Below are 57142 nucleotides of genomic sequence, written 5' to 3'. Positions count from 1 at the left end.
CCCGCCGGGGACGATGCCGCGGGCGTTCGAGCGCTCGAAGTACAACTGCTACCGCGTTTCCCCGAGGCCAGCGACCTGCGGTTGCTGCCGCTGTCAGAGCTGAGCGCCAGCAACTACGCATTGCAAACGCTGGCTCTGCGCAACCACATTGAAATCGACCTGCTGCGCAAGGCAGGTACCCGCAAAGCACCGGCAATGGAGTCCTACCAGCACGAGAATCAGTGGTTGACCAGCGTCGCCCAACAGGTTGTGTTGCCGGGCCAACCCGAAACCCCGGCGATCGCCCTGCTGACCTTCCCCAACCAGGTCCTGCAACAGTACATTCCGGCGACAGACTCACTCGGCCTCTACGAGCTGCAGCAGCAATTCACCGACAACCGCGGGCGGGATCACCTGCGCAACATCGCCGCCAGCGGCACGGCGGTCGGCGACACCGCCCCCCTGGCGGGCACGGCCCCGGTAAGCGGAACACCCTGGCAGATCCGCTTTACCCCCGGCCCTGGCTTGCTCGCCGGGATCACCCCCGAGCGCTGGCCCTACCTCCTGGTGGCGGCATTGGCACTGGCCGGCGGCCTGCTGGGTGCGCTGGCTCCCTCCCGGCTACCGCGCCGCGCCCCGAGCCTGCGGCCGCGCGGGCGCGCGTCCTTCACTGGCAAGGCCGCGGCAGCAGAACCGGACGATGTGCCGACACCAGCAGCGCCACCGGCAGAGCTGGAGCGCAGCCTGCTATACCAGAATCACGACATCGTCGAGGAACATGCCGAACAGGCGCTGGACCTCGACCTGGATCTGGGCCTCGACCTCGACCTGGAGGAAGGCGACGGCGGCTTTCCCGCTCATATCTTCCGGGCCTACGACATCCGCGGCCGGGCCGATACCGAGCTCACCGACGAGCTGGTACGACGCATCGCCATCGCCCTGGCTGCCGAGCTCCACGAGCGCGGCGAATCGCAACTTGTCCTGGCCAGCGACGGTCGCCTGTCCAGCCCGCGCATTCGCAGCCAGCTGATCTCCGCCCTGCTCGAAAGCGGCCTGTCGATCGCCGATATCGGTATCGTCCCGACACCACTGGTGTACTTCGCCACCCATGAACTGGACATACCCTCTGCGATCATGGTGACCGGTAGCCACAACCCCGCCACTGACAACGGAATGAAAATCGTCCTGGGCGGCAAGACCATTGGCGCGGGCGGCATTGCCAGATTGCGGGAGCAGGTCCAGGCGAATCACGGCCCGCAACCCGGCTTCCGCCATGGCAAACTGACCAACCACGACCTCAGTGAGCAGTACGTGGAACGCATCCTCAGCGATGTGGCCATTCCGGCCCCGCTCAAGCTGGTGATCGATGCCAGCAACGGTGCCACCGGCGAGTTGGGCCCGCTGCTGTTCCGCGAACTGCACTGTGAGGTCACCCCCCTCAACTGCACGATCGACGGCAATTTCCCGGGCCACCCCCCCGACACCAGCAACGAAGACAACCTTCGCCAGCTCGCCGAGAAGGTGGTCGAAGTCGGGGCTGACCTGGGCGTCGCCTTTGATGGCGATGGTGACCGGGTGGTGGTCGTCACCGGCAGCGGCCGGATCGTGCGGGCCGACGAGACCCTGATGCTGCTCGCCGGCGATGTAGTCGCACGCAATCCCGGCGCGGACGTGGTATTCGATGTAAAATGCAGCCGGCACCTGGCGCGGGTGGTCACCGAACTCGGCGGCCGCCCGGTCATGTGGAAGACCGGTCATGCCTTCATGAAGGAAAAGATGCTGGAAACCGGCGCCCTGCTGGGTGGCGAGTTCAGCGGCCATATCTTCTTTGGTGAACGCTGGTACGGTCACGACGACGGTCTCTACGCTGCGGCCCGAATCGCAGAGCTGTGCGCCACCCAGGACACCAGCCTGGATGAGTTGCTGGCGTCGGTACCTGTCTCCGTCAGCACACCGGACATTCGCATCCCGGTTGCCGAGAGCGACAAGTTCGCGCTCGTGGAACGGCTGGTCGAGGAGGCGGACTTCGGGCCCGGCAAGCTGACCACCCTGGATGGCCTGCGCGTGGACTTCAACGCCGGCTGGGGCCTGCTGCGCGCCTCCAATACCGAGGCGGCCCTGACCGCGCGCTTCGAGGGAGATACGCCCGAGCAGCTGGACAACGTCAAGGCCGTCTTCCGCGAGCAGCTCGCCAGGATAGCGCCGGAACTGGGCAACGCCTTTTAACAATCGGGCCTTAATCCGGCCCCGTACAGGAATCACTATGTCTCTTAACCGCGAGTCCGCTCTCCAGATCGCCCGGGTACTGACCGAGGCGCTGCCTTACATTCAGAACTTCAACGGCCGCACCGTGGTGGTGAAGTTCGGCGGCAATGCGATGATCGACCCACAGCTCCACGAAAGTTTCGCGCGCGACGTGGTGCTGATGAAACTGGTGGGCATGAACCCTGTGGTGGTCCACGGTGGCGGCCCCCAGATCGGCAAACTGCTGGAAAAACTCAACATCCACACGGAATTTGTCAACGGCATGCGGGTCACCGATGCCCAGACCATGGATGTGGTGGAGATGGTGCTCGGCGGCAGCGTGAACAAGGAGATCGTGGCGTCGATCAGCCGCAGCGGCGGCAAGGCCATTGGTGTAACCGGCAAGGACGGTGGCCTGATTCGCGCGCGCAAGCTGAAAGTGAATCGCTACAGCCCCGAGTTGGGTGCATCGGAGATTATCGATATCGGTCATGTCGGTGAAGTCGACAAGATCGACGTGGGCGTACTCGACGTCATTCTCGGCAGCGACTTCATCCCCGTGATCGCCCCCATCGGCGTGGATGCCGAGGGCAATACCTACAACATCAATGCCGACCTGGTCGCCGGCAAGATCGCCCAGGTGATGCAGGCGGAAAAACTGATGCTGCTGACCAACGTTGCGGGTGTCCTCGACAAGGACAACAACATCCTTACCGGCCTCAGCACCAGCCGGGTGGATGAGCTGATCGCCGACGGCACCATCAGCGGCGGGATGCTGCCCAAGATTGGCTGCGCCCTCGACGCGGTCAAGTCGGGCGTGTCCAGCGCACACATCATCGACGGTCGTGTACCCCACGCGGTGCTGCTGGAAATCTTTACCGACGAAGGTATCGGCACCCTGATTTCAAACCGCAACCGCTGAACAAGATCACACAATCAGTAAAAAAAGAGGGGGGAGGCACGGCTTTTATTGCAGGGCCGTTAGCTTGCGGATAGCATGGTTCGTCGTGGCGACCCGACTGTGAGCGCAATGTCCCCCAGAAAATCACAACGCCGGCAACAGATTCTCGAAGCCCTGGCCCAGATGCTTGAGGCCAACCCGGGCAACCGGATCACCACCGCCGGGCTGGCGCGCCAGGTCGGCGTATCCGAAGCGGCGCTCTACCGCCACTTTCCCAGCAAGTCGAAAATGTTCGAAGGCCTGATCGAGTTTATCGAGGACACCCTGTTTTCGCGCATCAGTCTCATCCTGAGCGAAGAACCGGGAGCGGCGCGGCGCTGCGAAAAAATGCTCAGCCTGTTGCTCGCATTCACCGAGCGCAATCCCGGTATCACCCGGATACTCACCGGAGACGCCCTGGCCGGCGAAACCGAACGCCTGCACACCCGGGTGGCGCAACTGTTCGACCGCTATGAAACCCAACTGCGCCAGGTGATTCGCGAAGCGGAACTGCGCGAGGGGCTGCGCCCGACCATTCCCCTGAGCCAGGCCACCAACCTGCTGATGGCCGCGGCCGAGGGGCGGATATCCCAGTTTGTACGCAGTGGTTTTACCCGCTCTCCCACCGAGGGGTGGAACGAACAGTGGACGCTGTTGATGGCGGGCTTCTTCCGGGAAACCGTTACCCGGGCAGTGACCGAGCAGACGGGTACGTTTGCCGGGCGGGGCTGACTATCGCTTGTTGACTGGCGAGTCGATCAGAGCTCGCCGCGCTCCTTCTGCTGGCGCAACTTCACCAGATCCAGAATTTCCTCGAACCGGGCAATGTCCCTGGCGTAGCTCGCAGACACCTCGTCCAGTTCCGCCCGCCGGCTGACGATACGCTGCTCGTTACTCGCCAGTTCCTGCTGCAGATTGCCGATTTCCTCCAGCAGACTATCGCCAGCGGATTCCCCCCGACGTTCGGCGTCCGCCGCTTCCGACTGGTAGCTGGCCAGACTCTGGCTGAGGGTGTTGCGGTTGCTCTCCAGGATGCGGATGCGGATTTCCAGCTCTTGCAGGGCACGGTCGCGCGCGGCTTCGATATCTTCCACCGTGCTGTAGCGCAACAGCAGGTTGCGATCGCGTTCGCGGGCCTCACGCTCGGCTTCCTGGGCGCGGGCAACTTCGAGCGCCTCCTCGGCGGTGCGCCGCGGAGGTACCACCTCGACAACCTTGCCCCGCTGGTTGAGGATTTCGTAACCCTGGTTCACGAACTCGCTGGGGATGCGGTCGTCGATGACCACGTTCCCCTCCGCATTGGTGTAGCGGTAAAGCTGTCCGCCTGCCACAACAGGCAAGGTCAGCAGGGCAGTGAGTAGCAGCGAGGGAGTGCGCATTTTCATTCCTGCACTATAAAAGCGAGCACAGCGGTGCTCAAGCAGGAAATTGTCAGTTCGGGCAGTACGCGATCTCGGCTGGAAACGGTCAGGCGACCCCGTACTGCTCACGGTAGGCCCGCATGCCCGCGAGAGCGGCGCTGCTGTCTCCGCCCTGGCCTTCGAGGTATTCGATAATGTGTGCCATGTCGATAATGCTGAGCACGGGCACGCCGTAGGTCTGCTCGATTTCCTGGATGGCGGACAAGTCACCTGCACCGCGCTCCTGGCGGTTAAGGCCGATGGCCACTCCGGCCAGGCTGGCGCCGGCGCTGTCGATCATCTCGATCACTTCACGCACCGCTGTGCCTGCGGTAATGACGTCGTCGATGACCAATACCCTGCCCTCCAGCGGAGCACCCACCAGTACCCCGCCCTCGCCATGAGTCTTGGCTTCCTTGCGATTGTAGGCGAAGGGCACGTCCCGGCCATGGCCGTCGGCCAGGGCGACGGCCGTCGCGGCAGCCAGGGGGATACCTTTGTAGGCCGGCCCCAGCAGCACATCGAACTCGAGGCCTGAATCGACAATTCGCTGGGCGTAGCAACGCCCCAGCGCGGCCAGCGCCCGGCCGCTATCGAAAGCTCCGGCATTGAAGAAATAGGGGCTCTTGCGGCCGGACTTGAGGGTGAATTCACCAAATTTCAGGACCTGGTACTGACGGGCCAACTCGATGAACTCGGACTGGTATGCTTGCATGGAAAATGAAGTCCTCAGTGCGCCGGGCAGTTTCCAGCGGGGCGCAATTTGTGTATAAGAGGGACAGACAACATATATAAAAGTAGCCCGATAGAAAGCGGGCCGGACCTGTCAACCGCACACCCCCGGCTGTCGCCAGCCCCGAGGTGGGCATGTGAATGCGCCCGCACAGTATTCTGAAGTGACAGGCTCAGGTATCATACACGCTCTCTAGACAAGGGGCCATGAATGAGGATTATCAGTTTCAGCGCCGACGGCATTAAAAATGCTGCCGCTCGGGGGCTTTACGACTGGCTGAACGAACAGGATGCAGACTTCATCTGCATTCAGGACCTGCAGTGCAGCGAATACGACCTGCAGGACAACCTGTACTTCCCCCCTGAGTACAACGCCTACTTTTTTGACGATGTAAATGGCAAGGCCAACGGGGTCGCCATCTACACCCGGCAGCTGCCCAAAGCCATCATGACCGGCCTCGGCTTCGCCGAGTTCGACATGGAGGGGCGCTACATCCAGGCCGATTTCGAAAACCTGAGTGTGGGCTGCCTGCTGGCACCCTACGCGGAGCCCGGCAGCGGTGAGCAACTGGCGCGGAAATCCGAATTCTTTGGCCTGCTGCAAAATCACCTGCTGAAGATTCGCAACAAGCGGCGCGAATTTGTTATCTGCGGTAACTGGCACATCGCCCACACCGCGGCTGACGTCCAGGACACCGAACGCCACAGCAACGCCCCCGGCTTCCTCGCCGAAGAGCGACAGTGGATGGATGAACTGATCGAGGCGGGTTACGTCGACGCGTTCCGCGAAGTGAACTCCGACCATGACGAGTTCAGCTGGTGGCCGGAGGGCGACCGCAGCAGCAATGGCTTGCGCACGGATTTCCAGATTGTGTCGAAGGGACTCAAGTACAGCATCGACTACGGCGTACTCTACACGGCGCGGGAGTTCTCCAACCACGCGCCGGTGATCATGGACTACGACATCGAATTGAGCTGAACCGGCCGGGAGCGGCCCGGCCCAGCCGGGGTCACCCCTCCGCCAGGGCCTGCTTCTGGGCGGCGATCAACTGCTCCACTCCCCGGGACGCCAGGTCCAGCATGGCATTGAGTTCTGTGCGCGCGAAGGGCGCTCCCTCGGCAGTGCCCTGCACCTCGATGAAACCGCCGTCTTCACCAATGATGACATTCATATCGGTGTCGGCAGCGGAATCCTCCGGATAATCCAGGTCCAGCACCGGCACCCCCTGATACACCCCGACGGACACCGATGCGATCATCTGTTGCAGTGGATCCCCGAGAATGAGCTTCTTGCGCTGCAGGAAGTTGAGGGCATCCACCAGGGCGACGCAGGCTCCGGTGATGGAGGCGGTGCGGGTACCGCCATCCGCCTGGATGACGTCGCAGTCGATGGTAATGGTATTTTCCCCCAGCTTTTTCAGGTCTACCGCCGCTCGCAGGGAGCGGCCGATGAGACGCTGGATTTCCACCGTGCGACCACCCTGCTTGCCGCGGGCGGCCTCCCGGCCCATGCGGGTACCGGTGGAGCGGGGCAACATGCCGTACTCCGCCGTCACCCAGCCACTGCCGCTGCCGCGCAGGAAACGGGGTACCCCTTCCTCTACCGAGGCGGTGCAGATCACCCGGGTATTACCAAAACTGACCAGCACCGATCCCTCGGCATGGCAGGTAAAATTGCGCTGAATGCTGATGTCGCGAAGTTGGTCCGGCGCGCGGCCACTGGGTCGTTGCATATCGGTTGTCCCCGGTCGGTTGAAATCGGGCGACAGTATACGGCAGCCATCCTGCCCTTGCAGTTCAGCAGCGGCGGAAAGCGAGCGACAGGCCGCGGGCAATTCGGTGAGCCCGGCGGGCAAAGCTGCTACACTCGGGGGCCGCGTTGTACAGTGATTGCCGCCCCATGATTCACAGCATGACCGCCTTTGCCAGAGAGAGCCTGGCCACCGAGCAGGGAACCCTGACTCTCGAGTTACGCACGGTCAACCACCGCTACCTGGACTGCCATTTCAAATTACCGGATTCACTGCGGGTACTGGAAGCCAATTTCCGGGAGCAGGCCGCCAAGGGGCTGGCGCGCGGCAAACTGGACTGCCTGCTGCGCCTGCAACAACAGGGTACCGCTGCGGTCGGCCCGCTGGTGGTGGACGAGGAACGCCTGGAGGAAGTACTCACCGCCGCGGCGCTGGTGGGCGACAGGATGGCGGCCGGCAAACTGCCCGGCGCCCAACTGCTGGACCCGCTGCAGGTGCTGCAGTTTCCGGGGGTGTGCGCTGCGGCAGAAAGCGGAGAGGAGGCCCTGCAGGCAGCAGCAGCCAAACTCTTCAGCGAGGCCCTGACTACCCTGCGGGACAATCGCGCCAGGGAGGGGGAAAAGCTCGCCAACCTGATCCTCGAGCGCCTGGACCTGGTGGAAGCCGAGGTAGCCCGTACCCGCGAACACCTGCCTGCCCTGCTGCAACAGCAGCGCGAGCGGGTTATTGCCCGGATCGAGGACCTGGACCTGGACACCGACCAGTCACGGCTGGAGCAGGAACTGGTCTACATGGCCCAGAAAGCGGATGTGGACGAGGAACTGGACCGCCTCGACACCCATATCGGCGAGGTGCGACGCACCCTGAAAAAGGGCGGCCCCTGTGGCCGACGCCTCGACTTCCTGATGCAGGAGTTCAACCGCGAGGCCAACACTCTGTCCTCCAAAGCCACCGCCAGCAGCACGACCGCCAGCGCGGTGGAACTGAAAGTACTCATTGAACAAATGCGCGAACAGATCCAGAACATCGAATAGCGCGGCCATCCCGGGGAGAGGCCCGGGGAAGGACCCGGGGGAAGGCCCGGGGTGCCACCGGCGGGGGCATTGAGGTTACAATGCAGCCTCACTCCAGACGCGCAGGACACCCGGGCAACATGACCGCAAAAGGCACTCTTTACACCGTTTCCGCCCCCAGCGGCGCAGGCAAAACCAGCCTGGTCAACGCCCTGCTGGAACGCTGTGAAGGTTTGCAGGTCTCTGTCTCCCACACCACTCGCCCGATCCGGCCGGGGGAAACCGACGGGGTCAATTACCACTTTGTCACCGAGGCCGAGTTCACGGCAATGCTGGACCAGGCGGCGTTCCTGGAACACGCCCAGGTGTTCGGCAATTTCTACGGCACCTCGCAACGCTGGGTGGAACAACAACTGGACGCCGGCACCGACGTCATCCTCGAAATCGACTGGCAGGGCGCCGCCCAGGTCAAGCGTCTGCTACCGGAGACCCGGGCGATCTTCATCCTGCCCCCCTCCAGGGAAACCCTCGAGCAGCGTCTGACCAGCCGCGGCCAGGACGAGCGCGCCATCATCGAGTCGCGCATGGCCGAAGCCGTGCAGGAAATGTCCCATTACATCGAGTCCGACTTCCTGGTGATCAACGAGGATTTCGACGCCGCCCTGGCAGACCTGGTCGCCATCATTACCAGCCAGCGCCTGCAGACCAACCGCCAGGCCTCGCGCCTGGGGCCCCTGCTGGAGAACCTGCTCAGCTAAGCCCCCTCAAGCTCCCCGGGACGGGGCTTGCGCGGCATTATTCACGGCACTCCGGGGCTGGACTCGCCCCCGGGGGCACGCGTTATAATTCGCGGTCCTCCGGCGTGGCGACAGCTGCCCGGCCTGCGAGCCCGACTGCACACCGCCCGGTAGCCCGGCGAGAGAGCACCGCGCTCCACATAATGAACCCGGTTTACAACCCGTCGACCCGCGGCATCGGCTGCGGACGGCCAAGAACTGCATGGAAACTAGAAAGCATGGCACGTGTCACTGTTGAAGATTGTCTGGAAAATGTCGCCAACCGCTTCGAACTGGTCATGGTAGCCAGCAAGCGCGCTCGGCAGATCGCGACCGGCGGTAAAGACCCGCTGGTGGAAGAAGAGTCTGACAAGCCCACCGTTATTGCCCTGCGCGAGATCGCCGAAGGGCTGGTAAGCCCCGACATTCTCAGCCGCGAAGACGAGCTGGACGCGGAAGAGGAACTGGCCGAGGTCATGGAGGCCAGCGAGTCGCTGTAATCATGACGGGCATCTCTGGCAGCTGACAGTTATCCGCTATGCAGACCATTGATGCCCTGGACTCCACCCTCCGCAGCTACCTGAACACCGAGCAGTCGCTGCAGGTACGCCGCGCCTACTATTTCGCCGAGCAGGCCCATCACGGGCAGCTGCGCCGCAGCGGCGAACCCTACGTCACCCACCCCCTCGCTGTCGCCGGCATCCTCGCCGACATGCACATGGACCACCAGAGCCTGATGGCCGCCATGCTGCACGACGTGATCGAGGATACCGGTATCGACAAGTCCGCCATCGGCAGCCAGTTCGGCTCCACCGTGGCGGAACTGGTGGACGGGGTCAGCAAACTGACCCAGATGGAGTTCGACTCCCTGGCCGAGAAGCAGGCGGAGAACTTCCAGAAAATGGCCCTGGCCATGGCCCGGGACATCCGCGTCATCCTGGTCAAACTGGCCGACCGCCTGCACAACATGCGCACCCTCGGCGTACTGCGCCGGGACAAGGCCCGCCGTATCGCCCGGGAGACCCTGGAAATCTACGCGCCCATCGCCATGCGCCTGGGTATGAATACGGTGCGCATGGAGTTCGAGGACCTGGGCTTTCGCGCCCTGCACCCGATGCGCGCCAGCCGCATCGAGGCCGCCCGCCGCGCCTCCCGCGGTCATCGCAAGGAGCTGGTGGACAAGATCCGCCACCAGATCGAGACCGCGCTGGAGCAGGAAGGCCACGAGTGCGAGGTGATCGGTCGCGAGAAACACCTCTACTCGATTTACAAGAAAATGAAATCCAAGAAGAAATCCTTCTCGGAAATCATGGATATCTACGCCTTCCGCATCATCGTCGACTCGGTGGATACCTGCTACCGGGTACTGGGTTGCGTGCACAGCCTGTACAAACCGGTGCCGGGGGAATTCAAGGACTACATCGCCATACCCAAGGCCAACGGCTACCAGAGCCTGCACACCGTGTTGATGGGGATGCACGGGGTACCGATCGAGATCCAGATCCGCACCCTGGAAATGGAGGAGATGGCCAATAACGGCATCGCCGCTCACTGGCTGTACAAGAGCGAAGGCCAGAGCGCCAACGCCAGCCACGCCCGCGCCCGGGAGTGGGTGCAGGGGCTGCTGGAAATGCAGCAACGGGCCGGTAACTCACTGGAATTCATTGAAAGCGTCAAGATCGACCTGTTCCCGGACGAAATCTACGTATTCACCCCCAAGGGTGGGATTCTGGAGTTGCCGCGCGGCGCCACTGCGGTGGACTTTGCTTACGCGGTCCACACCGATGTGGGCAACAGCTGCGTGGCCTGCCGGATCAACCGGCGCCTGGCGCCCCTGTCGGAACCCCTGCAGAGTGGCCAGACAGTGGAAATCCTCACCGCCCCCGGTGCCCGGCCCAACCCGAGCTGGTTCAATTACGCGGTGACCGCCAAGGCCCGCACCAACATCCGCCACTACCTCAAACACCAGACCCGGGACGACTCCGTCGCCCTCGGCCGGCGCCTGCTCGACAAGGCCCTGGTCAACTTCGGTACCAGCCTGGATGGGCTGGGAGAAGACCGCATCAACGACTACCTCGGCCGCCACGAGTACAGCGAGCTGAACGACCTGCTGGACGACATCGCCCGCGGCAATCGGCTCCCCCCCATCACCGCCCAACAGCTGCTGGGGGAGGGCAGCGAAGCCCATCCCTCGCTGGACGAGAAACTGTCCCAGCCAGTCGCCATTCGGGGTACCGAGGGCTTCATGGTGAGTTACGCCAAGTGCTGCCACCCGATCCCCGGCGACCCGATCGAGGGCTACCTGAGTTCGGAAAAAGGGGTGGTGGTACACCGGGAGAGCTGCAAAAACCTGGCGGAAATGCGCGAGAATCGCGAGCGCCTGGTGGCCCTGCGCTGGGCCGACGAAGTAGAGGGGGAATACCTGACCCACCTCCGCGTCGAAGTGGAAAACCGCCGCGGCATGATCGCCGTCCTTGCCACCCGCATCAATTCCATGGGGGTGAACATCGAGCGCATCGCCACAGAGGACAAGGACTACCAGTTTACCTTCGTCGACCTGGAACTCATGGTCGAAAACCGGGTGCACCTGGCCAGCATCATGAAACGGCTGCGCAACCACGGCTCAGTGCGCCGCGTCACCCGTATCAAGAACTAGCAAGACCGCAGGAGATAACACCGTGAGCAACCGTGCCATTATTTCGACCCCCGACGCCCCCGCCGCCATCGGACCCTATTCCCAGGCCGTCAAGGTTGGCAACACTGTGTGGCTGTCGGGCCAGATCGCCCTGGCGCCGGACACCATGGAAGTGGTTGAAGGGGGAGTGGAAGCCCAGGCCCACCAGGTTTTCAAAAACCTCACCGCGGTTGCCGAGGCGGCCGGTGGCAGCCTGAATCACGCCGTGAAGCTGAACATTTCCCTGGTCGACATGGACGACTTTGCCGCGGTGAACGCGGTGATGGCGGAGTACCTCGAGCAACCCTATCCCGCGCGCGCCTGCGTGCAGGTGGCCGGCCTGCCCAAGGGCGTGGCCATCGAGGTCGAGGCTATTCTCGCTCTCTAGGGCCTCACTCAAAGGCCTCGCTCTCCAGGCCTTCGCCCTCCAGACCCTCTCAGCAAGCCTGCTCGCGAGCGGCCAGCACCGCGGCGTACCCGCTGCGGTAATCGGGGTAGCGAAGTAAGTACCCACTGGCGCTCAATACCTGATTATGACAGCGCTTGTGGCCCGTCGCCGGCGCCCGGGTGGCCGTCGCAGGTACCCCCAGTTGCTGCGCCAGCCAGGCCTCCACGACGTGCTGGGGTGCGGGGCAGTTATCCACACCGAGGTACACCGGCGCCAGTTCACCACCTTCCTCAACCTGACGGAGGAGAAAGGCGAGCAACCCGGCCACGTCATCGCGGTGAATCCGGTTGGAGTAGCGCAATGGTTCCGCAGCCGTGACGTCGCCTCCGGCCACCCGACTCAGCAGGCGACCTTGCGGTTCCCCGTAGATACCACCGCAGCGGATGACCGAGGCATTGTGGCCAGATGCCAGCAGCTCCGCCTCTGCATCGATAATGGCCCTGGCGGCGGGGTCACCGGTGGCGAGGGGCGAATTCTCGTCCACCCAGCCCCCGTCGTGTTCGGCGTAGACCCGGGTACTGCTGACCATCAACACAGCCCGGGGCCGGTGCCCCCCCAACCCGGCCAGCAGGTTTTCGGTGGCCCGGGTAAAACCTGTCTCATAGCCTGCGGCATCCCGCCCGGTGGGCTTGAGAGTGGTGACCACGTAATCCGGAGCCAGATCAGCGAGGGACTGCAGGCTGCCCGACTGCGTATAATCCGCGGCCAGTGCCTGAATGCCCGGCGGCAGCGCCGTGGGGTCACGCCGCACGCCGGTCAGCCGCCAGGTGGCGGGTAGCTGTGCCGCCAGGCGAATGCCGAGGTCACCGCAACCCAGCACCAGCACTGATCGGGCTGATGACGAACGTTCACTGGCGGGCATCACTGCAGGTACACTCCCTGTCAGATACGATGAATGATTAACAGTTTACGGGGCATCATGACCGCGACAGACACAGCCGGCAAGCCGATCTCGAGTTGCCGGCCTCGCCGGGGCCTGACGAGCCGGGGCTGGGCGAGGGGGGAAACGGTTTGATCAGCGAGAGGCTGGCGGACCAGCCCCTGCAAAGCCTGCGTGGTGTCGGCCCCAAACTCGCGCAGAAGCTCGCCGACTACGGCGTTCACGGGGTGGAGGACTTGCTGTTCCACCTGCCATTGCGCTACCAGGACCGCACCCGGGTCACCCCCATCGCCGCATTGCAGGCCGGAGTCGACGCTGTTGTTGAGGCGGAAGTGCGGGCCGCGGATATCGTCTTCGGCCGGCGCCGCAGCCTGGTCGCCCGGGTCCAGGATGGCAGCGGTACCCTCACCCTGCGTTTCTTTCACTTCAGCGCTGCCCAGAAGAACAACCTGCGCACCGGCACCCGGCTGCGGTGCTACGGCAACGTGCGCCGCGGCAGCAGCGGCCTGGAAATGTACCACCCCGAATACCGGCAGCTGGAAGAGGGTGAAACGGTCAACGAGGAACGGCTGACCCCCATCTACCCGACCACCACCGGCATCAGCCAGGGCCAGTGGCGCAATCTCTGCAGCCAGGCCCTGGCCCTGCTGGCGCGCGCCGCACCACAGGACCTGCTGCCCCCACAGCACAGCCACGGCTACAGCCTGGTCCAGGCGCTGCACTACCTGCACAACCCGCCGCCGGATGTCCCCCTGGGCCAGCTGCAGGAGGGGCGCCACCCCGCCCAGTTGCGCCTGGCGCTGGAGGAGCTCGTGGCGCACAACCTCGCCCTGCTGCGCCTGCGACAGCAGCAACTGAGCGTGGAGGCACCGGCACTACCCGCTCGCGAGCGGGAGTATCGGCAACTGCTCGGGGCACTGCCCTTCACACCCACCGGTGCCCAGCAGCGGGTTATCAGTGAGATCAGTCACGACCTGGCTCGCCAGCAACCCATGCTGCGGCTGTTACAGGGGGATGTCGGTTCCGGCAAGACCCTGGTTGCCGCTTGCGCCGCCCTGCAAGCCATCAGCAACGGTTTCCAGGTGGCGGTGATGGCTCCCACCGAGATTCTGGCCGAACAGCACCGCCAGAACTTCGGCTCCTGGCTGGCTGCGCTGGGCATAGAGCCGGTACTGCTCACCGGCAAGACCCGCGCCGCTGCCCGGCGCGACATCCTCGCCGCGCTGGCCTGTGGCGAGACCGGCCTGCTGGTGGGCACCCACGCCCTGTTCCAGGCGGATGTGGAATTCCATCGCCTGGGGCTGGTGATCGTGGACGAACAGCACCGCTTCGGGGTTCACCAGCGCCTGTCACTGACCGAAAAAGCCCGGGGCCGCAGCGGCAGGCCGCACCAGCTCGTGATGACCGCCACCCCGATTCCCCGCACCCTGTCGATGGTCGCTTACGCCGACCTCGATTGCTCGGTGATCGACGAACTACCCCCGGGGCGCCAGCCGGTCACTACTGCGCTGATCGATTCGGCTCGTCGAAACCAGGTGATCGAAAGGGTAGCCAGCGCCTGTGCTGACGGCCGACAGGCCTACTGGGTCTGTACCCTGGTGGAGGAAAGCGACGTGCTGCAGGCACAGGCTGCCGAGTCCACCGCCGCTGAACTGGCCGAAGCGCTGCCAGATCTGCGCATCGGCCTGATCCACGGCCGCCTCAAGGCGGCGGAGAAAGAGGCGGTGATGCGCGACTTCAAGGCGGGCGAGATTTCACTGCTGGTCGCCACCACCGTCATCGAAGTGGGCGTGGACGTCCCCAATGCCAGCCTGATGGTGATCGAGAATCCCGAGCGACTGGGGCTGGCACAGTTGCACCAGCTGCGCGGCCGGGTCGGTCGCGGCCAGGCGGCGAGCCACTGTGTACTGCTGTACCAGACCCCGCTGTCGCAGCACGGCAAGGAGCGCCTCGCCGCCATGCGGGAGAGCAACGACGGGTTCTACATTGCCGAGAAGGACCTGGCCCTGCGGGGCCCGGGCGAGGTGCTCGGGACCCGACAAACCGGTGATATGAGCTTCCGGATTGCCGACCTCAGCGTGCATGAAGACCTGCTCGACGAAGCGCGCAGGGTAGGAGCTGAACTGAGCCGGGACACACAGCGGGAATCGGCGCTGGTGCGCCGCTGGACCGGCGACCGGCAGCGCTTTGCCAGCGTTTAGCGAGGCCGGCCAGGGGCGTCGAAAAGGGCCTGCCAGCGACCTTCGAGCTCTTCCCGCCCGAGGCGCTCCAGGTGAGCGATGTTGTCCTCGGGGATGCTTTCGGGGTCCGGGTAGCTTGCCAACAGCCGGGTCAGCATGGCCTCGCGCAACAGGTGCACAGTGGGCCAGGGCGAGCGGTTGGTGAAATGACTGGCCGCATCCTCCGGCTCGCCCTCGAAGCGATAGTCCGGGTGGAAACTCGCCAACTGCACAACACCGTCCAGCCCGACCTGTTCCAGCATGGGCTGGGCCTCGGCAAGAAAATCCAGGTAGTCGTCAAACCCTGCCAGTGCCTGCGGAAAAACCAGCAGGGTAGTGGCAATGTCCGCTTCCGACCGGGACTGCAGCAGGTCCAGCTCAGCGAGGAAGGCGTGGTGCAGGTCTGCCCGCTCGTGGGCACTGCAAACGCTGATCCGCAACGCCGGTGAGCTGAGCAGGGGGCGGGCAAAGGGGCACAGGTTCAGCCCCACAACAAATTCGGCAAGCCAGGACCGGGTCTGCTCTTCGGCTTCCCCGGCTGTGACTGGCTGTGAGCTCAACCGAGGATGACCGGCAGCTCTTTCTGCAGCGCCAGTTTGGCCTTGGTAGCCTCACCGGTGAGTGCGAAGCCCAGCAGCGCACCAGCGGTGTCGCGGAACTCCGCTTTCACGTTGTTGCCATCGACCTCGAAACTCCAGTCGCCAGCAGCACCCACCGCGGGGGGCGCCACCACCACCGGACAGGCCGGGGTCTTGATGGTGACCGGCATGGCCGGGTAGGCCACTTCCGTCGGCTCACCGGCCAGGGTTTTACCCAGGGCGCGGGCCGCGGCCATCAGCGGAGCCACGTAGACCAGCACATGACCCTCTACCTCGGCACAGTCGCCCAGGGCATAGACATTGGGCGCGCTGGTCTCCAGCAGGCGGTTGGTCACCACCCCGCGGTTGGTGCTGATACCGGAAGCCTGGGCCAGATCGATGCGCGGACGCACACCTACGGCGGAAACGACCAGGTCGGCGCTGATGGTCTGGCCATTGTTCAGTGAAACCACAACACCTTGCTCGGCCTTGTTTACCTCGGTGACCAGCGGGCCGAAGTGGAAGGTCGCACCCTTGGCTTCCAGGGCCGCCTGCACCGCCTTGCCAGCCGGTTCGGGCAGCAGGGTCGGCAGGCAGTAGGCGAGGGGGTCGACGGTCTCCACCTCGAATCCACCGTTCAGCAGGTCGTTGGTGAATTCGCAACCGATCAGGCCGCCGCCGATAATGCAGACCTTCCTGACGTCGTTTTTCTTCACTGCCGTGCGGAAATCGTCGTAGTCCAGCAGATCGTTGACCGAGTAGACCTTGTCGAGGCCGTCACCACCGATGGGGGGCTGGATGACCTGGGCGCCCACGGCCAGCACCAGCTTGCCGTAGTGGATAGCGGTCTGGGCATCGCCCACCTTGATCATCTGGTTGGCGGTGTCGATCTCGCTGACGTGGGTCATGGTCCAGACACTGGCCTTGAGTTGCTTGGCCATGGAGCCGGCGTCGGACTGGGCGAGGTCACTGGCCGAGGTGTCCTTGGTGTACCCGGTTGACAGCATCGGCTTGGAATAGGGGCGGCCATCGTCGGACGTGATCAGGATCAGGGGCGTATCTTCGTCCTGCTTGCGGAATTCCCGGGCCAGGTTGTAACCCGCCAACCCGGTGCCCAGAATCACCACCGGGGCGTGGACCTTGTCCGCCACTGGCTCCTCGTGATGTGGCACATCATCCACTGGCGCCTCTTCCAGCAGCTCGAAGTCTTCCTTGCCCACACCGCAGTCAGGGCAGAGCCAGTCCTCGGGCACATCTTCCCACTTGGTTCCGGGGGCGATGCCATCGTCGGGCCAGCCCTCTTTCTCGTCGTAGATCAGGCCACAGACAATACATTCCCACTTGCTCATACTGAAAACTCGCTCTGCTTCACGGTGTCCGCCACCGCGGGTGTAGTTCAGGGTTAAAAACGGAGAGGCACACTATAGGGTTGTATGAAAATTGTGCAAGGGCCGAAACCGACGCTCCGGCGGTGCACGGTAGCATATATTCGACCCGCCACCGATAAATCACTGAAACCAACCTTGCGCCACTTCAGGTGATACCGCATGCTCGCCCTGCATTTATCGCGAGACTCCCACACAGAGAGACAGCGTGCCAGTACCGCTTCCGCAGGCCGAACCCCAGTGGCGCCCCGCAACCCAATTCGCCAACCACCAGCTCGGCAGCCGCGATCGCGCCTGGCTGCTCGACGACGGCTCCCTGACCGGACGCCTTATCGCCAGTCACGCGGGCCAGTTCAGGGTCCGGCGCCTGCGCCAGGAGTGGGTGACGCCGCATCCGAGTGAACGCCGCCTGCTGGCGATGCCACTGCGCCAGCGCGCCCTGGTGCGGGAGGTGGTCCTGACCATTGACGACGAACCCCTGGTGTTTGCCCGCAGCCTGTTCCCTGTTTCCAGCCTGGTCGGGGAGCTGCGACACCTGCGGCAGCTGCGCAACCGGGCCCTCGGCGCGATTCTTTTCCGCTTTCCCCAGATGCACCGCAGCCCCTTCGAACTCGCCACCATCCCCGGGGACAACCACTATCTGCCGGAATTCCTGCGACAACGGGAGGCCGCCTGGGGGCGCCGCTCCTGCTTTGATATCAGCGGCCGGCGACTAATGGTCAGTGAGGTCTTTCTCGAACCATTCCGACCCTGGAGTGCCGTGCTCCCGGTACACCGCAGCCAGCGGGGTAAGGTCAGCGCTGCAATCCTGCGGCCAAAACAGTAAGCTGGCAGCTGACGCCAACGCACCCATCGAAACGCCATGACCACTCTCGCCAAGCCGCAAGCCCTGTTGCAGCTGATACGCTTCGACAAGCCCATCGGCAGCCTGCTGCTGCTGTGGCCCACCTACTGGGCCCTGTGGATAGCCGCGGGCGGCCTGCCCGAAATCGACCTGTTGGTCATATTTACCCTCGGCACCTTCCTGATGCGCTCCGCCGGTTGCATCGTCAATGACCTGGCCGATCGCAATTTCGACGGGGCAGTGAAGCGCACCTGTGAGCGGCCATTGGTGACAGGGGCGGTCAGCGTCGCTGAAGCCCGCCTGTTGATGCTGGGGCTGTGCCTGGCCGCATTCGGCCTGGTACTGCTGACCAACCCCTTCACTATCGCCCTGTCCTTCGCCGCAGTGGCGCTGACCGCAACCTACCCCTTCATGAAGCGCTATACGCACTGGCCCCAGGTCGTCCTGGGTGCCGCGTTTTCATGGGGTATACCCATGGCCTTCGCCGCCCAGCAAAACGCCCTGCCCTCCGGACTCTGGTGGCTGTTTGCCGCCAACTTGTTATGGACCGTGGTATTTGATACCGAGTACGCAATGGTCGACCGGGACGACGACCTGAAAGTGGGCATCAAGTCCACCGCCGTACTGTTCGGCACAGCCGATCGCCTGATCATTGGTTTGCTGCAACTGCTGTGCCTGGCCTGCTGGGTCATGGCGGGGCTCACCTTCGGCCTCGGGATCTGGTACGGCGCGGCCCTCGCGGTGGTAGCGGGGCTGTTCCTCTACCACCAGTGGCTAATTCGCGAACGCGAGCGCATGGCCTGCTTCCGCGCCTTCCTGCACAACAACTGGGTCGGGTTCGCGGTTTTCCTGGGCATCGTGTTGCACTACGCCAGCGCCGCATGAGCGCAGACCCGGAGTTCCGCCTCGAATTCCTTGCAACCCTGGCCGCCGTCAGCGCCGACGAGTGGGACACCCTGACCGGCGACGACTATCCCTTCCTGCGTCACGGTTTTCTTTACGGCCTGGAACACAGCGACTGCACCACGGCCGACAACGGCTGGCAGCCCTGCCATGCCCTGCTATGGCAGGGCGAGAAGCTGGCCGCCCTGCTGCCCCTCTACCTCAAGAGTCACTCCTGGGGTGAATACGTCTTCGACTGGGCCTGGGCCGACGCCTGGAAGCGCATGGGGCTCAGTTACTACCCCAAGCTGGTTTCCGCCATTCCCTTTACGCCCGCTACAGGACCCCGGCTGTGCTGTGCCGCTGGCTATTCGCCGGAGGATATCTGGCCCCTGATGCTGCAGGGCATACGCCGCCTCGCCGGGGAGCAGGACATTTCCTCCTGGCACCTGCTGTTCCCAACGCGGGAGGAATCCGACGCGCTGCTGGGGCAGCAAACCGCCCAGCGCCTCGCGGTACAGTTTCACTGGCTGAACCGGGGTTTCGCCAACTTTGAGGAGTTCCTCGCCACCTTCTCCAGCCGCAAGCGCAAGAACCTGCGCCGGGAGCGCCAACGGGTCGCCGAGCAGGGCCTGACCCTCAGGCGCCTGCAGGGCAGTGACATCCAGCCACACAACTGGACCCGCTTTCACCGCTTCTACCAGCTCACCTACGCCAAGCGCAGCGGGCACGGCGGCTACCTGAGCAGGGAGTTCTTTACCGAGGTGGCGCCCTCACTGGGCGACCAGGTGATGATGGTGGTGGCGGACCTGAACGGGGAAGACGTGGCCGCGGCGCTGTATTTCCGCTCCGGCGATACGCTGTACGGGCGCTACTGGGGCTGCGAGGCAGAATACGACTGCCTGCATTTTGAAGCCTGTTACTACCAGGGCATCGAGTACTGCATCGAGCAGGGCCTGCAACGCTTCGACCCCGGCGCCCAGGGCGAGCACAAGATCCAACGGGGCTTCACCCCGGTCTACACCTACTCGAATCACTGGATTGCCGATCATCGACTGGCTTCAGCGGTGGCAGATTTCACCCGGGAAGAGCGGCAGCACATCGATCGCTACCGGGAAGAGGCGGCGACGCTGTTGCCGTTCAAGCAGATTGATGGTGTATAGCATTTTCAGGAAGCGCCTGGACCATGGTCTGTGCGTTTTGAACCCGCGCATGCGGCACCCGGAACCTTTTCGGGACACGCCGTGAACCCGTCCTTGGGGGCTCTTCAGCGGCATCCATGCCGCTGACGGTCCCGAAAAGGTTCCGGGTACCACACGCGCTCCTCCGCCAGCCGCTCGCATTCGTTCACTTCGCTTCGTTTAACGAGGAATTACGCTCTCAGCCAGGGTGTGAGCTGGGGTGCGCCTCGCCGGACCTTCAGCGGCCATGGATGGTCTGGGCCGCATTCGGACTGAGGAGCGCGACATGGATGTCACGATTTTAGCGTGTCCGGGGAGGCGTGCGCCCAGCTCGCGCCCGAGCTACGGAGTGCTCAACCATGTACCCTTCAGACAATTGCGTAATCGAATAGCGGGCTACTCCTGCTTCCGCCACACCAACAACCGGTTATTCGCCGGCATCGCATTGTCCTCCACCAGCTCGAACCCCGCCTGCCGCGCCAGCGCATCCACCGCCTCGAAATCGCGAATGGCACTGTCGGGATGCTGTTGCCCCAGCCACTGGTCGAAGCGGGCATTGCTCTCGCTGGTGTACTGGCCGTTGTAATTGAATGGCCCGTAGACACAGAGCAGCGTATTCGGGTGGGCCCGGCGCCCGAGTTCAGCGAAACACTGCTCCACCGCGGCGAAGGACATGATGTGGAAACTGTTGGCCGTGAATACCGCGTCGTGAACCTCGGCAGGCCAGGGGTGCAGGCACACATCCAGAGCCAGCGGCGGCAACAGGTTGCTGCCCTCATACATGGCACAACGCAGCGAAAGTGTCGGCAGATGGTCGTGGAGATCGGTGGGCTGCCAGACCAGGTGCGGCAGGTGGCCGGCGAACCAGGTGGCGTGCTGCCCGGTGCCGGAACCTATCTCCAACACCTGGGTGCTATTGGCCAGAAGCCGCTCAAGCACCGCCAGGATCGGCGCCTTGTTATTCTCGCAGGCCTGGGAGTAGGGCAATCCGTCCATTATTCTCCGATCACGTCATATCAAAATCAGTGAATTCAGGCGCACGCATATGCCACCAGTAGTAGGTGGTAGAGCGCGGCCAGTTGTTTACGACCTTGCCGGCGGCGTTCTTGTACCAGCTGTCACAGGAAGCTACCCAAACCGTACCATCCAGTTCTTTCTGGATATAACGATTGTAGTCGCGCATCACATTGGCGTTAACGTCCAGGCTGCGCAGATCGTGAGTCAGCAGTTTCTCGATACAGGCCACGGCGTAATTTACCTGACGCTCGGTCATGAAAATAATGGAGTTGCTGCCGAGGTTAGTGTTCGGGCCGTAGAGCATGAAGAAGTTGGGGAAGCCGGATACGCAGACTCCGCGGTAGGCTTCCGCCCCGTCGCGCCAGGCCTGCTGCAGGTCGAGGCCGTCACGACCGGTAAACTGCACACCGCTGAGCATCTCGCTGGTACGGAAGCCAGTGCCATAGATGATCACATCCGCTGGACGCGGTTCACGATCCTCGGTGCACACTCCCTCTTCCGATATCCCCGTAATCGGCGACGTCACCACGTCCACATTGTCCCGCGCCAGCGCCTGGTAGTAATCGTCACTGATCAGGATGCGTTTACAGCCCACCGGATAGTCTGGTGTGAGCTTGTCTTTGAGCACGGGGTCGCTGATGTTGTCATTCAGGTAGTCGCGACACCATTTGACCCACAGGCGCCGCAACAGGCTGCGGCCGCGCAATGTCGGGTAGAAAATACCTTCCGCCCGCAGGTACACGCCGAACCGGTGCAGCTTCTGCCACCAGGGGTGCCGCGAGAAGCGCTGTTGCTCCTTCGCCGTGTAGGGGCTGTCGTTGCGGGGAATCACGTAGTTGGCACTGCGCTGGTAAACGTTTACCTGGGCTGCCTGCTGTGCCACGTGGGGAATGAATTGCAGGGCACTGGCGGCGTTGCCGATAACCGCCACCCGCTTGCCGGTCAGGTCGACATCATGATTCCAGCGCGCGGAGTGGAACTGCTCGCCAGTGAATTCCCCGGCGCCCTCGAACTCCGGTGTGTAAGGCAGGTTGAGCTGGCCCAGGCCACTGACCAGTGCCCGGGCCTCGATCTGCTCCCCGTTGGCGAGCGCAAGCACCCAGAGACCCCTTTCCTCGTCGAAGCGGGCTGTCGACACAGGCGTCTCCAGGCGCAAGCGGGAACGCAGCTCGTATTTGTCCGCACAGTGCTCAAAGTAGGCCCTGATCTCGTTGTGAGGGGAATACTTGCGCGACCACCAGGGGTTGGGCTCAAAGGAGTAGCTGTACAACACCGAGGGCACGTCGCAGCAGGCACCGGGATAGGTATTGTCGTACCAGGTACCGCCGACACCTGCGGATTTTTCCAGGATCACGAAGTCATCGATGCCCCGGTCGCGCAGTTTTATCCCCATGCACAGGCCAGACATACCGGCGCCAATGATGGCTACACTAAGTGGCGGATTGGTCATGGGGTCTCCTTTAAATTTTATTGTATGGAGCGGTATCCGGGATTACGCGGCTGTGGGTGGAACGTCCCGGGTAAATACCAGTTCCCGCGCGCTGGACTCTTTTGCATTGTAGCGATAACCGTCCCGGCGGAACTTCTTGAGTCCCGCCACATCATCGAGCTCCTGCTCGATGATGTGGCGGGCCATCTGGCCCCGGGCCTTCTTGGCATAAAAGCTGATGACCTTGTACTTGCCGTTCTTGAGGTCCTTGAACACCGGGGTGATGATGTCCGCCTCTAGCTCCCGCGGTTTCACCGCCCGGAAATACTCATTGGACGCCAGGTTCACCAGTACCGGGTTAGCCGATTTTTTCAGGGCGGTATTGAGGGCGGATGTCAGCTCCGAACCCCAGAATTCGTACAGGTTCTTGCCGCCGCGGTTAGCAAATTTCAGGCCCATTTCCAGGCGGTAGGGCTGCATCAGGTCGAGCGGACGCAGCAGGCCGTACAGGCCGGAGAGAATGCGCAGGTGTTTCTGGGCGTAGCCGAGCTGGCTGGCGCTCAGGGTATCGGCTTCAAGGCCGGTATAGACGTCGCCGCGAAAAGCCAGCACCGCCTGCTTGGCATTGTCGAGGGAAAAGGGCTGCGCCCAGTTCATGAAGCGGGCGTGGTTGAGTTCCGCGATATTTTCGCTCACCCCCATTAACTCGCGGATATCGTCGGGACCAAGCCCCCGTGCATCCTCCACCAGGTCGGCGGCGCGGTCGATAAACTGCGGCTGGGTGGCTTTGCGAGTGTGGGGCGGGGTATCGAAATCGAGTGTCTTGGCTGGAGATATTACAGTGAGCATGAATCCTCATCCACAGGCCCTCGGCGACAACCGGGGCGGGGAAGCTTTCGCGTGAATTGAGGGGCTATGATACGCTCCGCCCCACCGTTGCAAAAGTCCAATAACGAATGCCCCGACTGATCGCCGCGATCGACCGCTTTACCGAAGCCAGCGGCCGCCTCCTGGCCTGGCTGGCAGTGGCCATGGCCCTGCTGACTGCACTGGTCGTGGTCATGCGTTACGGCTTCAATGTCGGCTCCATCGCCGCCCAGGAGGCCATTACCTACCTTCACGGTACGCTCTTCACCCTCGGGGCCGCCTATACCCTGCGCCGGGACGGCCATGTGCGGGTGGACATTTTCTACCGTCACTTCTCCCCACGGGCAAAGGCATGGGTAAACGCCCTCGGCGGCATCGTGTTCCTGCTGCCCCTGTGTGCCTTCATCTTCGCCATCAGCTGGAACTATGTGGCCGAAGCCTGGGTCATCCGGGAAAGCTCGCCGGAACCGGGGGGCATTCCCGCCGTCTTCCTGCTCAAGACGCTGTTGCCGTTAATGGCGGCCAACCTCTTCCTGCAGGGGCTGGCGGAAACCCTGCGCAGCGCCGAGGTTCTGATGCACAACAGGGATGCCTCGGCATGAGCGGCTACATTGCGCTGTTGATGTTCGCGGCGGTCTGCCTGCTGCTGATGCTGGGTTACCCGGTGGCGTTTACCCTGGCGGGCACCGCCCTGGCTTTCGCCGCCGGAGGCATTATCGCGGGAGGCTTCGACCCCAGTTTCCTGTCTGCCCTGCCGGGCCGGCTGTTCGGCACCATCAGCAATACCACCCTCATCGCGGTACCGCTGTTCATCCTCATGGGCGTGACGCTGGAAAAATCCCGGGTGGCAGAAGAACTGCTCGACAGCATGTCCCGGGTCTTTGGCCGTTTGCGGGGTGGCCTCGGTATTTCGGTGATCCTGGTGGGTACCCTGCTGGCAGCCAGTACCGGTATTGTCGGTGCGACCGTAGTCACCATGGGTCTGCTGTCACTGCCGAGTATGCTCAAGGGAGGCTACAAACCCTCACTCGCTACCGGCACCATCTGCGCCACCGGCACCCTGGGGCAGATTATTCCGCCGTCCATCGCGCTGGTGCTGCTCGGTGACGTGCTCTCGAACGCCTACCAGCAGGCCCAGCTGGCCATGAACATTTTCAATCCCAAGACGGTATCCGTCGGCGACCTGTTCATCGGCGCCCTGTTCCCGGGCCTGCTGCTGGTCGCCCTGTACATGGCCTATGTGCTGCTGGTCGCCTGGTTCCGGCCCGAGCACGCGCCACCGGCGGAGCAGGAACCACTGCCCGGGCACGCGCTGCTCAAGGGCCTGGTTCCCCCGCTGCTGCTGATCGCCGTGGTACTGGGTTCTATTCTGGCCGGAGCGGCCACCCCCACGGAGGCGGCAGGTGTCGGAGCCGTCGGCGCACTGCTGCTGGCCCTCGCCAAGGGGCAAATGGATGTAGCTCGCCTGCGGGAGGTTGCCCGCGACACCATGGAGGTGACCTGCATGGTGTTCATGATCCTGATCGGGGCGGCACTGTTTTCCCTGGTTTTCCGCGGATTTGGCGGCGAAGAGCTCATTCACCACTTTTTCGAGGGGCTCCCCGGCGGTGTGCTGGGGGCAACCCTGGTGGTCATGTTGATCATATTCCTGCTGGGATTCATCCTCGACTTCATCGAGATCACCTTCGTGGTGGTGCCGATCGTGGGCCCGATATTGCTGGCCATGGGCCTGGACCCGATCTGGCTCGGGATCATGATAGCCATCAACCTGCAGACTTCCTTCCTGACACCCCCCTTCGGCTTTGCCCTGTTTTACCTGCGGGGGGTAGCGCCGGAATCCCTGCCGACCAGCGCTATCTACCGGGGGGTTATTCCTTTTATACTTATCCAGTTGCTGGTGTTGGCCACCCTGTGGGTGTGGCCCGACCTGGCTACCTGGCTGCCGGCACAACTGGCCCGATAAACCCCTGAGCGCACGCGAGTCGCGAAACCATGAGTGATATAGATTCCGCCCCCATTCCCCAGGGAGAACTGGCCCTGCAGACCATCGCCATGCCCAAGGACACCAATGCCAACGGGGATATCTTCGGCGGCTGGCTGCTGTCCCAGATGGATATTGGCGGCTCTATCACCGCTACGGACGTGGCGGGAGGGCGCGTGGCCACCGTCGCCATTAGCGGCATGGCCTTTCTCACCCCAGTGCACGTAGGTGCGGTGGTGAGCTGCTATTGCGATGTGGTGGACGTTGGCCGCAGCTCGATTCGCATCGTGGTAGAGGTCTGGATCAACTCCAAGCACGACGGCGACCCACTCAAGGTGACCGAGGGCGAGTTCGTCTTTGTGGCCATCGACGAGAAGGGCCGCACCCGCGCCATCAACCCCTGAACCGGCTAGTCCGGTTGCTTCGCTACCTCTCCCTCGGGAGGTAGCACCACATCGCGGGCATTGATATAGGCCTGCTCGGAAATATGGTGGTAGGCGCGCACATTGCGGTAGAAGGCCTGGAAAGAGGCATTTACCTTCGCGGCCAGCGGGTCAGACGCCACCAGTTCCGCCAGCACTTCCTCGCTCGCGTCATACAGTGCCTTCAGCACATCATCCGGCAACCGCCGTAGCTGCACACCGTGATTGTCCACCAGTTCCCGCAGGGCCGTGTTGTTGCGGGCGGTGAACTCATTGAGCATTTCCAGGTTGGCCGCCTGGGCGGCGCCCTGCACAATTGCCTGAAGATCTGGTGGCAGGGCGGCCAGTGAATCCTGGTTGACGATAAACTCGAGCATGGCGCCCGGTTCGTGCCAGCCGGGGTAGTAGTAGTATTTCGCCACCTCGTGCAGACCCAGTGCCAGGTCGTTATACGGCCCAACCCATTCGGCGGCGTCGATCACGCCGGTTTGCAGTGAGGTGTAAACCTCGCCACCGGGAATCCGTACGGAAGTCCCTCCGGCACGGGTGAATACATCCCCGGCCAGTCCGGGAATACGCATTTTCAGGCCCTTGAGATCGTCTACGCTTTTGAGTTCACGATTGAACCAGCCCGCCATCTGCACCCCGGTACTGCCACCGGCATAGGGCACAATGTTGAACGGCGCGTAGACTTCGCGCCAGACCTCCAGGCCCCCGCCATACTGCAACCAGCCGTTCATCTCCTGGGCGGTCATTCCGAAGGGTACCGCAGTAAAAAATACGGAAGAGGGGATCTTGCCCTTCCAGTAGTAGGACGCGCCATGCCCGGCGTCGGCCACCCCCTGGGAGACGGCGTCGAACACCTCGAAGGCGGGTACGATTTCTCCGGCGCCATAGACCCTGGCCGTCAGCCGACCGCCGCTCATCTCACCCAACAGGCGGGCGAAGTTTTCCGGCGCAGCGCCCAGTCCCGGGAGGTTCTTGGGCCAGGTGGTAACGATCTTCCAGTGGTATTGCGCTTGCTGCCCCGCCGCAGCCATCTCACCCGTGGTGTGATTCTGGCGGGCGGCACGCCCCACGTCACTCGCCCACAGGCCGATCACCAGTACCAGGGCGGCAACCAGCAGCAGGATGATGAGGGGAGCGTAACGGGTCGAGTTATTGGTCATCGATTATCAGGTCTGTTTGACGGTTGTTATTATCCAGGCCCGGGTCGACCGAGCCCTACAGGCACTGCAGGTTGGCGTATTGCACCACCAGCCACTTGCTGCCCTCGGCGTCGAAGTGCACTTCCACCCGGGCATTGTTCCCACGCCCTTCGAAGTTTAACACCACTCCCTCGCCGAAGATCTGGTGGAACACGCGCTGGCCCAGGCTGAGGCCGGTGTCGGGCACCTGGGCCTGGGTCAGGCTGCTGACCGGCGCCGCTACCGTATTGTTGAGGCGTACTTCCTGCAGCAGTTCCGCGGGGATTTCGCGGATAAAGCGCGAAGGGCTGTTGTAGGACTCACTGCCGTGAATACGCCGGGTCTCGGCGTAGGTGATGTACAGGCGCGCCATGGCCCGGGTAATCCCCACATAACACAACCGGCGTTCCTCCTCGAGGCGGCCGGGCTCCTCCAGCGACATTCGGTGGGGAAACAGGTTCTCTTCCATCCCCGCCAGGAACACCAGGGGAAACTCGAGACCCTTCGCCGAGTGCAGGGTCATCAACTGGATGCTGTCCTCATGGGCATCGGCCTGGGCGTCACCCGCATCCAGTGCAGCGTTGTCGAGAAACTGCTGTAGCGGTGAGAGTTCTTCGCCCTCTGGCTCGAACTGGCGCGCGGCACTCACCAGTTCCTCGAGGTTTTCCACCCTGGCCTGGCCCTTCTCGCCCTTTTCCTTTTTGTGGAATTCGATCAGCCCGGAGGCGTGCTCGACGTGCTCCACCAGTTCTTCCAGCAGCATCTCATCAGTGCCGTTATCCATCTCGTCGATCAGCACCGAGAACCCCTCCAGCGCGCCAAGGGCGCGGGCCGGCAGGAGCTTTTCGGAAATGGCGAATCGAATGGCCTGCCACAGGGATATCTCCCGGGTACGCGCCACCTCGCGCACAGTTTCCAGCGTCTTGCTGCCGATGCCCCGGGGCGGCGTGTTGATCACCCGTTCGATGGCCGCGTCGTCACCGCGGTTGAGGATCAGCCGCAGGTAAGCCAGGGCATTGCGGATTTCCATACGCTCGTAGAAACGCTGGCCGCCGTGAATACGGTAGGGAATGCCGGCGCGTATCAGGGATTCCTCCAGCACCCGCGACTGGGCGTTGGAGCGATACAGCACCGCCACGGAGCTGCGGGCATTGCCGTCATCGATCCAGGCCTGGGCCTGCTCGACGATAAATCGCGCCTCGTCCTGTTCGTTGAAGCCGGCATAGAGGGTGATCGGTTCGCCGCTCTCCCCGGAACTCCACAGTTCCTTGCCGAGACGGCCAAAATTGTGGGCGATAACCCCGTTGGCCGCCTGCAGGATGGTCTGGGTGGAACGGTAGTTCTGCTCCAGGCGCACCGTCTGGCAGCCGGCAAAATCGTCGGCGAAACGCTGGATGTTTTCGATCTTGGCCCCGCGCCAGCCGTAGATGGACTGGTCGTCATCGCCCACCGCCACCACGGGAATCTGTTTGCCCGCGAGCACCCGCAACCAGGCGTACTGGATGGTATTGGTGTCCTGGAACTCGTCCACCAGGATCTGGCGGAACCGGCCCTGGTAATGGGCCAGCACGGCGGGGCTTTTCAGCCAGAGTTCATGGGCCCGCAACAGCAACTCGGCAAAGTCGACCAGGCCAGCGCGATTGCAGGCCGTTTCATAGGCCTGGTAGACGCGCAGCATGGTCTGGCCATAGAGGTCGCCGTGGGGCACCTCGATATGGGCCGCCCGCAGGCCTTCGTCCTTCTGGCCATTGATGTACCACATGGCCTGCTTGGGGGGCCAGCGGGACTCGTCCAGGTCCAGCTCACGGCAGACCCGCTTGACCAGGCGCAGCTGGTCGTCGGCATCCAGTATCTGGAAATTCTGCGGCAGTCCGGCTTCCTTCCAGTGCGCCTTGAGCAGGCGGTGAGCCAGGCCGTGGAAGGTCCCCACCCACATGCCGCGGGTGGAGATGTTCATCATCTCCTCGATGCGGCTGCGCATCTCCTTGGCGGCCTTGTTGGTAAAGGTCACCGCGAGGATGGCGTGGGGGGAGAGACCCTGGGCCCGGATCAGCCAGGCGATACGGTGGACCAGTACACGGGTTTTGCCGCTGCCGGCACCGGCCAGCACCAGCAGGTTATCGCTTTCTGCGGCAACTGCCTCGCGCTGGGCACTATTGAGAGGGGAGAGAATATCGGAGACGTCCATCGGCATATTCTACCGAGTCTCCGGGCAATCAAATAGGCCGAAGCGGCCTATTTGATGCCCTCGAGAGCGGGGTTCAGCTCATTGCTGGAAAATGGTTTTACCCCGGGAGATGGTTTCCAGCACCGGGATGTCCTTGATGGTCTTCGGATCGACCTCAAGCGGGTCGGCACCCAGTACAACGAGGTCAGCCTGTTTGCCCACTGTCAGGGAGCCCTTTTTCTCTTCCTCGAAATACTGGTACGCGCCACCCAGGGTCATGGCGTACAGGGCGTCGTAGGGCGACAGGCGCTGGTCCTCGCCCAGGATCACACCATTACGGGTCTCGCGGTTCACCGCGATCCACATCAGGCGCATCATGTCCGGGGGCACTACCGGGCTGTCGTTGTGGATGGTGAAATGCACACCTTTCTGTAGCGCCGATTGCGCCGGGCTGATGTGGAAAGCGCGCTCGTCGCCGAAACTCTCCCGGTGCCAGTCACCCCAGAAGAAGGAATGGGCCGAATAGAAAGAAGGCACCATATCCAGTTCGGCGGCTCGATCGACCTGATCGGGGCGCATCAGCTGGGCGTGGATGATCACCGAACGGTGGTCGGGGATCTCTTCCCCCTCGAAGGCCTCTTCGACTGCGTCCATGGTCAAATCGATGGCCGCATCGCCGTTACCGTGCGCGTAGACGGGAATGCCCCGGTGCAGCAGGTCTTTGGTCTGGGCCTTGAACTCGTTGGGCACCACGGTGGGATAGGCGGTGTAGGGGCCTTCCACGCCGTGGGGGTTGGCATTGTAGGGCTTGGTGGTCCAGGCGGTGCGCCCTTGTGGCGATCCATCAACCACAAACTTGACCCCACCGACGCGAACGCTGCCGTGATAGCCTTCCTCGTAAAGCGCGGCAACATCGTCAAAGTCGAGATTTCCACGGGCCACGGGGATGGCCACAATATCCGCTTTGATTTCGCCTCTGTCAGCCATGTCCCGCATCACGTTGACGTCCATCATCTGGGCACCACCGTCCTGGATCGTAGTGATGCCATAGCTGGCAAATTGCTGTACCGCCTCCTTGAGTTGGCGTTCGAATTTTGAGCTGTCCCCGGCATTGGCTGCAAACTGGGGCATCAGCAGTTTCTGCATGGCCGCTTCCTCGACCACACCATTCGGTACCTGGCTGCCGCGCTCCCTGCGGAACACCCCGCCGGGCGGATTCGGTGTGTCCTCGGTAATGCCCGCGGCCGCCAGGGCAGCGGAGTTGGCGGCGCCGAGGTGGCCGGAGACGTGCATCATGTAAATTGGCACGTCCGCGGAAACCTTGTCGAGATCGTGGCGGGTGGGGTGGCGGTTTTCCGCCAGCAGTGAGTCGTCGTAGCCGTAAGCCATCAGCCAGCCACCTTCGGGGGGCGGGTTGTTCTTCAGGCGGTCCTTCAGCAACTCGAGAATGTCTCCGATATTTTCCGAGGTGCCCACCGGAGGAGAAGAGGCGTTGACGTAGTCAATCAGGCGGGCGGACATGGTGACATGGCCGTGAGAGTCGATCAGCCCGGGTACCAGGGCCTTGTCGCCGAGCTCTACCGATTGGGTGTCAGCTCCCAGAAATTCTCCCGCCCCTTCGCGGTCACCGACGTAGACGATGCTATCTCCCCGGATTGCCACGGCTTCGGCGCTGGGCAGGGCGGAGTCCATGGTGATGATGTGGTCGCCATAGAACACCCGGTCGGCGGGTGCTTCTGCGAAAGCGTGGCCACCGGAGAACGCGGCTAGCATCGCTATCCCCCAGGGGAGAAGTTTTCGTTTCATGCTGACTCCTTGAGCTTTACTGACTGTCGGTTTTGGTCACCGCAGGGTGCCGGGAGGGCCCTCAGGCGGCAATTCACCCTGCTCTCCATCAAATCGGTGTTCGCACACAGTGTAAAGGACCAGTTACCCGCAGGTACTGGGTCCAGTCCAGCTCTGGCGAGTACCCTTGCACCCCTGCGGATCATCCAGCTGATTGCCTGGAACGCCCACTCCGGGCCCAGCGGGGCCGTGATTGACGTTATCGCTGGAAAATGGTCTTGCCCCGGGAAATGGTCTCCAGCACCGGGATGTCCTTGATGGTCTTCGGGTCCACCTCGAGCGGGTCGGCGCCCAGTACCGCCAGGTCTGCCTGCTTGCCGACGGTCAGGGAACCTTTGCTGTCTTCCTCAAAGTACTGGTACGCGCCGCCCAGGGTCATGGCGTACAGGGCGTCGTAGGGTGACAGCACCTGGTCCTCACCGAGGATCACCCCGTTGCGGGTCTCACGGTTCACCGCAATCCACATCAGGCGCATCATGTCTGGCGGGACCACCGGGGTGTCGTTGTGGATGGTGAAGTGCACGCCTTTTTGCAGCGCCGATTGCGCCGGGCTGATATGGAAGGCGCGCTCGTCGCCAAAGCTCTGGCGGTGCCAGTCGCCCCAGAAGAAGGAGTGGGCCGAGTAGAACGATGGCACCATGTCCAGCTCGGCGGCGCGGACCACCTGGTCCGGGCGCATCAACTGGGCGTGAATGATCACCGAGCGGTGGTCCGGAAGCTCCTCTCCGTCAAAGGACTCGCCCACCGCGTCCATCGCCAGGTCGATGGCGGCATCACCATTGCCGTGCATGTAAATGGGAACACCCCGGTGCAGCAGGTCATTGGCCTGAGCCTTGAATTCGTTGGGGACCACGGTGGAGTAGGCGGTGTAGGGACCTTCCACGCCGTGGGGATTTTCATTGTAGGGTTTGGTGGTCCAGGCAGTACGGCCCTGGGGTGAACCATCGAGTACGAACTTGACGCCGCCCACGCGAACACCACCCTGGTAACCTTCCTCCACCAGCGTGGTGACCTCGTCGAAGTCGATCCCCGTCATGGCAAAGGGGATGGCTACAATATCGGCTTCAATTTCGCCGGCTGCGGCCATTTTGCGCATCACAGCGACGTCAGCCATCTGGGCAGCACCGTCCTGGATGGTGGTGATCCCGTAACTCGCGAACTGCTGTACCGCCTCCTTCAATTGCCGCTCGAATTTAGTCGAGTCCCCGGCACTGGTTGCGGCCAGGGCTTTGCGGAACAGGTAGTTCGCCGTCTCTTCAACGACCCCGTTGGGCACTTTACCGCCACGCTCGCGACGGATCACGCCGCCGGGCGGATTGGGAGTATCCTCGGTAATCCCTGCGGCCGCCAGGGCGGCGGAGTTGGCCGTGCCCAGGTGGCCGGAGACATGCGACATGTAGATCGGCACGTCCGCAGACACCTTGTCGAGATCGTGACGGGTGGGGTGGCGGTTCTCCGCCAGCAGCGAGTCATCGTAGCCGTAGGCCACCAGCCAACCGCCTTCAGGGGGCGGATTGGTTTTCAGGCGTTCCTTCAACAGCTCGAGGATATCAGCGATATTTTCGGAGGTGCCCACCGGCGGAGAGGAAGCGTTAACGTAATCGATCAGGCGCGCTGACCCGGTAACATGGCCGTGGGAGTCGATCAGGCCGGGTACCAGGGCCTTATCGCCGAGCTCCAGCGCCTGGGTATCGGCACCCACAAACTCCCCGGCCCCCGCGCGGTCACCGACGTAGACGATGCGGTCGCCGCGGATGGCCACGGCTTCAGCACTTGGCAGGGTGGAGTCCATGGTGATGATGTGATCCCCATAGAACACACGGTCTGCGGGGACTTCGGCGAAAGCCTGACTACCTGAAAGTGAAGTGAGCGCGGCCAGCCCCCACGGGAGAAATTTTCGTTTCATACTGATTCCTTGGAGGTTACTGATGGTCGGGTTTCAACTTATCGCAGGAAGATGGTCTTGCCCCGGGAGATGGTCTCCAGCACCGGGATATCCTTGATGGTCTTCGGGTCCACCTCGAGCGGATCGGCCCCCAGCACCACCAGATCGGCCTGCTTCCCTACGGTCAGGGAGCCCTTGCTGGCTTCCTCGAAGTACTGGTACGCACCACCCAGGGTCATGGCATAGAGGGCATCGTAGGGTGACAGTCGCTGGTCCTCGCCGAGGATCACCCCGTTGCGGGTCTCACGGTTCACCGCAATCCACATCAGGCGCATCATGTCCGGGGGTACCACCGGAGTGTCGTTGTGGATGGTGAAATGCACGCCTTTCTCCAGCGCCGCTGCCGCTGGGCTGATATGGAAGGCACGCTCGTCGCCGAAGCTCAGGCGGTGCCAATCGCCCCAGAAAAAGGAGTGGGCCGAGTAGAAAGACGGCACCATATCGAGTTTTGCAGCGCGATCGACCTGATCCGGTCGCATCAGTTGGGCGTGGATGATTACCGAGCGGTGATCGGGCATCTCACGCCCTGCAAAAGCATCCTCGACGGCGTCCATCGACAGATCAATGGCGGCATCACCATTGCTGTGCACGTAGATGGGAATCCCCTTGAGCAGAAGGCCCCTGGCCTGCGCCTTGAAGTCATCGGGAACCACCGTGGTATAGGCGGTGTAAGGGCCTTCTACCCCCTCCGGATTGGCAAGGTAGGGCTCGGTTGTCCAGGCAGTGCGCCCCTGGGGCGAACCATCAACAGCGAACTTGACGCCGCCCACCCGAACGCCGTCGTGGTAACCTTCCTCGAGCATGCTGGAGATTTCATCGAAATCGACGTCACCGTACGCGGCAGCAATCGCGACGATGTCCGCCTTGAGTTCACCTCTCTCCGCCATTTTGCGCATTGCAGCGACATCGGCCATCCGCGCAGCGCCATCCTGGATCGTGGTAATACCGTAACTGGCAAATTGCTGTACCGCCTCCTTCAATTGCCGCTCGAAGTTTGCCGTACCGCCGCCGCCCGCAACCTGGGACCACATCGCCTTCTGCCAGGCCACTTCTTCGAGCACCCCGTTGGGTACTTTGGTGCCGCGCTCCCGGCGAATCACTCCGCCTTGCGGGTTGGGCGTATCCTCGGAATAGCCCAACGCTGCCAATGCCGCGGAATTTGCGGTGCCGAGGTGGCCGGAGACATGCATCATGGCGACCGGCACCTCGGTGGACACTTTGTCGAGATCGTGCCGGGTGGGGTGGCGATTCTCCGCCAGCAGGGAATCGTCATAGCCGTAGGCGATCAGCCAGCCGTCCTCCGGGGGGGGATCGGTCTTCAGGCGCTCCTTCAGCAGATCGACAATGTCCCCAATATTTTTGGCAGGGCCCACCGGGGGAGAAGAAACGTTGACGTAATCGACCATTCGGGCAGCGACGCTGATGTGGCCATGGCTGTCGATCATGCCGGGCACCAGGGCCTTATCGCCCAACTCCACTGAACGGGTATCGTCCCCCACAAATTCCCCGGCATTTTCCCGGTCACCGACGTAGACAATACGATCACCCCGTATCGCGACAGCTTCCGCGCGGGGCCGGTCAGAGTCCATAGTGATGATATGGTCTCCGTAGAAAACCGCGTCTGCAGGTTCCTCGGCGATGGTCGCGCCAGCCGAGAGAGCGGCGATCATTGCCATTCCTGCAGCGATAAGTGTTCGATCCATACTGGCTTCCTTGAAGGTGTTCACGGCTGCCATCGAAAACCCTTACTACGCTGAAACGACGGCGAATGCTGTTATCTTCATGAAGCCCTGCCGCGTGAAGCAGGTAAAGGACCAGAAGCCTGCCGTTGCTGGTACCAGTGGTCGTAACGTGGTGCAGTTGCACCACTACGGGTCCTCCATACATTCTCCCAAGCCGTGTTGCGGGCTGTATAATGCATTGCTCTCACAGCTGACACGGCGGGCAGTTTGGCCACTACCGGAAGACCTCTACTCAGGGACATCGAGTCCGCACTGGGCACCCTGCGCCGGTCCGAGCGCAAGGTGGCCGAACTGGTGCTCGCGCAACCCGACCGGGTCATTCACATGCGTATTGTCGACCTGGCCGCCGCCGCCGAGGTCAGCGAGCCCACGGTGGTGCGATTCTGCCGCGCCATCGGCTGCAAGGGTTTCCAGAACTTCAAGCTCGCCCTCGCCCAGTGCCTGGCCCAGAACACCAGTCAGGAACCCTTCGTGCTGAGCGAGCTCGACACCGCCCGGGACTACACCTACAAGGTCTTCGACGCCACCATGGAAACCCTGGCCCAGGTGCGGGACACCCTGGACCTCGACGCCATCGAGGTAGCCGTCGATGCGCTCTGCAACGCCCGCCGGGTCGAGTTTTACGGCTTTGGCGCGTCCAGCCCGGTGGCCATCGACGCCCAACACAAGTTCTTCCGCCTGCAGATCGCCAGCGCTGCCCTGTCCGATCCTCACATACAGGCGATGTCCGCCATGTCCCTGACAGCGGACGACGTGGTGGTCGCCATTTCCCAGTCCGGACGCAGTACCGCCCTGCTGGAAGCCATGGATCACGTGCGCGAGTCCGGCGCTGTCAGCATCGCCCTGGCACCCTCGAATACACCGGTACTGGCTCGCGCGACCATCCCCATTCCCATCGATGTCGCCTCCCCGGACGAGGAGAGTTACACCCCCCTGCCGTCCCGCATCGCCCACCTGGCAGTGATTGATATCCTTGCCGCCGGTGTCTCCAAGATGAAAGGCGAGGAGGTCAACCGGCATCTCAACAAGCTCAATCGCGGCCTCCAATCCCTGCGCAGCAACGACTGAATGCGGCTGACCCACTGCGGCAGCTCTGCTAGTATCCCCGCATTACACGGGGCAAACAGGGGCTCGGGCCATGAGCGACAACAGCGACAATCCATTCTCGCCATCCCGACGGCAGAACACGACGTCCCAGCCTGAATCCGGGGGCTCCCTGAGCGAACTCGTGCCCGAGGACGAAAGCGACGAGTACCAACTGGACTACCGCGCCGATGATTTCGATTACGACCCGGACGAGATCCTTGATGACGAGGAGGAACCCGGCGGCTGGGCCGACCCGACAGCGGGCCTGAGCGCACGGCGCGACCCTCCAGCCGACGACGGCAGCGCTGCCAGCGCCCCCCCAGCGGAAGAAGATCTCTTCGATGACGACGACATCGACGACGATGGCTACGATGCGGAAGCGCAGGGGCTTTTCGACGAGGACGAGGACACCAGCGCCGACCGGGATTGGGACGACTACGAGGAGGATGAGGAAGAGCGCGGCTTTCCCGGAAACTGGCCGCTGGGGCTGATTGGCGCCGGAGTAGTGGCGCTTGTTCTGCTCGCGGTGGGTGGCTTCGGTGTCCTCCAGGAGCGGGCCTCACTGCGGGAAGAAATTCGCGATTTGCGCTCACAACTCGCCGTCACCGTCGACCCGGAGCAGTTATCCCAGGAACGCAGCACCCAGCGGGAGCTGGTGGAGCGCAATGAGGCCCTGAGCGCCAGCCTGGAAACCCTGCGCCTGGAAAACCGCCAGCTCACCGATACGGTCGCAGGACTGGAGCGCCAGCTGGAAGCCCAGCGGGCCGCAGCCGAGCAGGCTGCACAAAATAGCAGCCCGAAACCCTCCACCCCCGCGCCAAAACCCGTCACCAGTGCCCCCGCCACCGGTAACACGCCGGCGGGAGACTGGTTTGTGAATTTCGGGTCCTACCGCCAGCGTGAACTGGCAGACACCTGGGCAGGCCGCCTGCAGCCCGCGGCGGGCAAGGTTGCCGTGCAAGCCGCACCCGGCGGCGACCTGTATCGGGTGAGGATCGTTTCCCTGCCGGACAAGGCCACCGCCCAGGCCGTGGCGTCCGCATTACAGAGCCAGTATGACCTGCCCGAACTGTGGGTTGGGGAAGACTGAACTTGGCAGGGCAGAACGGGCCTGATACTGTTTTGCCTCCTGTAACGCTGAAGGATAAGACAATGAACAAGTTCACTATCGCCCTGGCCGCGCTCTCACTTGGCAGTGCCGCTGCTGTAGCGGACTGCACCAAGCCCGAATCGCCCACACTGCCCGACGGCGCGAGCGCCACCATGGACGACATGCTCGCCGGGCAGAAAGCCGTCAAAACCTTCCAGGCGGCCAATGTCGAGTACATGAAGTGCCTGGAAGAAGTATTCACCACGGCGGAAGCCAAAGTGAAAGAAGGCGGCCTCGCGGAGGATGTGCTGGCGGAGACGCAGAAAGCCTATGAGGCAGCTGTAGAGGCCTACAACGCCGCAGTGTCCACAGAGGAGACTGTCGCCGGCCAGTTCAACACCGAAATACGTGAGTACAAGGCCGCCAACCCCGGCTGAAGCCTGTCGCTACAGGGTGGGGTTCCCCACCCTGCTACGTGACCGATCACTGAACCACTCAGGCGACCGCCGGAGCGACTCCCTTGGGGTTCGGTCCGTATTCGTTGTCGCCGGGCTGGCTGTCGAGGCAGTAAAAGACCAGCAAAACAATCAGGCCCACGAGCGGAATGAAGGCAATCAACAGCCACCAGCCGGTGCGACCAATGTCGTGCAACCGCCGCACTGCAACCGCCAGACTTGGCAGGAACACGGCCAGGGAATAGACCCCCTGTAATACCCCGACGCCGACCTCCGCATTGTAGAGCCCCAGCATTCCATCGAGGAACGCGAGTAACAGGGTGATCAGGAAATTGATCAGGATGAACATCCAGATCTCGGTGCGCTGGGCGCGACCGGAAAAGCCCACGTAGTTTTTCAGTACCTTGAGATACCACTGCATTACACGTCCCTCCATATCCCTGGATTAGAATCCGTACTCACCCCCGCTCGGCTGAGCACGTCTCTCTAAACCCTAGTTCAGCATGCAGGGCTTGTACACCGCCCTCGCTTTTATTTGCGGGTCACGGGCAGGGACTGCTTCTCGAGCTCGCGGCGAAACAGCCGACGCAACAGTTCTATGTCATTGACGCCGGCATAGTTCAGGCGGCAGATGAACGCTATTCGGCGGTGTGGGCCAGGCTCTGAGAGGGGCACCGCAGCCAGTTCACTGCTCGCCGCCAGCAACTGATCCAGCGCCATGGCGGGCACCAGGGTGGAACCCATGCGGCCGGCCACCATCTGGATCAGGGTATACAGGCTGGCCCCGCCCAGGGACTGCTCCAACTCAGACGGCCGCAGGCGACAGGCGGCCAGGGCGTGATCCTTGAGACAGTGGCCATCCCTTAGCAGCAACAGGTTCGCGCCCTCCAGTTGTTCACTGCTGACCGACTTCTCGCTGGCCAGGGGGTCATCCCTGTGGGTAACCAGGTAGAGGTCCTCCTCCCAGAACTCGAAGCAGTGCAAGCCCTCGGTGTCATAGGGCAACGCCAGCACAGCGGTATCGAGTTCACCGCTGCGCACCTTGTCCACCAGCACCCGGGACTGGTCCTCGTCGATGGTCATCTGGAACGCGGGGTACTCCTCACGCACCGCGGGTAGCACCTTGGGTAACAGGTAGGGACCAATGGTAGGTATCACGCCCACCGACATGGGGTAACTCAATGGCGAGTGGCTCTGGTGGCTGAGGTGATAGAGGTCATCCAGCTCCATCTTGATGGCGCGCGCCTTGTCGAGAATCTGCTGCCCGACCGGTGTCACCAGCACCCGCTTGTTATCGCGCTCGAACACCTGCACGCCGAGCTGGCCCTCCATCTCGGAGATCGCCGTACTCAGCGCCGACTGGGAGACGGAGCACAGCTCCGAGGCCTTTTTGAAGTGCCGGGTTTTTTCCACCGCCAGGGCATAGGTGAGCTGCTTGAGCGAGATCATGGAACAGGACCTCCAATAGTGGTTCGGTTTATCTGAACAATTTGATCAATTTAATTCGATTTATTTAAACACAGCCCGGCCGCATTATCACTCCACCGCTGACGCAAACAGCGTTCATCAACCCAAACCCCGAGGAGAGCCAATCATGGCAAAGATCAACCAATCCATCCCCGAGTTCACCGTACAGGCCTTCCACAACGGCGAATTCAAAACTGTTTCTTCCGAAGACGTAAAAGGCAAGTGGTCCATCTTCCTGTTCTACCCGGCCGACTTCACCTTTGTCTGCCCCACCGAACTGGAAGACATGGCCAAGCACTACGAAGAACTGCAAGGCTTGGGCGTTGAAGTGTACTCCGTGTCTACCGACACCCACTTCTCCCACAAAGCCTGGCACGACTCTTCCGAAGCTATCGGCAAGATCAACTACTACATGCTGGGCGACCCGACCGGCGCGGTGACTCGCGGCTTCGACGTAATGATCGAGGAAGACGGTCTGGCCATGCGCGGCACCTTCCTGGCTGACCCCGACGGCATCATCCAAGTCGCCGAGATCCACAACGGTGGCATCGGCCGCTCCGCCAAGGACATGGTTCGCAAAGTAAAAGCTGCCCAGTACGTGCGCGAGAACGACGGCGAAGTCTGCCCCGCCGCCTGGGAACAGGGCGAAGCAACCCTGACCCCGAGCCTGGACCTGGTTGGCAAGATCTAAGCCCCCAGCGACTCTGAACTCCTGGCCCCGCATGCGCGGGGTCAGGAACCCAACCCCCTTTATCCCAGTCAGTTGCCGACTCTCACCGAGGGTGGGACGGCCGAATACTGCCTGAAATTTTTGACTACCGAGGAGCGGAATCATGTTGAACAACGACATTCTCCAGGCCCTGAAGGGCTATGCGGAAAAACTGGAAAAGCCGGTCACCCTGGTTCTGCAGAACGGTGACCACGACAAGCGCGATGAACTGGTGGACTTCCTCACCAAATTCACCTCCGTGTCCGACAATCTGCACTTTATCCAGCGTGACACCGGGGACCAGCTGCGCAGCCCGCTGAGCTTTGCCCTCGAAGTCGACGGTGAGCCGACCGGTATCGTGTTTTCCGGTATTCCTGGCGGTCACGAATTCAATTCACTGGTGCTGGCCGTGCTGCAGAGCGGCGGCGTGGCACTGAAACTCGACGACACCATACAGACCCTGGTACGCCGCGCCTCGCAGCCGCTGCAGTTTGAGGTCTTTGTGTCCCTGAGCTGCCACAACTGCCCGGACGTGGTGCAGGCGCTGAACCAGTTCGCCCTGCTCAGCCCGAATATCAGCAGCGAGATGATCGATGGCGGCCTGTACCCGCAGTTGATCGAGGAACGCAACATTCAGGGCGTACCCGCCGTGTTCCTGAACGGCGAGCCCTTTGCCAACGGCAAAATCGACACAGCCACCCTGCTCGACAAACTGCTGAGCCTGTACCCCGAACTCACCGAGGCTGGTGCACAAGAACAGCAGGAACAATTGCCCCTGCAGGACGTAACCGTGATCGGCGGTGGTCCCGCGGGCGTCGCTGCCGCTATCTATGCCGCACGCAAAGGTCTGGCTGTCACCGTTGTCGCCGACCGTATCGGCGGCCAGGTGAAGGACACCATTGGCATCGAAAACCTGATTTCAGTGCCGCAGACCACGGGGCCCGAGCTGAGTAATGCCCTGTTGGCACACCTCAACGAGTACACCGTGACGATCAAGGAGCACCTGCGGGTGGACCACATCGAGCAGGGGGACACCAAGACGCTGCGTCTGTCTTCCGGTGAAGTCATCGAAACCCGGACCCTGATCATTGCCACCGGCGCCAAGTGGCGCGAGCTCGGTGTGCCCGGTGAGAAAGAGAACGTGGGTAACGGCGTGGCCTACTGCCCTCACTGCGACGGCCCTTTCTTCAAGGGCAAGGACGTGGCGGTAATCGGAGGCGGCAACTCCGGGATCGAGGCAGCGCTGGACCTGGCGGGCATCGTCAAGTCGGTCACCGTGTTCGAGTTCCTGCCGGAACTGAAAGCCGACCAGGTACTGGTAAAACAGGCAGAGTCCCGGGACAACATCACCATCCTGAAAAACGTCGCCACCAGGGAAATTGTAGCGACTACTGGCAAGGTGAATGCCATCGTCTACCAGGATCGCGACAGCGGCGAAGAGCTGCAACGGGAGCTGGAAGGGGTATTCGTGCAGATCGGCCTGGTGCCCAACAGCGCCTTCCTCGAAGGCCTGGTAGAGCGTACACCGCACGGTGAAGTGGTGATCAACGAGCGCGGAGAGACCAGCGCGGAAGGTATCTTCGCCTGCGGCGATGTCACTACCGTCCCCTACAAGCAGATCGTGGTAGCAATGGGCGAAGGCTCCAAGGCCGCACTGTCCGCTTTCGATTACCTGCTCAAGCAACCGGCGCCCGCCAGTCACCCAGCGGCAGCCGCCGCCTGAGAGCGCTGGCGGCAATAGCCGCATAGCATCTCACCTTCAGGGGCTGCAGCACCAAGCCGGCAGCCCCACAGCCTCAGCAGACAGGGCCGGACAGTGCTTCGGCCCTGCTTTGCTGCTTGCGCAATCACCGCCTCCTTTGCCGCCGTTGTGAACACCAGCGGAGACATGCCGCCGATACTGACGCAGATTCGCATATCCGTGCCTATACTTATCCCACTTCCAGCCACCGTGACCCTGTAAAGGGCACCGGTGTCACTGCGATGCCGGCTGGCCGGAAAACCGGGCGCCGGGGGCGTTAGCGAACGGAACGATCGGTGGAGGTAGAGGTGCGCTATACATTCGGCTTGGTTTTGGCACTGAGCGTGTTCTGGCTGATCAACTCAGGCCATTACGATGCGCTGCTCCTGAGTCTCGGGGTTATCTCCGTTGGCGCGGTTACCCTGATCGCCCTCCGCATGGATGTGGTGGACCAGGAATCGATTCCTCTGCACCTGCTGCGACGCATCCCTTTCTATCTGCTCTGGCTCGGAGTACAGATTTGTCGCAGCAACCTGGACCTGGTGCGTCGCGTCTGGCTACCAGGTCAAAGGAGCACGCCACGCATCGCCCGCCTGCCACTGCCGCAGTACAGTGACATATGCCGGGTGGTCTACGCCAATTCCATCAACCTCACGCCCGGCACACTGACGGTCGAACTGGCTCCAGACCACCTGCTGGTACACACGCTCTCGGCAGAAGGTCTTGCTGCGCTGGAGGAGGGCGAGATGTCACGGCGGGTAAGCGAGCTCGAGCAATGACCCTGCAGCTGACGGTGATCACTCTGCTGGTGGTCATGCTGATCGCCCTGTGGCGCGCCTGCATCGGCCCCAACGTGTTCGACCGGGTACTGGCCGCCAATCTCTTTGGCACCAAAACGGTCCTGCTGATTGCCGCGATCAGTTACCTTCATGGCTCACCGGATTTCCTCGACATTGCCCTGGTCTATGCCCTTATCAACTACATCAGCGTGGTGGGTGTACTGCGGATAACGGAATTGCGCAACGAGCACGCACCCGGGGACCGGCGGGGATGATGCTCGACTGGGTCAGCGGCGTGCTCTTGCTGGTCGGTAGTTTTCTGCTGCTGACCGGTGCGCTCGGCTTTCTGCGCTTCGCCGATTTCTACGCACGTATCCACGCCTGCGGCGTGACCGAGACACTCGCCACCAGCTGCATTCTGCTCGGCCTGCTCATCCAGTCAGACAGTGCAGTCCCACAGTTCAAGCTACTGCTGATTCTGTTGTTCGTGCTCTTGAGCAGTCCCACCTCCAGCCACGCTTTGGCCAAGGCGGCATGGAATGCCGGCGTCCGGCCGCGGGACAACCGGGGAAAGCAGCCCCTGCCCCTGCCTCCGGGCGAGCACTGATACGGGGACAGAACAGCATGGAACTCGCCGTCAATATCGTCCTGCTCAGCTTGCTGGTCACTACTGCCGCAGCCCTGGTACTGGTACGCGGTCTGTTGGCCTCGATTATGCTCACCAGTATCTACGGCCTGCTGTCAGCGAGCTTTTTCGTCATCATGGACGCGGTCGATGTGGCGTTCACAGAAGCCGCCGTCGGCGCCGGTGTATCGCCGCTATTGCTGTTGCTGAGCGTTGCCGTCATCGGCCGCCACGAAGCTCGCAACGCGGGGGCCAGGCCGCTCTTTGCCGTTCTCCTGGTGGGTATTACCGGCGCCTTGCTGATCGTCGGTACCCTCGATATGCCGGCATTTGGCCGGGCGGATGCTCCCGCCCACCTGCATGTCGCACCGCGTTACCTGCTGCTTTCGGGCGAGGAAACAGGTATCCCCAATGTGGTCACCTCGGTGCTGGCGAGTTACCGGGCCTACGACACGCTGGGTGAGGTAATCGTTATATTCACAGCGGGTGTTGCCGTCATCCTGATACTCGCCAGCGGGACGCATCGGGGCTCGGCCCGTCCACACTCCGCACCTGTCGACACCAAGGACCCACACACGATACTGCAGGTCGTCAGCAAAACCATGATCCCCTTCATGTTGCTGTTTGCATTCTATGTGCAGTTCCACGGAGATTACGGTCCTGGCGGTGGCTTTCAGGCGGGCGTCATATTTGCGTCCGGAATCATCCTCTACGGTCTGCTCTATGGATTGCCCGCCATATGCCGGGTGATCCGGCCACCCGTCGTAGAGCTGTGCTCGGCGCTGGGTGTTCTTGTGTATGGCGTCACCGGTATCCTGTCGATGCTGCAGGGGCGGCCCTTCCTCGATTACAGCGTCCTTGCCGACGATCCGATCCGGGCACAGCAAATCGGCATTATGGTCATTGAACTGGGCGTCGGGATTACCGTCGCTTCAGTCCTGATCGTCATCTATTACGCATTCGCAAACCAGTTCGAAACAAACGGCAACTGAGACCATGGATATCCTGTCCCACTTCAATTACTGGGTCGTCGTGGTGCTGATGATGCTCGGATTTTTTATCGTCATCGCGCGGGGTAATCTGATCAAGAAACTGATCGGCCTCAACATTTTCCAGACCTCGGTGTTTATTTTCTACATCAGCACCGGCAAGGTGATCGGCGGCTCGGCGCCTGTCCTCTCCAGCGATATCCAGTTGTATTCCAACCCGCTTCCCCATGTTCTCATACTGACGGCGATTGTCGTGGGTATCGCCACAACGTCGGTGGGCCTGGCGCTGGTGCTGCGGATATACCGCGCCTACGGCAGTATCGAGCAGGATGAGATACTGGAGCAGAGCCGCCAGTGATAAGCCACCTGGCAGTACTACCGGTACTACTGCCACTGGTGGGCGCCCCCGCCTGTGTAGTATTACGCCGCCCCGGTGCCGCATGGGCCTTTGCCTGTGGCGTTGCATTCCTGGCCTTCGTCGCAGCCAGCCATCTGCTAGTGCAAACACGTGAGTTGGGCGTCATCAGCTATGCGCTGGGCGGCTGGGCTGCACCTTGGGGAATCGAGTACCGGATCGACCTCCTGAATGCGCTGGTGCTGGTGTTGGTATCAGCTATGGGAATGACCGTACTACTGGCTTCCAGGGCGAGTGTCAGGGGGGAAGTAGACCCCTCCCGTCACAGCCTGTTTTATGTCGCCTACCTGTTGTGCCTGGCGGGCTTACTCGGGATCGTTGCGACCGGTGACGCCTTCAATCTGTTTGTCTTTCTGGAAATCTCTTCGCTCGCGACCTATGCACTGGTGGCCTGTGGCCGTGATCGCCGTGCCCTGATCGCTGCCTTCAATTACCTGATCATGGGAACGATCGGTGCGACCTTTATTCTGATAGGCATCGGCTTTCTCTACATGACCACGGGTACGCTGAATATGCTGGACCTGGCAGTCCGGCTGCCGCAACTGGGCGAGTCACAAACCGTTTTCGCCGCATACGCGTTTATCGTGGTGGGCGTGTGCCTGAAACTGGCGCTGTTTCCCTTGCACCTGTGGTTACCCGGTACCTATACCCAGGCGCCATCTATCGTCACCGCATTTCTCGCGGCAACGGCGACCAAGGTTGCCCTGTATGTGCTTGTCCGTTTCAGCTTTTCCGTCTTTCACCTGGAAACGTCCCGGCTCGCGCTGTCGCTCGAAGCAATATTCATTACCCTGGGCGTCGTCGCTGCCTTCGCCGGTTCGCTGGTGGCCATCTACGCGACGGACCTGAAGCGGGGCCTGGCGTGGTCCAGTATTGCCCAGGTCGGCTATATGGCCATCAGCGTCGGCATTGGTACGGCTGCCGGCCTGCAAGCCGGCTTGATCCACCTGTTCAATCACGCCTTGATGAAGGGCGCCCTGTTTCTGGCAGTCGCGGCCTACGTCCTGCGTGTCGGTGGTACGACCTTCAGGGAACTCAGGGGTATTGGCCAGCGAATGCCACTGACCACCGCCGCCTTTGTAGTGGGGGGATTGAGCCTGATCGGGATACCAGGTACAGCCGGATTCATCAGCAAGTGGTACCTGGTGATGGCGGCAATGGAGAGCGAACGCTGGCTGCTGGCCTTCCTGGTGGTGGCCAGTTCCCTGTTAACCGCTGTCTATATCTGGCGCTTTATCGAGGTTGCCTACCTTGAAAAGCCGGAGTCGGGCAAGGCCTCTCCGCAAAAGCCAGCGGGCATGTTACTCACCTGCACGCTGCTACTGGCGCTGGCCAACCTCTACTTTGGCTTTGACACCAGGTTACCGGTGAGTACCTCGGCAGGCGCAGCGGCCAACTTGCTCGGAGCCCGAACACCGTGAGTGGCGCCGGCCTGCTTGTCGCCAGTCTCTGCATCCCGGTTACCGTCATCCCGGGGATTACCCTCTTGCACAACCGGCCCAACCCCAGGGAAGCGCTGTCCCTGCTGGCGAGTGCCCTGCTGATACTGATCAACCTCGGTATCTACCGGTCCCTGCAGCAGGGTCAAACGCTCGCCTGGCAAAGTGGGGAGGTACTCCCCGGCTTGAGGCTGGAGCTCGCCGCCGAGCCATTAGGGGTACTGTTTTCCCTGATCGCCAGCACCCTCTGGCTGGTCACAACCGTTTACGCGGTGGGTTATATGCGCGCCCATAATGAAGGTAACCAGACTCGCTTCTACGCATTCTTTGCCCTGTCAATTGCCTGCGTGATGGGCATCGCCTTTGCGGGCAATCTGCTCACCCTGTTCCTGTTCTATGAGGTGCTCAGTCTGTCTACCTGGCCGTTGGTGGTACATGCCCAAACCGAGCGCGCGAGACAGGGGGGACGTATTTATCTGGGCTTGTTACTGGGCACTTCTATTGTTTTCTTTCTGCCCGCCATCATCCTTACCTGGTGGACCAGTAGCACCCTGTCCTTTACTGACGGCGGGGTATTTGACCCCGACACCAGCCCGCTGTTACTGGCGGTATTGCTGGTGCTGTTCGTATTCGGTGTGGGCAAGGCTGCGATGATGCCGTTCCACCGCTGGCTGCCGGCCGCCATGGTGGCACCCACTCCGGTCAGCGCATTGCTGCATGCTGTGGCTGTAGTGAAGGCCGGTGTATTCAGCCTGCTGAAGATCGGCATCTACATTTTCGGCCTGGATCAACTAGGCGCAACGGGTAGCCGCGAGGCACTGCTTTACCTCGCCACCTTCAGCCTGCTGGCGGCCTCTGTGGTGGCCATGCGACAGGACAACCTCAAGGCGCGCCTCGCTTACTCCACCATCAGCCAACTGGCTTATGTGAGCCTGGGGGTCCTGCTGGCGGTACCCGACAGTATTACCGGCGGCAGCATGCACATCGCCATGCATGCCTTTGGCAAAATCACCCTGTTCTTTTGTGCCGGTGCGATTCTGGTGGCGACGCACAAGACCGAGGTCAGCCAACTGCAAGGGCTCGGCCGGCAAATGCCGTTCACGATGGGGGCTTTCCTGCTCGCCAGCCTCAGTATCGCGGGACTCCCACCCACCGGAGGTACCTGGAGCAAGTGGTACCTGATGCTCGGCACCCTGGAAACCGGGGCATGGCTGCTGACCATTGCCCTGCTGGTCAGCTCGATACTCAATCTCATCTACCTGACGCTGATTCCTGTGCGCGCCTTCTGGCCGTCGGCGGCGGGCCCCAGGCGTATGAATGAAGCGCCAATAGCCTGTTGCATTGCGATCGCTCTTTCCGCAGGGGGCTGTATTGCGTTGTTCCTGTTTCCCCAGGTGCTGTACCAGTTGATCAGCCCGATTACCTCTGGCGGAGGTATGCCATGACCGAGAAACGCCAGTATCTGCTGGACAAGCCACGCAATGTCCAGCGCATCCTCTTGGTACTCTACACCGTCAGTGCCGCCTCTCTGTTGCTGGACCTGCTGGTGGAGCGGCACGTGGAACACCCCTTCGAATCCATGTCGGGTTTCTATCCTCTCTACGGTTTTGTCGGCTGTGTGACCCTGGTACTGGCCGCCAGATTACTGCGCAGGCTCATCATTCGACCGGAAGACTACTACAGTCGCCGGGATCTGCCGCAGCACCCTGATAACGCACAGGAGGAAAGAGCTTCGTGAGCGCCTTGCCGCCCTTTGTTCTCTTTTACCTCGCGGGACTGGCCGCCTGTCTGTGCAGTGGCCGGTTGCGATCCGGCTTCCTGCTGGTAACGCCCATCGTGGGGTTCATCAATCTCTGGTACCTGCCAACCGGTGCAGCTATCAACTTGCAACTGTTCGACCTGCAGCTGGAACTGTTCGATAGCGACCGCCTGTCACTGCTGTTTGGCTATCTCTTTCATATCGCCGCCCTGATCGGCATTGTCTACGCCCTGCACGTACGCGACACCCTGCAGCAGGCGGGGGCAATGTTCTACGCAGGCAGCGCACTGGGCGCGGTGTTTGCCGGAGACCTGCTTACCTTCTTTCTGTTCTGGGAAGGCATGGCACTCACTTCAGTCGTCCTGATATGGGCCAGGCGCAGTCCTGCTGCCTTCAGTGCTGGCGTTCGCTATCTGATCATCCAGATTATTTCCGGCCTGTTACTGCTGACTGGTGTATTGCTGTTGTGGCGGGATACTGGTTCGCTGGACTTCACCTACATCGGTACAGCGCACACCTATGGCTGGTTGATCCTGACGGCCCTTGGCATCAAAGCCGCCTTCCCTATGCTCCACAGCTGGCTGATTGATGCCTACCCCGAGGCCACACCCACGGGTACCGTGTTTCTCAGTGCCTTCACCACCAAGGTCGCCATCTATGCCCTCGCCAGGGGATTTCCCGGTACTGAGTTACTGGTCTATGCCGGTGCGACCATGGCCTGCTTCCCGATCTTCTTCGCGGTGGTGGAAAATGACCTGCGCCGCGTGCTGGCCTACAGCTTGGTCAACCAGCTCGGCTTCATGGTGGTTGGCATCGGAGTTGGCAGCCATCTGGCAATCAATGGCGCAGTCGCCCATGCCTTTACCGATGTGATTTTCAAGGGTCTGCTGTTTATGTCCATGGGCGCCGTGTTAACCATGACCGGGCGCATCAACGGCTCGGAACTTGGCGGTCTGTACAAGACCATGCCCCGAACCACAGTGCTGTGTATCATCGGTGCTGCCTCTATCTCCGCTTTCCCCCTGTTCAGCGGGTTCGTCAGTAAATCGATGATCATGTCAGCAGTGTTGAAAGAGCAATTCAATGGTGTCTGGCTGATGCTGTTGTTTGCCTCCGCGGGCGTATTCCACCACGCAGGTATAAAGATTCCCTATTTCGCGTTTTTCGCCCATGACTCGGGCATACGGGTCTCGGACCCCCCGGGCAACATGCAACTGGCGATGGCGATAGCGGCGCTGTTGTGTCTGGGCATCGGAGTTTTCCCGGACCTGCTTTACCGCTCATTACCCTTCGAAGTCGCCTACACTCCCTACGACGTCACCCATGTGCTTACGCAGCTACAACTCCTGTTGTTTTCTGCGCTCGCCTTTGTCTGGTTGAACAAACGTGGACTCTACCCACCTGAGCTCAACGCGACGCATCTCGATGTCGACTGGGTCTATCGCCGGCTCGTCCCGCGCCTGGTTCAACCACTGGTAACCGCAATTGTCGCCTTTGACCGGGGTGTACGCCAGGTGGCACTGGGAATAATTGATCACACTCTCGGGCTGGCTCGCCGGCTTCACAGTCCGGATGGTTTGTTATCCAGGGATGTGAGTACCGGCACCATGGTACTGTGGGTGGTGGTGCTACTGGCGATTTACCTGTTCCTGAGTTTCACGTGACACGGAAGCTCAGCGCCTATCAAAGGCCTCATTGAAACCCGAACCGGAAGGAACTCACGCGTTTGCTAGTATTATTATTGGCGACAGCGTCAACAGTGTTCCATTTCGGAGGTTTCAAATGACAGCAACCCGTACCGAACGCGACAGCATGGGTGAACTCGCCGTACCGGCGGACGCCCTCTACGGTGCCCAGACCCAGCGCGCTGTGCAAAACTTTCCGATCAGTGGGCGTGCGATGCCCCGCGCATTCATTCTCGCGCTCCTGCAGGTAAAGTCTGCCGCCGCACGAGCCAATAGCTTACTGGGAGAAATCCCGGAGGATGTTGGCGCTGCAATTATCGGCGCTGCGAACGCACTACTCGAAGACGATAGCTTCATGGCCCAGTTCCCTGTGGATGTTTTCCAGACCGGGTCCGGTACCAGTTCCAACATGAATGCGAACGAGGTTCTGGCAACGCTGGCCAGCCAGCGCCTGGGCCAGCACATCGACCCCAATGATCATGTTAACCGCGGCCAGAGCAGTAACGACGTTATCCCGACCACACTGCACGTGAGTGCGGTCATCGCACTGAGGGAGCAATTGCTGCCCGCCCTGGAGCGTTTCATAACAACAACACGCAAAAAGGCGGACAGCGTTTCCGGATATATCAAGACCGGGCGTACCCACCTGATGGATGCCATGCCAGTACGGCTCAGCCAGAGCCTGCTGGCCTGGGCCGGGCAGATGGAGGCCTGCCGCGCTCGACTGGAGGCTAACCTTCCCGAATTGCAACTGCTGGCTCAGGGAGGCACCGCGGTTGGAACCGGTATCAATGCTCATCCGGATTTTGCCAATGCGTTTAGCTCTGCCCTTTCCGATATCACGGGCTATACGTTCCAACCGGCTAATAACCCGTTCATAAGGATCGGCTCTCAGGATGCTGCCGTAGCACTCTCTGGCGACCTTCGTCTCACCGCCGTCGCATTGATGAAGATTGCCAATGACCTGCGCTGGATGAACTCGGGACCACTTGCCGGGCTGGGAGAAATCGAGCTGGAAGCACTGCAACCTGGCTCCTCCATCATGCCGGGCAAGGTCAATCCGGTCATACCCGAGGCCACGGCCATGGTCTGTGCGCAGGTCATGGGCAATGATGCGAGCGTGGCGATTGCCGGTCAGTCGGGCAACTTTGAACTGAATGTCATGCTACCGCTCATTGCCGACCGACTGCTGGACAGCATCGGACTGCTGGCCAATGCCAGCCAGCTGCTGGCAGACAAATGTATCGCGACCTTTCGTGTGCGGGAGACCAGCCTGCAGGAGCCACTGGCCCGCAATCCGATTCTGGTGACCGCACTGAATCCGGTAATCGGTTATCAGAAGGCCGCGGAAATCGCCAAACTGGCCTACGCCCAGGGGCGTCCCATCCTGGATGTGGCCGAGGAGAACAGTGCCCTTTCGCGGTCAGAACTCGAGACCCTGCTTGACCCGGCGCATCTGGCGGACGGCGGTTAACTCGCTGCCCAGTGCCGTCGCGCCCGCTCCTGAAATCACCTCACTCAACCGTGACGGATTTCGCCAGGTTGCGCGGCTTGTCGACATCCGTACCTTTCTGCACCGCCACGTGGTACGACAGTAACTGCAGGGCCACGGTGTAGGTAACGGGCTGTATCACGGCCGGACAGTGCGGCATGTTGAGCACATGCACCCTCGGTTCGTCGCGTAATCCCGCCTTGCGGTCAGCAAACACAAACAGTTCGCCACCGCGAGAGCGGACCTCTTCCAGGTTGGACTTCAGCTTTTCCAGCAATTCATCGCCCGGAGCCACCGCGACCACCGGCATATCCGCGTCTACCAGTGCCAGGGGGCCATGCTTGAGCTCCCCGGCGGGGTAGGCCTCTGCGTGAATGTAGGATATTTCCTTCAGTTTCAGGGCACCCTCCGCGGCCACGGGATACTGTATCCCCCTGCCGAGGAACAGCGCGTGGTGCTTGAGGATAAATGCTTCCGACAGGCGCTTGATGTCGGCGTCCAGTTGCAACGTACTGGCTACGCAGTCAGGCAACTGGTGCAAGGCATCTACCAGTTCCCTTTCACGCACTTCACTGAGCCCGTGACGTCGCCCGAGTACCACCGCCAGCATCAGGAACGCGACCAACTGGGTGGTGAAGGCCTTGGTGGAAGCCACGCCGATTTCTGTTCCCGCCCGCGTCAGGAACACCAGGTCTGATTCGCGTACCAGTGAGCTGTGGTCGACATTGGCAATGACCAGCGAGGCAATGAATTCCCCCTCGGACTGATCCCGCAGCGCTGCCAGGGTGTCCGCGGTCTCACCAGACTGGGAGACGGTCACCAACAGGGTGCCCTCCCGCCGGGCCCGACTGCGATAGCGGAACTCGGAAGCGACTTCCACACTGCAGGGAATGCCACACAGCTCTTCCAGCCAGTACCGGGCAACCAGGCCGGCGTGATAGCTGGTGCCACAAGCGACGACCTGTACCGCTCGGACCTTGTCAAAAACCGCGCTGGCTCCTTCCCCAAAGCGCGCGTCGTCAATGTGGTGTTCGGACCCCAGGCCCAGTGTGGCCGCCAGGGCCCTGGGCTGTTCATGTATCTCCTTCAGCATGTAATGTTCAAAACCGCCGAGGTCGACGGCCTCAACCGCTTCGGATACCCGCTGCATGGGTCGCTCTACAAGGTCTCCCGCGGCGTTTTCGATGTGCAGGCCAGTGGCGGTCATCGCGACGACGTCGCCCTCATCAAGGAATATGAAGCGGTCGGTCACCTGGCGCAGAGCAAGCTGGTCAGAAGCGAGAAAGTTTTCGCCGATACCCACCCCGATCACCAGGGGGCTCCCGGAACGGGCGGCAACGACCGTGTCCGGGTTCTCGGCATCAATTGCGGCGATGGCATAGGCACCTTCGATCCGTTCGATGATTTGCTTCAGCGCCGGCAACATTTCACAACCCTGCGCCAGTTGCTGGTGGAGCAGGTGCACGATGACTTCCGTATCAGTCTGCGACAGGAATTCATAACCCGCAGCACGGAGCTCCGCTCGCAGCGGTTCATGATTTTCTATAATGCCATTGTGTACCAGCGCGATGCGGTTGCCGGAGATGTGCGGGTGTGCATTGGCCGCCGACGGTTCACCGTGGGTCGCCCAGCGGGTATGGGCAATGCCCACACAACCGAGGTGTGGCGTCATCGCCTGGGCCTTTTCCAGTTCCGCCACCTTGCCCAGCCGCTTGTGCAGCAGGAGATTGCGCTCGGCGTCAATCAGTGCCAGACCAGCGGAGTCGTATCCCCGGTACTCCAGCCGGCGCAGGCCTTCCAGCAGAATTTCCGAGACTTCCCTGCGAGCTGTTGCCGCTACGATACCGCACATAATCAGCCCTCCTCGCTTTTGGCTTTACCGGGCCGCTGCCAGTTGGGGATATTTCGCTGACGCCCCCTGCCCACCGCCAGTTCTTCGGCTGCCACTGCCCTGGTAATAGTCGAACCGGCAGCAACAAAGCCGCCTTCCGCAATGGCGACCGGTGCTACGAGTGTGCTATTGGAGCCGACAAATACACCCTCGCCGATCTCAGTTCGATGCTTGTTCACCCCGTCGTAGTTGCAGGTAATGGTGCCGGCGCCGATGTTGACCCCGCCACCCATACCACAGTCTCCGATGTAGGAAAGATGGTTCACCTTGCTCCCGTCACCGATGGCCGCTTTCTTGGTCTCAACGAAATTGCCGATGCGGGCACCCTGGCCCAATTCGGTACCAGTACGAAGGCGGGCATAGGGGCCGACATTACAGCTTTCTCCAATTCGAGCGCCGACGATGTGGCTCATGGCAAAGACGGTGGTACCGCTGCCGATGCGGCTGTTTTTCACCAGGCAGTTGGGACCAATCGTCACACCGTCTTCCAGCACGACCTCCCCTTCAAACACCGCGTTGACGTCAATAAACACGTCCTTGCCACAGCGCAGGGAACCGCGAATATCGATACGGGCCGGATCGGCCAGTTGCACGCCATCGAGTAACAACTCCCGGGCAAGTCGTTGCTGCAGGGCGCGCTCGACGCTGGCGAGCTGGACGCGGTCATTCACACCGACAATTTCCAGCTCCGACGTCGCCTGGCTGATAGCCACCCGTGCGCCGCTTTTGATGTGCAGGGAAAGCGCGTCAGGAAGGTAGTACTCACCCTGACTGTTGTCGTTGTTGACCTCGGGAAGATAACGCTGGAGCAACGCCGCCGGTGCGGCAAGCACCCCGCTGTTAATTTCAGTGATCGCCTTCTGTTCCGTACTGGCGTCGCGGTCTTCTACTACGCCAGCGAAATCGCCGCCCGCAGTGCGCAAGATACGGCCGTAACCGGAGGGGTCCTCAACGCTTGCGGTGAGCAGCGCCATCGTGTCGCGCGCGAGTTCCACCAGGGGTTGCAGGGTAGCGAGGCTGAGCAGAGGTACATCGCCATACAGCACAAGAACCGTCGCCTCGGGATCCACGTCCGGGAGCGCCTGCAATACCGCGTGGCCGGTACCTAACTGCTCATGCTGGTCGACCCAGTTGATCTCACCGTCGGCAAGCGTTTCTCTGACCTGCTCCGCCCCGTGTCCCACCACCACATGCAGACGATCAGCTCCCAACTGCCTGGCTGTTTGCAGCACATGGGACAACAGGGGACGCCCCGCCAGGCGATGCAGTACTTTGGGTTTGTCGGAACGCATCCGCGTTCCCTTGCCGGCGGCAAGGACGATGACTTCAAGTTTCATGGTGTTTCCTGGTCTGCTTTCTCGTGGGTTCTGCAGTGCGCCGGATGTCATTTATTTTTTGACACTTTTACCGCAGTAGGGCCATATTAATGTTACATTTTTTGAATACAACGCCATTTGTCAAAAATTAAATGACAACAATCAAGCTCGATGCACTGAGTCAGCTGGACCTCGACGAACGACAGGTCTCCATCTATCGCTCCCTGTTGAAACTGGGGCCTGCGTCCATTCGAGATGTCGCCGCCGAGTCCGGTATCAACCGCGGCACAACCTACGAAACGCTCAAGCAACTAGCCACCAAAGGCGTGGTCAGCTACTTCCCCAAGGGACGCCGCCGGGTATTCCAGGCAGAAGATCCGGAGCGGCTCATGAGCCTTGCGGAGAGCAAACAGCAAGCCCTGAGCCAGGCGGTCGAACAACTGCGCAATGACATCATCCCGGCCCTCAAGCAGACCCAGACCACGTTCAGTCCCGGTAACGTGCGCTTCTACGAGGGTGATGACGGGGTGGAGCTGGTATTGCGCGATCTGCTGGAAAGTGCCGGTCGCGATCCGGAGCGAGGTTACTCGGTCATTTCAACCCGCACCCTGCGTGAGCACCTCTACCGACCCTTCCCGAATTTTACCAGGCAGCGGATCGAGCGCGGCATCCGTGTACGGGTACTGGCCGTGGGAGCCGGGGGGGATGAAGCCGAACTGGCTGAACGCAAATGGCTACCGGCGGGGGAGGGGACCGACGCGTCCTACATTGCCATCTATCCACCCAAAGTAGCGATGATTACGCTGGCGGCACAGAACTATCCGGTGGTGGTCATCATCGATTCACAGGCCATCGCACTGACCCAGCAGTTGATGTTCGATACGTTGTGGGGATTGCTTTAAGGGTTCATGGGATAGCTTCCTGAAATGGCCTTGGCGCATGGAATTCGCGTGCGCGGCGCGCGGGGTCCTTCCGGGACACGCCGTGAATCCATCCATGGAGGCTCCTCAGCGGCCGTCCTGGCCGCTGAAGGTCCCGGAAGGGTACCGGGCAACGTGCGAGCGAGTTCAGCGCTCCATAAACAGAGCCGGGAAATCACCACCGGCCAAAAGCAAAAAACCCCGGACGATGCCGGGGTATTTTCAGAGCAGGGCGCGACAATCAGCCGCGACCAGCCCGGTTCTTCATCTTGCGCAGAGTCGCCAGCTGGGCAGCCGCTTCGGCCAACTGGGCTGACGCGCGACCGTAGTCGAATTCGCCAGTCTGGTTAGCCAGGGCGTGCTCAGCTTCGCGACGGGCTTCCTCAGCGGCAGCTTCGTCCACGTCGTCGGCACGCAGCGCAGTATCGGCAAGAATGGTGACCACGCCAGGCTGCACTTCCAGGAAGCCGCCGGATACGTAGTAAACCTCTTCATCACCATGCTGGGTCACGATGCGTACCGGGCCGGGCTTGAGTCCGGTCAGCAGCGGGGCGTGCCCGTAGTTGATGCCGAGCTCACCCATCTCGCCGGTTGCGACCAGCACCTCGACCAGGCCGGAGAAGATCTCTTCTTCGGCGCTGACGATGTCGCAGTGTATTGTCATAGCCATAGGGGGCCCTCTAACCGAGCGTTACAGCTTGCTGGCTTTCTCGACAGCTTCGTCGATGCTGCCAACCATGTAGAACGCCTGCTCCGGCAGGTGGTCGTACTCACCCGCCAGGATGCCCTTGAAGCCGGCGATGGTGTCTTTCAGGGACACGTACTTACCGGGAGAACCGGTAAATACCTCGGCCACGTGGAAAGGCTGGGACAGGAAGCGTTCGATCTTACGCGCGCGGTCCACAGTCTGCTTGTCTTCCTCGGACAGCTCGTCCATACCCAGGATGGCGATGATGTCCTTCAGCTCCTTGTAGCGCTGCAGTACAGACTGCACGCCACGGGCCACGTCGTAGTGCTCGGCGCCGATGATCAGCGGGTCGAGCTGACGGGAGGTGGAGTCCAGCGGGTCAACAGCCGGGTAGATACCCTTGGCGGCGATGTCACGGGACAGTACCACGGTGGAGTCAAGGTGGGCGAAGGTCGTCGCCGGGGACGGGTCAGTCAGGTCGTCCGCCGGTACGTATACCGCCTGGATGGAGGTAATGGAGCCCACTTTGGTGGAGGTAATACGCTCCTGCAGTACGCCCATCTCTTCCGCCAGGGTCGGCTGGTAGCCCACCGCGGAGGGCATACGGCCCAGCAGTGCGGATACCTCGGTTCCCGCCAGGGTGTAACGGTAGATGTTGTCCACGAACAACAGTACGTCACGACCTTCATCACGGAATTTCTCGGCCATAGTCAGGCCGGTCAGGGCCACGCGCAGACGGTTGCCGGGCGGCTCGTTCATCTGGCCGTAAACCATCGCCACTTTCGAGTTGCTCAGGGTCTCCACGTCGACAACCTTGGATTCCTGCATCTCGTAGTAGAAGTCGTTACCTTCACGAGTACGCTCACCGACACCGGCGAACACAGACAGGCCGCTGTGCTCGGTCGCGATGTTGTTGATGAGCTCCATCATGTTTACGGTCTTGCCCACACCGGCACCACCGAACAGACCGACCTTACCGCCCTTGGCGAAAGGACACACCAGGTCGATAACCTTGATACCGGTTTCCAGCAGCTCTTCGGAGGCCGCGAGCTCTTCGTAGGAAGGGGCTTCGCGGTGGATGGAGGCACGCTCTTTCTCACCGATCGGGCCGCGCTCGTCGATGGGGTTACCCAGTACGTCCATGATCCGGCCGAGGGTTTCGACACCCACGGGAACGGAGATCGGCGCACCGGTATTTTCCACCGCCAGGCCGCGGGACAGGCCTTCGGAAGAACCCATGGCAATCGCGCGAACGACGCCGTCGCCCAGCTGCTGCTGCACTTCCAGGGTCAGGCCCTTTTCAGTCACGGTCAGTGCTTCGTAAACCTGCGGCACGCTATCGCGCGGAAATTCCACGTCGATAACCGCGCCGATAATCTGTACGACTCGTCCGCTACTCATGTTCGGATCCTCACTTTCAAAAATTCCGTTCCGGGGTCAGAGCCCTTTTTTCGCTTTGCAAAAAAGGGCTCTGACCCCTATTAATTCCTAGCTGATCGCCGCAGCGCCGCTGACGATTTCCGACAGCTCCTGGGTAATCGCCGCCTGGCGCGCCTTGTTGTAGATCAGCTGCAGGTCGTCGATCAGTTCGCCAGCGTTGTCGGTGGCGTTTTTCATCGCCAGCATCCGCGCGGCCTGCTCGCAGGCAGCATTTTCCACAACGGCCTGGTAAACCTGGGACTCGATGTAGCGGGTCAGCAGGCCTTCCAGCAGTTCCTTGGCGTCCGGCTCGTAGATGTAATCCCAGTGGTGGGCCATCTCAGCGGAATCCTCAGGCTGCAGCGGCAGCAGTTGCTCCATGGTCGGCGTCTGGGTCATCGTGTTGACGAACTCGTTGGACACCAGGAACAGGCGATCGATGCGACCTTCGGCATAGGCGTCCAGCATGACTTTCACGCTACCGATCAGGTCCGCCAGGACCGGCGCTTCGCCGATATCCCGGGTCGCTGAGGTGACGTTGCCGCCAAAGCTGTTGAAGAACGCCGCTGCTTTCGCACCGATCAGGGCCAGTTCGATCTCGACACCATCCTGGTCCGCCCATTCCTTCATCGCGCGGACGGTGGCCTTG

General features: G+C 61.8%; 53 protein-coding genes (2 of these 53 cut by a window edge). 32 read left to right on the top strand and 21 right to left on the bottom strand.

Annotation, left to right across the window (positions count from 1 at the left end):
* The 3 genes from FV139_RS09155 to slmA form a co-directional block, all read left to right on the top strand.
* On the top strand, positions 1–2205 hold the 3' portion of the coding sequence (locus tag FV139_RS09155; protein ID WP_187276463.1) for a phosphomannomutase/phosphoglucomutase. Its footprint begins 147 nt before the window's first position; 2205 of the gene's 2352 nt are visible here — the last part of the coding sequence; its start codon lies off the left edge, out of view; its stop codon occupies positions 2203–2205.
* 37 nt (positions 2206–2242) lie between these two features.
* Positions 2243–3145, top strand: coding sequence for an acetylglutamate kinase (argB, locus tag FV139_RS09150; RefSeq protein WP_148068139.1), 903 nt, complete (start codon positions 2243–2245; stop codon positions 3143–3145).
* Positions 3146–3253: 108 nt separating this feature from the next.
* Positions 3254–3895, top strand: coding sequence for a nucleoid occlusion factor SlmA (slmA, locus tag FV139_RS09145; protein ID WP_148068138.1), 642 nt, complete (start codon positions 3254–3256; stop codon positions 3893–3895).
* 26 nt (positions 3896–3921) lie between these two features.
* Here the strand turns inward: slmA and FV139_RS09140 are convergent, their stop codons facing one another.
* Together FV139_RS09140 and pyrE are read right to left on the bottom strand one after the other, a co-directional pair.
* Entirely contained in the window at positions 3922–4542 is a 621-nt protein-coding gene (locus FV139_RS09140) for a DUF4124 domain-containing protein (protein ID WP_187276462.1), read from the bottom strand.
* Positions 4543–4630: 88 nt separating this feature from the next.
* On the bottom strand, positions 4631–5278 hold the full coding sequence (pyrE, locus tag FV139_RS09135) for an orotate phosphoribosyltransferase (protein WP_148068136.1): 648 nt from the start codon (positions 5276–5278) through the stop codon (positions 4631–4633).
* Between the two features lie 228 nt (positions 5279–5506).
* Between pyrE and FV139_RS09130 the strand changes: the two genes are divergently transcribed.
* On the top strand, positions 5507–6274 hold the full coding sequence (locus FV139_RS09130; RefSeq protein WP_148068135.1) for an exodeoxyribonuclease III: 768 nt from the start codon (positions 5507–5509) through the stop codon (positions 6272–6274).
* A gap of 31 nt (positions 6275–6305) precedes the next feature.
* Here the strand turns inward: FV139_RS09130 and rph are convergent, their stop codons facing one another.
* Positions 6306–7028 (bottom strand): ribonuclease PH, encoded by a 723-nt coding sequence (rph, locus tag FV139_RS09125; RefSeq protein WP_148068134.1) that lies wholly within the window; start codon positions 7026–7028, stop codon positions 6306–6308.
* A gap of 167 nt (positions 7029–7195) precedes the next feature.
* Here rph and FV139_RS09120 point away from each other — a divergent pair, with 167 nt between their 5' ends.
* The 5 genes from FV139_RS09120 to FV139_RS09100 all read left to right on the top strand — a co-directional run bounded on the left by FV139_RS09120 (position 7196) and on the right by FV139_RS09100 (position 11897).
* Positions 7196–8080 (top strand): YicC/YloC family endoribonuclease, encoded by an 885-nt coding sequence (locus FV139_RS09120; protein ID WP_148068133.1) that lies wholly within the window; start codon positions 7196–7198, stop codon positions 8078–8080.
* Between the two features lie 119 nt (positions 8081–8199).
* Entirely contained in the window at positions 8200–8817 is a 618-nt protein-coding gene (gene gmk, locus FV139_RS09115; protein ID WP_148068132.1) for a guanylate kinase, read from the top strand.
* Positions 8818–9074: 257 nt separating this feature from the next.
* Positions 9075–9335 carry a DNA-directed RNA polymerase subunit omega gene (gene rpoZ, locus FV139_RS09110; RefSeq protein ID WP_148068131.1) on the top strand — a complete coding sequence of 87 codons (261 nt, stop codon included), beginning with the start codon at positions 9075–9077 and terminating at the stop codon, positions 9333–9335.
* A 38-nt stretch (positions 9336–9373) separates the two neighbouring features.
* A complete protein-coding gene (gene spoT / locus FV139_RS09105; RefSeq protein ID WP_148068130.1) occupies positions 9374–11491 on the top strand; it encodes a bifunctional GTP diphosphokinase/guanosine-3',5'-bis pyrophosphate 3'-pyrophosphohydrolase in 2118 nt (705 codons plus the stop codon).
* Between the two features lie 22 nt (positions 11492–11513).
* Positions 11514–11897: a RidA family protein gene (locus FV139_RS09100; protein ID WP_148068129.1), complete on the top strand. Its 384-nt coding sequence runs from the start codon at positions 11514–11516 to the stop codon at positions 11895–11897.
* A gap of 49 nt (positions 11898–11946) precedes the next feature.
* Here the strand turns inward: FV139_RS09100 and FV139_RS09095 are convergent, their stop codons facing one another.
* Complete coding sequence (locus tag FV139_RS09095) at positions 11947–12819, bottom strand: NAD(P)H-binding protein (protein WP_148068128.1); 873 nt, start codon at positions 12817–12819, stop codon at positions 11947–11949.
* 149 nt (positions 12820–12968) lie between these two features.
* Here FV139_RS09095 and recG point away from each other — a divergent pair, with 149 nt between their 5' ends.
* Complete coding sequence (gene recG, locus FV139_RS09090; protein ID WP_213004077.1) at positions 12969–15038, top strand: ATP-dependent DNA helicase RecG; 2070 nt, start codon at positions 12969–12971, stop codon at positions 15036–15038.
* Here the strand turns inward: recG and FV139_RS09085 are convergent.
* Together FV139_RS09085 and FV139_RS09080 are read right to left on the bottom strand one after the other, a co-directional pair.
* Positions 15035–15616, bottom strand: coding sequence for a DUF1415 domain-containing protein (locus tag FV139_RS09085; protein ID WP_148068127.1), 582 nt, complete (start codon positions 15614–15616; stop codon positions 15035–15037). The genes recG and FV139_RS09085 overlap by 4 nt on opposite strands.
* On the bottom strand, positions 15613–16983 hold the full coding sequence (locus FV139_RS09080) for an FAD-dependent oxidoreductase (RefSeq protein ID WP_148068126.1): 1371 nt from the start codon (positions 16981–16983) through the stop codon (positions 15613–15615). The genes FV139_RS09085 and FV139_RS09080 overlap by 4 nt, the downstream gene beginning before the upstream one ends.
* A 244-nt stretch (positions 16984–17227) precedes the next feature.
* Here FV139_RS09080 and FV139_RS09075 point away from each other — a divergent pair, with 244 nt between their 5' ends.
* Genes FV139_RS09075 through FV139_RS09065 form a run of 3 tightly spaced genes read left to right on the top strand, consistent with a single transcriptional unit; the run spans position 17228 to position 19908 of the window.
* On the top strand, positions 17228–17845 hold the full coding sequence (locus FV139_RS09075) for a chorismate--pyruvate lyase family protein (RefSeq protein WP_187276461.1): 618 nt from the start codon (positions 17228–17230) through the stop codon (positions 17843–17845).
* Between the two features lie 36 nt (positions 17846–17881).
* Entirely contained in the window at positions 17882–18748 is an 867-nt protein-coding gene (gene ubiA, locus FV139_RS09070; protein WP_148068124.1) for a 4-hydroxybenzoate octaprenyltransferase, read from the top strand.
* Positions 18745–19908, top strand: a complete 1164-nt coding sequence (locus tag FV139_RS09065) for a GNAT family N-acetyltransferase (RefSeq protein ID WP_148068123.1) — start codon at positions 18745–18747, stop codon at positions 19906–19908. Before ubiA ends, FV139_RS09065 begins: the two co-directional genes overlap by 4 nt.
* A gap of 414 nt (positions 19909–20322) precedes the next feature.
* On the opposite strand, the gene FV139_RS09055 is transcribed toward FV139_RS09065, so the two are convergent.
* Genes FV139_RS09055 through yaaA form a run of 3 tightly spaced genes read right to left on the bottom strand, consistent with a single transcriptional unit; the run spans position 20323 to position 23221 of the window.
* Positions 20323–20922, bottom strand: a complete 600-nt coding sequence (locus FV139_RS09055) for a DUF938 domain-containing protein (protein ID WP_148068121.1) — start codon at positions 20920–20922, stop codon at positions 20323–20325.
* A 10-nt stretch (positions 20923–20932) separates the two neighbouring features.
* Positions 20933–22393 carry a flavin-containing monooxygenase gene (locus FV139_RS09050; protein ID WP_148068120.1) on the bottom strand — a complete coding sequence of 487 codons (1461 nt, stop codon included), beginning with the start codon at positions 22391–22393 and terminating at the stop codon, positions 20933–20935.
* Positions 22394–22435: 42 nt separating this feature from the next.
* Positions 22436–23221 carry a peroxide stress protein YaaA gene (gene yaaA / locus FV139_RS09045; RefSeq protein ID WP_148068119.1) on the bottom strand — a complete coding sequence of 262 codons (786 nt, stop codon included), beginning with the start codon at positions 23219–23221 and terminating at the stop codon, positions 22436–22438.
* Between the two features lie 107 nt (positions 23222–23328).
* On the opposite strand from yaaA, the gene FV139_RS09040 reads away from it, so the two are divergent.
* Genes FV139_RS09040 through FV139_RS09030 form a run of 3 tightly spaced genes read left to right on the top strand, consistent with a single transcriptional unit; the run spans position 23329 to position 25624 of the window.
* A complete protein-coding gene (locus FV139_RS09040) occupies positions 23329–23841 on the top strand; it encodes a TRAP transporter small permease subunit (protein WP_148068118.1) in 513 nt (170 codons plus the stop codon).
* The gene (locus FV139_RS09035; RefSeq protein WP_148068117.1) at positions 23838–25202 is read left to right on the top strand and encodes a TRAP transporter large permease; all 1365 of its coding nucleotides are present in this window, start codon (positions 23838–23840) and stop codon (positions 25200–25202) included. Before FV139_RS09040 ends, FV139_RS09035 begins: the two co-directional genes overlap by 4 nt.
* Positions 25203–25231: 29 nt before the next feature.
* On the top strand, positions 25232–25624 hold the full coding sequence (locus tag FV139_RS09030; protein WP_148068116.1) for an acyl-CoA thioesterase: 393 nt from the start codon (positions 25232–25234) through the stop codon (positions 25622–25624).
* A gap of 5 nt (positions 25625–25629) precedes the next feature.
* Here the strand turns inward: FV139_RS09030 and FV139_RS09025 are convergent, their stop codons facing one another.
* From FV139_RS09025 to FV139_RS09005, 5 genes are all read right to left on the bottom strand, one after another.
* Positions 25630–26811 (bottom strand): TRAP transporter substrate-binding protein, encoded by a 1182-nt coding sequence (locus tag FV139_RS09025; protein WP_148068115.1) that lies wholly within the window; start codon positions 26809–26811, stop codon positions 25630–25632.
* 55 nt (positions 26812–26866) lie between these two features.
* Entirely contained in the window at positions 26867–29017 is a 2151-nt protein-coding gene (gene uvrD / locus FV139_RS09020; protein WP_148068633.1) for a DNA helicase II, read from the bottom strand.
* 78 nt (positions 29018–29095) lie between these two features.
* Positions 29096–30802 carry an amidohydrolase gene (locus FV139_RS09015; protein WP_148068114.1) on the bottom strand — a complete coding sequence of 569 codons (1707 nt, stop codon included), beginning with the start codon at positions 30800–30802 and terminating at the stop codon, positions 29096–29098.
* A gap of 238 nt (positions 30803–31040) precedes the next feature.
* Positions 31041–32747, bottom strand: coding sequence for an amidohydrolase (locus tag FV139_RS09010; RefSeq protein WP_148068113.1), 1707 nt, complete (start codon positions 32745–32747; stop codon positions 31041–31043).
* A gap of 38 nt (positions 32748–32785) precedes the next feature.
* Complete coding sequence (locus tag FV139_RS09005; protein ID WP_187276460.1) at positions 32786–34489, bottom strand: amidohydrolase; 1704 nt, start codon at positions 34487–34489, stop codon at positions 32786–32788.
* Positions 34490–34735: 246 nt separating this feature from the next.
* Between FV139_RS09005 and FV139_RS09000 the strand changes: the two genes are divergently transcribed.
* The 3 genes from FV139_RS09000 (at position 34736) to FV139_RS08990 (ending at position 37141) form a co-directional block, all read left to right on the top strand.
* A complete protein-coding gene (locus FV139_RS09000; protein ID WP_148068111.1) occupies positions 34736–35596 on the top strand; it encodes an SIS domain-containing protein in 861 nt (286 codons plus the stop codon).
* A 70-nt stretch (positions 35597–35666) separates the two neighbouring features.
* Entirely contained in the window at positions 35667–36704 is a 1038-nt protein-coding gene (locus tag FV139_RS08995; protein WP_148068110.1) for an SPOR domain-containing protein, read from the top strand.
* A 62-nt stretch (positions 36705–36766) separates the two neighbouring features.
* A complete protein-coding gene (locus tag FV139_RS08990; RefSeq protein ID WP_148068109.1) occupies positions 36767–37141 on the top strand; it encodes a hypothetical protein in 375 nt (124 codons plus the stop codon).
* A gap of 58 nt (positions 37142–37199) precedes the next feature.
* On the opposite strand, the gene FV139_RS08985 is transcribed toward FV139_RS08990, so the two are convergent.
* Positions 37200–37595: a DUF805 domain-containing protein gene (locus FV139_RS08985; protein ID WP_268939937.1), complete on the bottom strand. Its 396-nt coding sequence runs from the start codon at positions 37593–37595 to the stop codon at positions 37200–37202.
* Positions 37596–37690: 95 nt separating this feature from the next.
* Positions 37691–38608, bottom strand: a complete 918-nt coding sequence (locus FV139_RS08980; protein ID WP_148068107.1) for a hydrogen peroxide-inducible genes activator — start codon at positions 38606–38608, stop codon at positions 37691–37693.
* A 145-nt stretch (positions 38609–38753) separates the two neighbouring features.
* Here FV139_RS08980 and ahpC point away from each other — a divergent pair, with 145 nt between their 5' ends.
* The 12 genes from ahpC to FV139_RS08920 all read left to right on the top strand — a co-directional run bounded on the left by ahpC (position 38754) and on the right by FV139_RS08920 (position 50241).
* Positions 38754–39317 (top strand): alkyl hydroperoxide reductase subunit C, encoded by a 564-nt coding sequence (ahpC, locus tag FV139_RS08975; protein ID WP_213004076.1) that lies wholly within the window; start codon positions 38754–38756, stop codon positions 39315–39317.
* A gap of 142 nt (positions 39318–39459) precedes the next feature.
* Entirely contained in the window at positions 39460–41058 is a 1599-nt protein-coding gene (gene ahpF, locus FV139_RS08970) for an alkyl hydroperoxide reductase subunit F (protein ID WP_148068105.1), read from the top strand.
* A 326-nt stretch (positions 41059–41384) separates the two neighbouring features.
* Entirely contained in the window at positions 41385–41855 is a 471-nt protein-coding gene (locus FV139_RS08965; RefSeq protein WP_148068104.1) for a Na+/H+ antiporter subunit E, read from the top strand.
* Complete coding sequence (locus tag FV139_RS08960; RefSeq protein WP_148068103.1) at positions 41852–42130, top strand: monovalent cation/H+ antiporter complex subunit F; 279 nt, start codon at positions 41852–41854, stop codon at positions 42128–42130. Before FV139_RS08965 ends, FV139_RS08960 begins: the two co-directional genes overlap by 4 nt.
* Complete coding sequence (gene mnhG, locus FV139_RS08955) at positions 42127–42462, top strand: monovalent cation/H(+) antiporter subunit G (RefSeq protein ID WP_213004075.1); 336 nt, start codon at positions 42127–42129, stop codon at positions 42460–42462. The genes FV139_RS08960 and mnhG overlap by 4 nt, the downstream gene beginning before the upstream one ends.
* Positions 42463–42479: 17 nt before the next feature.
* On the top strand, positions 42480–43472 hold the full coding sequence (locus FV139_RS08950; RefSeq protein WP_148068102.1) for a Na(+)/H(+) antiporter subunit B: 993 nt from the start codon (positions 42480–42482) through the stop codon (positions 43470–43472).
* 4 nt (positions 43473–43476) lie between these two features.
* Entirely contained in the window at positions 43477–43827 is a 351-nt protein-coding gene (locus tag FV139_RS08945; RefSeq protein WP_148068101.1) for a cation:proton antiporter subunit C, read from the top strand.
* Positions 43824–45305 carry a monovalent cation/H+ antiporter subunit D family protein gene (locus FV139_RS08940; protein ID WP_148068100.1) on the top strand — a complete coding sequence of 494 codons (1482 nt, stop codon included), beginning with the start codon at positions 43824–43826 and terminating at the stop codon, positions 45303–45305. Before FV139_RS08945 ends, FV139_RS08940 begins: the two co-directional genes overlap by 4 nt.
* Positions 45302–46768: a proton-conducting transporter transmembrane domain-containing protein gene (locus FV139_RS08935; RefSeq protein ID WP_148068099.1), complete on the top strand. Its 1467-nt coding sequence runs from the start codon at positions 45302–45304 to the stop codon at positions 46766–46768. The genes FV139_RS08940 and FV139_RS08935 overlap by 4 nt, the downstream gene beginning before the upstream one ends.
* Positions 46765–47061 carry a hypothetical protein gene (locus tag FV139_RS08930; RefSeq protein ID WP_213004074.1) on the top strand — a complete coding sequence of 99 codons (297 nt, stop codon included), beginning with the start codon at positions 46765–46767 and terminating at the stop codon, positions 47059–47061. Before FV139_RS08935 ends, FV139_RS08930 begins: the two co-directional genes overlap by 4 nt.
* On the top strand, positions 47058–48746 hold the full coding sequence (locus FV139_RS08925) for a Na(+)/H(+) antiporter subunit D (RefSeq protein WP_148068098.1): 1689 nt from the start codon (positions 47058–47060) through the stop codon (positions 48744–48746). Before FV139_RS08930 ends, FV139_RS08925 begins: the two co-directional genes overlap by 4 nt.
* A gap of 118 nt (positions 48747–48864) precedes the next feature.
* A complete protein-coding gene (locus FV139_RS08920) occupies positions 48865–50241 on the top strand; it encodes a class II fumarate hydratase (protein WP_148068097.1) in 1377 nt (458 codons plus the stop codon).
* A gap of 40 nt (positions 50242–50281) precedes the next feature.
* Here FV139_RS08920 and glmS read toward each other — a convergent pair whose 3' ends face one another.
* Positions 50282–52111, bottom strand: a complete 1830-nt coding sequence (gene glmS / locus FV139_RS08915) for a glutamine--fructose-6-phosphate transaminase (isomerizing) (protein WP_148068096.1) — start codon at positions 52109–52111, stop codon at positions 50282–50284.
* Between the two features lie 2 nt (positions 52112–52113).
* Positions 52114–53487, bottom strand: a complete 1374-nt coding sequence (glmU, locus tag FV139_RS08910) for a bifunctional UDP-N-acetylglucosamine diphosphorylase/glucosamine-1-phosphate N-acetyltransferase GlmU (RefSeq protein WP_148068095.1) — start codon at positions 53485–53487, stop codon at positions 52114–52116.
* Between the two features lie 131 nt (positions 53488–53618).
* Between glmU and FV139_RS08905 the strand changes: the two genes are divergently transcribed.
* Positions 53619–54368: a TrmB family transcriptional regulator gene (locus FV139_RS08905; RefSeq protein WP_235898602.1), complete on the top strand. Its 750-nt coding sequence runs from the start codon at positions 53619–53621 to the stop codon at positions 54366–54368.
* 259 nt (positions 54369–54627) lie between these two features.
* Here the strand turns inward: FV139_RS08905 and FV139_RS08900 are convergent, their stop codons facing one another.
* The 3 genes from FV139_RS08900 to atpG all read right to left on the bottom strand — a co-directional run.
* The gene (locus tag FV139_RS08900; RefSeq protein WP_148068094.1) at positions 54628–55056 is read right to left on the bottom strand and encodes a F0F1 ATP synthase subunit epsilon; all 429 of its coding nucleotides are present in this window, start codon (positions 55054–55056) and stop codon (positions 54628–54630) included.
* A 21-nt stretch (positions 55057–55077) separates the two neighbouring features.
* Positions 55078–56475: a F0F1 ATP synthase subunit beta gene (gene atpD, locus FV139_RS08895; protein ID WP_148068093.1), complete on the bottom strand. Its 1398-nt coding sequence runs from the start codon at positions 56473–56475 to the stop codon at positions 55078–55080.
* A gap of 87 nt (positions 56476–56562) precedes the next feature.
* On the bottom strand, positions 56563–57142 hold the 3' portion of the coding sequence (atpG, locus tag FV139_RS08890; protein WP_148068092.1) for a F0F1 ATP synthase subunit gamma. It continues 287 nt past the right edge of the window; the window shows 580 of its 867 coding nt (coding positions 288–867); the start codon falls outside the window, past its right edge; it ends in the stop codon at positions 56563–56565.

The organism is Parahaliea maris, from assembly GCF_008064665.1.
GTDB classification, from domain to species: domain Bacteria; phylum Pseudomonadota; class Gammaproteobacteria; order Pseudomonadales; family Halieaceae; genus Parahaliea; species Parahaliea maris.
This window is presented reverse-complemented; position numbering and strand designations above follow the sequence as displayed.

Coding starts and splice junctions, on each gene's coding strand:
- argB (WP_148068139.1), top strand. CDS start 2,243: ATGTCTCTTAACCGCGAGTCCGCTCTCCAGATCGCCCGGGTACTGACC.
- slmA (WP_148068138.1), top strand. CDS start 3,254: ATGTCCCCCAGAAAATCACAACGCCGGCAACAGATTCTCGAAGCCCTG.
- FV139_RS09140 (WP_187276462.1), bottom strand. CDS start 4,542: ATGCGCACTCCCTCGCTGCTACTCACTGCCCTGCTGACCTTGCCTGTT.
- pyrE (WP_148068136.1), bottom strand. CDS start 5,278: ATGCAAGCATACCAGTCCGAGTTCATCGAGTTGGCCCGTCAGTACCAG.
- FV139_RS09130 (WP_148068135.1), top strand. CDS start 5,507: ATGAGGATTATCAGTTTCAGCGCCGACGGCATTAAAAATGCTGCCGCT.
- rph (WP_148068134.1), bottom strand. CDS start 7,028: ATGCAACGACCCAGTGGCCGCGCGCCGGACCAACTTCGCGACATCAGC.
- FV139_RS09120 (WP_148068133.1), top strand. CDS start 7,196: ATGATTCACAGCATGACCGCCTTTGCCAGAGAGAGCCTGGCCACCGAG.
- gmk (WP_148068132.1), top strand. CDS start 8,200: ATGACCGCAAAAGGCACTCTTTACACCGTTTCCGCCCCCAGCGGCGCA.
- rpoZ (WP_148068131.1), top strand. CDS start 9,075: ATGGCACGTGTCACTGTTGAAGATTGTCTGGAAAATGTCGCCAACCGC.
- spoT (WP_148068130.1), top strand. CDS start 9,374: ATGCAGACCATTGATGCCCTGGACTCCACCCTCCGCAGCTACCTGAAC.
- FV139_RS09095 (WP_148068128.1), bottom strand. CDS start 12,819: ATGCCCGCCAGTGAACGTTCGTCATCAGCCCGATCAGTGCTGGTGCTG.
- FV139_RS09080 (WP_148068126.1), bottom strand. CDS start 16,983: ATGAGCAAGTGGGAATGTATTGTCTGTGGCCTGATCTACGACGAGAAA.
- ubiA (WP_148068124.1), top strand. CDS start 17,882: ATGACCACTCTCGCCAAGCCGCAAGCCCTGTTGCAGCTGATACGCTTC.
- FV139_RS09065 (WP_148068123.1), top strand. CDS start 18,745: ATGAGCGCAGACCCGGAGTTCCGCCTCGAATTCCTTGCAACCCTGGCC.
- FV139_RS09055 (WP_148068121.1), bottom strand. CDS start 20,922: ATGGACGGATTGCCCTACTCCCAGGCCTGCGAGAATAACAAGGCGCCG.
- FV139_RS09050 (WP_148068120.1), bottom strand. CDS start 22,393: ATGACCAATCCGCCACTTAGTGTAGCCATCATTGGCGCCGGTATGTCT.
- yaaA (WP_148068119.1), bottom strand. CDS start 23,221: ATGCTCACTGTAATATCTCCAGCCAAGACACTCGATTTCGATACCCCG.
- FV139_RS09040 (WP_148068118.1), top strand. CDS start 23,329: ATGCCCCGACTGATCGCCGCGATCGACCGCTTTACCGAAGCCAGCGGC.
- FV139_RS09035 (WP_148068117.1), top strand. CDS start 23,838: ATGAGCGGCTACATTGCGCTGTTGATGTTCGCGGCGGTCTGCCTGCTG.
- FV139_RS09030 (WP_148068116.1), top strand. CDS start 25,232: ATGAGTGATATAGATTCCGCCCCCATTCCCCAGGGAGAACTGGCCCTG.
- FV139_RS09025 (WP_148068115.1), bottom strand. CDS start 26,811: ATGACCAATAACTCGACCCGTTACGCTCCCCTCATCATCCTGCTGCTG.
- uvrD (WP_148068633.1), bottom strand. CDS start 29,017: ATGGACGTCTCCGATATTCTCTCCCCTCTCAATAGTGCCCAGCGCGAG.
- FV139_RS09015 (WP_148068114.1), bottom strand. CDS start 30,802: ATGAAACGAAAACTTCTCCCCTGGGGGATAGCGATGCTAGCCGCGTTC.
- FV139_RS09010 (WP_148068113.1), bottom strand. CDS start 32,747: ATGAAACGAAAATTTCTCCCGTGGGGGCTGGCCGCGCTCACTTCACTT.
- FV139_RS09005 (WP_187276460.1), bottom strand. CDS start 34,489: ATGGATCGAACACTTATCGCTGCAGGAATGGCAATGATCGCCGCTCTC.
- FV139_RS08995 (WP_148068110.1), top strand. CDS start 35,667: ATGAGCGACAACAGCGACAATCCATTCTCGCCATCCCGACGGCAGAAC.
- FV139_RS08990 (WP_148068109.1), top strand. CDS start 36,767: ATGAACAAGTTCACTATCGCCCTGGCCGCGCTCTCACTTGGCAGTGCC.
- FV139_RS08985 (WP_268939937.1), bottom strand. CDS start 37,595: ATGGAGGGACGTGTAATGCAGTGGTATCTCAAGGTACTGAAAAACTAC.
- FV139_RS08980 (WP_148068107.1), bottom strand. CDS start 38,608: ATGATCTCGCTCAAGCAGCTCACCTATGCCCTGGCGGTGGAAAAAACC.
- ahpC (WP_213004076.1), top strand. CDS start 38,754: ATGGCAAAGATCAACCAATCCATCCCCGAGTTCACCGTACAGGCCTTC.
- ahpF (WP_148068105.1), top strand. CDS start 39,460: ATGTTGAACAACGACATTCTCCAGGCCCTGAAGGGCTATGCGGAAAAA.
- FV139_RS08960 (WP_148068103.1), top strand. CDS start 41,852: ATGACCCTGCAGCTGACGGTGATCACTCTGCTGGTGGTCATGCTGATC.
- mnhG (WP_213004075.1), top strand. CDS start 42,127: ATGATGCTCGACTGGGTCAGCGGCGTGCTCTTGCTGGTCGGTAGTTTT.
- FV139_RS08950 (WP_148068102.1), top strand. CDS start 42,480: ATGGAACTCGCCGTCAATATCGTCCTGCTCAGCTTGCTGGTCACTACT.
- FV139_RS08945 (WP_148068101.1), top strand. CDS start 43,477: ATGGATATCCTGTCCCACTTCAATTACTGGGTCGTCGTGGTGCTGATG.
- FV139_RS08930 (WP_213004074.1), top strand. CDS start 46,765: ATGACCGAGAAACGCCAGTATCTGCTGGACAAGCCACGCAATGTCCAG.
- FV139_RS08920 (WP_148068097.1), top strand. CDS start 48,865: ATGACAGCAACCCGTACCGAACGCGACAGCATGGGTGAACTCGCCGTA.
- glmS (WP_148068096.1), bottom strand. CDS start 52,111: ATGTGCGGTATCGTAGCGGCAACAGCTCGCAGGGAAGTCTCGGAAATT.
- glmU (WP_148068095.1), bottom strand. CDS start 53,487: ATGAAACTTGAAGTCATCGTCCTTGCCGCCGGCAAGGGAACGCGGATG.
- FV139_RS08905 (WP_235898602.1), top strand. CDS start 53,619: ATGACAACAATCAAGCTCGATGCACTGAGTCAGCTGGACCTCGACGAA.
- FV139_RS08900 (WP_148068094.1), bottom strand. CDS start 55,056: ATGGCTATGACAATACACTGCGACATCGTCAGCGCCGAAGAAGAGATC.
- atpD (WP_148068093.1), bottom strand. CDS start 56,475: ATGAGTAGCGGACGAGTCGTACAGATTATCGGCGCGGTTATCGACGTG.